The following is a 40,842-nucleotide window of genomic DNA, read 5'->3' on the forward strand; positions in this document are numbered from 1 at the left end:
CCCCCCCCCCCCCCCCCCCCCCCCCCCCCCCCCCCCCCCCCCCCCCCCCCCCCCCCCCCCCCCCCCCGACTCTACATTGCAGCAGCGCACAACAGCGCGCGCCGTGGCTTCCGTTAGAATCGGCGGTTCTCGAACCTGCAGGACCGTTCAATGCAGCTGTCTTCCGTACGTGCCGTGATCACCGGCGGCGTTTCCGGCCTCGGCCTGGCCGTGGCCCAGCACCTGGTCGCCAACGGCGGCAAGGTCGCCCTGTTCGATCTCAACGACGACAAGGGCGCGGCCGCCGTGGTCGAGCTGGGTGCTGACAAGGCCCGCTACTTCAACGTCAACGTCAGCGATGAGGCGGCGGTGGGCGCGGCCATCGACCAGGCCCACGGCTTCCTTGGTGGCCTGAACGTGGCGATGAACTGCGCCGGCATCCTCGGCGCCGGCCGCGTGCTGGGCAAGGAGGGTCCGATGCCGCTGGCCGGCTTCCAGGGCACGGTGATGGTCAACCTGGTCGGCAGCTTCAACGTGGCCAAGGCCGCGGCCAACCGCATGCAGCACAACGAGGCCGGCGACGACGGCGAGCGCGGCGTGATCATCAACACCGCCAGCATCGCTGCCTACGAAGGCCAGATCGGCCAGGCCGCCTATGCCGCCAGCAAGGGTGGCGTGGTGTCGATGACCCTGCCGATGGCCCGCGAGCTCTCGCGCTTCGGCATCCGCGTCAATACCATCGCCCCGGGCGTGTTCTGGACGCCGATGGTGGACGGCATGCCCGAGGCCGTGCAGCAGTCGCTGGCCGCCTCCATCCCGTTCCCTTCGCGCCTGGGCAAGCCGGATGATTTCGCCAGCCTGGTCGGCTTCATCCTCGGCAACACCTACCTCAACGGCGAGACCATCCGCCTGGACGGCGCTACCCGCCTCGCTCCGAAGTGATTCCCCCGGGCGCCGGGACGGCGCCCACCCCCAACGACCAACAACACCATGAAAGCCAACGACATCAAGAAGGGCAACGTCGTCGAGTACAACAACGGCGTGTACCAGATCCGCGACATCGAGCGCAGCTCGCCGCAGGGCCGCGGCGGCAACGTCCGCTTCCGCTTCATCATGTACAGCGTGCCGGGCGGCAACAAGCTCGACGCCAGCTTCGATGCCGACGACAACCTGGTCGAAGTCGAACTGCTGCGCCGCCAGTCCACCTATTCGTACAAGGACGGCGATGCGTTCGTGTTCCTCGATGACGAGGACTACACCCCCTACACCCTCGACGCCGACGTGATCGGTGACGACGCCGGCTACATCACCGACGGCCTGACCGGCATCTACGTGCAGGTCATCGACGAGCAGCCGGTGGCGATCCAGCTGCCCGCCTCGGTCGTACTGGAAGTGATCGAGACGCCGCCGGAACTGAAGGGCGGCACCGCCACCAAGCGCCCGAAGCCGGCCAAGCTGAACACCGGCATCGAAATCATGGTGCCGGAGTACATCGCCAACGGTGAGCGCGTGCTGGTGAACACCGCCACCGGCGAATTCGCCGGCCGTGCGGACTAAGCACCTCGCGCTGGTCGCCTGCCTGTCCCTGCTTGCGGCGTGTTCGCCGCAGGCAGCGGACAGCGCTGCTGAACCCACGCCCAAGGTACCTGCAAGCGAATCGGCTGCACCGCCCGTGGCGACAGCACCGGCGGCCGAGCCGGCCGCCGTCGTGGCGCACTTCGCTACCCCGTCCACCGGCAATGAAGCGCTCGACCAGGCGCTCGCCGCCGCAGGCTGTCCCGTGCCTGGGGACGTCTATGACGTTGACGACGTGCGCATCTACTGCCAGATGCCGGCGGACGTGCAGGCCTTCCTCGCGCGTGAGAACACCTGCCAGCATTTTGCCGGTGAAGAGCCTTACGACGACGAGCGTCGTCGCGAACTGGAAGAAGCCAGCGCCACGTACTGCGAGGGCCGCGAAAAGATCTTCACCGGCCTGGTCGCCCGCCATCGCGATGACTGCGCGGTCCGCTCGGCGCTGATCGACATCAACGGGCGCTACGACCTGGACTTCGACCTGGACCTGAAGCCCTGCGAGGGCTGATCGATGAACGCCGGGCGTGGCCCGGCGCTACCGGCTTCTGTAGAGCCGAGCCCATGCTCGGCTGCGTCTGTCGATGCATCGCGGACGAAGCGCCATCCGGGCATGGCCCGGCGCTACCGGCTTGCGCTCATTTGCCACCGAAATTGCCGCAGCCGTGGTACTGGTGCGCGCCGATGGTCAACATCGCTTTGGCCTCGAATGATTCGCCGCTCATGCCGTCCTGGCAGGTGGTGCGCTGGAAGCTCAGCTTGATGGGCGTGCCATCGGCGGCCTTGCCGGCCCAGCCATCGGCGCCCGCGGTGGGTGCGGCAACCTGGAAACGGCGCTCGCCGTAGTCCACCTCGACCTGCAGGCCTGGTCCCTCGCCATCAACCACCGCCAGCCAGCCGGGTTCGTTGCCGGTGGCACGGAACGCTGCGCTGCCTGCGCTGCCGTTGCCTTCGGTTTCGCTCGTGGCGGCACTGTCCGTCGCTGGTTCAGGCAGGGGCGCTGGCAAATCGGCGCTTGCCGCTGCCGCAGGGGCTGTTGCCGGCTGGCACGCGGTGAGGATGATGCCCAGGGAGGCAGCCAACAGGCTGGGAGCGGTACGCATGGCTCGACTCCTTGTCGATACTGCTGAGGACACCTGACCGTACCACTTCGGCGCAGGCAGGGGCTGAAAGCCGCCTGACCGCAGCCCCAGGCGTGCGGCAATCAGCGAACCGCCACGCCGGCTGCCGGCGCCGCTGCCTGCTCCCGCAGTCGGTTGCCGAGTGCGGCCAGGTTGGCATCGATGTCATCCAGCTCCTGCCGTTGTCCGGCAGGCAGCTCTGCGCGCAGTTGCTGTCGCAGCGAGTGCCAGGCAGGCACGGCCGCGGCACTGGCGGCGGTCACGGCCTCGGCAACCGCGGCCTGCTCCTCGGCCAGCGGCAACCCGTAACCGGCATCGGCCTGCAACCGACCCGGCCGCAACCACTGCCCGCTCTGTTCCAGCAGGCCACGCAGCCGCGCGGTTGCCGGGCTGTACGGCGCCGCCAGCAGGCGACGCTTCAAGGTATCGCGCGCACGCAGCTCGGCACGGCGCTGCGCGGCCTGCTCCAGCAGCAGCAATCCGGCGCTGGCGCGCACATCGCCCTGCTGCAGCCAAGGCGCGCGCTGCCGCGCGGGAAGCTTCAGCCAGCCGCGCACGTCCGCCGCTGGTAAAGCGTTCTGTGCCGCCGCGACCGCAAACAGCTGCTGGTAATGATCGCGTGCCGATGCGAAGTAGTAACCCTGCGGCTGCGCACGGGCAGGATCATCCAGCACCTGCACATCCAGCGCGTCCAGTCGCGCCAGCCGACGGCGCAGGCCGCGCGGGGTCAGCTGGGCCAGGCCCGCCTCGCCCAACCGCGGCACGCCGGCCTGGAGCAGCTTGGCCGTTTCCACCGCACAGTTGTTGCTGACGAAGTAATAGCGCCCGTCATAACTCCAGTGCACCTGCGCAGTCCGCTCGAGCAGGCTGGCAATCTCGCTGCGGTCGAGCTTCAACGGCAACGACTGCAGGCCGCGCAGCTCGACCTTGGTGTATTCGTCCACCACCTGCTGCAGCGGCAGCACGAACAGGCGCGACGGGTAGCCGCCGGTCAGGCCACGCCAGTTGGAGATCTGCACGTCGCCGACGAACGCACGGAAGGACAGGACACGGTGGTATTCCAGATCCAGCCGGCAATCAGGCCCCGGCACACGGCCCGGGCGGCAGATCACCAGCCGCAGCATGCTGTGGCCCCAGCGGCTCATCGGCTGCGCACTGCCCTCGGCGAACAGGTAGTCCACGGCGTAGACGCGCGACGGGTCCAGCCGCAGCAGCGAGGCGGCGCCCTCCTCCTCCTCGGCCTGCAGCAGCGGCACGGTACGCTCGCACTGCGGGGTCGGCAGCGACGGCGGCGTACCGAAATGCTGCCGGTACCACTGCGCCACGGCCGGCCGGCGACAGGCGAATTCGGCATCGAGCACGAAGCGCTCGGCGTTCACCGCCAGGTATTCGGCGGGGTCCTGCAGCTCATAGGGATCCGGGCTGCGGTCGCTGAAATGATTGGCGCCACGCCCCAGGAGCCACGGCCTGCGCTGCCAGCCGGCCAGGTCACGCCAGCGCGCGCTGCGCGACCAGTTTGCGCCGCTGCGGTCGGCAACGTGGGTCAGTTCATGGATCAGCGCGCTGCGGCGCGCACGGCGCGCACCGGCCTGGCTGTCATCCAGCAGGCCCAGGCGCAGGGCGATGCGCCCGGCGAATGCGCGGCCGTGCACCTGTGCCGGCAGATCATCGCGCCACGACACCCGCACCTGCTCGGGCAAGGCATGCAGCAGGCCCTCGGGCAGCAGCGCCTGCACATCGTCCAGCGTCTGCTGGGCGAGCAGCTGTTGCGGCTCGCTCAGTCCGGCCGGATCGAGCTGCAGGCGATCAGCCGCATGCGCAGCGTGAGCGATCAGCAGTAGCGCCACTCCAGGCGTGGCTGCCGTGATCGACCGCCTGCGCCCTGCGCTCTTCTGTAGAGCCGAGCCATGCTCGGCTGCCGTTGCCGTGTGTCCGCGTTGCAGGTCCAGCCGAGCATGGCTCGGCTCTACAGAGAGCGATGCCGGGCCTGTCACGCGACGTGGATCAGCGCGCCAGCAGCGCGCGGGCCAGCTGCAGGTCGCTCTGCTGCTGGGCAGCGGCATCCTGCTCGCGCAGGTGCACCAGTGCCGCCTGCAGGCGCGCGCCACGGATCTGGCCATCGCTGGCAACGAAGGCAGCCGCGTCATCGCGCGCAGCCAGAACGACCTTGTCATCACCCGAACTGCTGCCCGAGGTACCTGCCGAAGAAGCGGAGGCCGAACCGGCCGACGTACCGGCCGACGAGCCGGCAAAGCTGGAAGCGAAGCCGGCCAGCGGCAGGGACAGCAGGGCGAGCAGCAGAAGCGGACGGGTCATCGTGGTCATGCCATCAGTGGGTATGCGTGGAGCGTAATGGTTGCGTGAAGTCTTTGCCTGCATCAGACGTCGAACAGCTTGCCTGGATTCAGCCGCGCGTCGGGATCGAACGCGCGCTTGACCGCCTTCATCAGCGCGATTTCCGCTGGTCCGCGCGTACTGTCCAGGTAGCCCTTCTTGACCAGGCCGATGCCGTGCTCGGCCGAGATGCTGCCATCGAAACGCGCCAGCACCTGCGCCAGCAGCTTGGTCACGTGCTCGCACTGCATTACGAAATCGGCGTCGCTGGTGTCATCAGGCTTGAGGACGTTGATGTGCAGATTGCCGTCACCGATGTGGCCGAACCAGACCACGTCGAAATGCGGATATGCCTCGCCGATCAGCGCCTGGGTCTCGGCCAGGAACGCCGGCATCGCCGAGATCCGCACCGAGACGTCGTTCTTGTACGGCTTGTAGCGCGCCACTGCCTCGGTGATGCCCTCGCGCAGGCGCCAGAGCTGGGCAGCCTGGGCATCGCTTGCACTGATCACGCCATCGCTGACCCAGCCATTGCCCATGCAGTCCTCGAAGGCCGCCATGGCCGCCGCTTCCTGCGCCTCGTCATTGGCGGCGAACTCGGTGACCACGTAATACGGGTGCACCTCGTCGAACGGCGCCTGCGCGCCGTGGGCCAGCACGTGCTCGAGCGCGCGCTCGGTGAAGAATTCGAAGGCCTGCAGTTGCAGGCGCGCACGGAAGGCGGCAAACACCTGCATCAGCACGTCGAAGCTGGGCACCGCCAGCAGCATCACGTTGCTGGCCGGCGGCGGGTCGGTCAGCTTCACCGTGGCCTCGACGATCACGCCCAGCGTGCCCTCGGAGCCGATCATCAGCTGGCGGAAGTCGTAGCCGCTGGAATTCTTGATCAGGCCCTTGTTGAGTTCCAGCAGCTCACCGCTGGCGGTGACCACCTTCAGCCCGGCGATCCATTCGCGGGTATTGCCGTAGCGGATCACGCGGATGCCGCCGGCATTGGTGGCGATGTTGCCGCCGATCGAGCACGAACCACGCGCGGCGAAATCCACTGGATAGATCAGGCCGTGTTCCAGCGCGGCGTTGTGCAGTGCCTCCAACGGCATGCCCGCCTGCACCACCAGGGTGCGGTCGACGGCGTCGTAGGACAGCGCCTTGTTCATCCGTTCCAGGCTGAGCACCAGCTCGCCGTTGGCCGCCACCGCCCCCCCGGACAGGCCGGTGCGGCCGCCCGAGGGCACCACCGCCACGGCTTCGGCCGCGCTCCAGCGCATCACCGCCTGCACCTCCTCCACTGTTGACGGCAGAGCAATCGCCAGAGGCGCCGGCGTCCAGCGCCGGGTCCAGTCGCGGCCGTAATGCTCCAGGTCGGCAGGGTCGGTCTTCAGCTTCAGGCCGGGACAGGCCTGCTGCAGCGAGGCGATGCGGGAATCGGTCATGACAGTCCAGCGCGGTGCGTGAAGAACGGGCAAGGGTGCCAGCGGCGCGGGCCAGCGTCCAGCCCCGTCAATCGCCGGCAGATGGCTACGAATGCAACTATTTCCGCACTGCACCATGGCCCCGGCGATCTGGCATAGTGGTCAGCCCCTGTCCCACTGGCCGTGCCGAAACATGTCGCCGAAGAAGACCTCGTTCCCCAAGCAGGATATCCGCGTGCTGTTGCTGGAGGGGGTCAGCCAGACCGCCGTGGAGGTGTTCACCTCCGCCGGCTACAGCCAGATCGAAGCGCACAGCAAGGCGCTGCCGGAAGACGAACTGAAGGCGCGCATCGCCGAGGCGCACATCGTCGGCATCCGCTCGCGCACCCAGCTCAGCGCCGAGGTGCTGGCCGAGGCCAAGCGCCTGATCGCGGTGGGCTGCTTCTGCATCGGTACCAACCAGGTCGACCTGGACGCGGCCGAGCTGGCCGGCATTCCGGTGTTCAACGCGCCCTATTCCAACACCCGCAGCGTGGCCGAGCTGGTCATCGCCGAAGCGATCATGCTGACCCGCGGCATTCCGCAGAAGAATGCCGAATGCCATCGTGGCGGCTGGTCGAAGTCGGCCAGCGGCAGCCATGAAGTGCGTGGCAAGACCCTGGGCATCATCGGCTACGGCCACATCGGCACCCAGGTCGGCGTACTGGCTGAATCGCTGGGCATGCAGGTGATCTTCCATGACGTGGAAACCAAGCTGTCGCTGGGCAATGCCCGCGCTGCCGCCAGCCTGGACGACCTGCTGGCGCGCGCCGACATCGTCACCCTGCACGTGCCGGAAACCCCGTCCACGCAGTGGATGATCGGTGCCACCGAACTGGCGAAGATGCGCCCGGGCGCGCACGTGATCAATGCGGCCCGCGGCACCGTGGTCGATATCGACGCTCTGGACGCCGCGCTGGCCAGCGGCCATATCGGCGGCGCCGCGCTGGACGTGTTTCCGGTCGAGCCGAAGGGCAACGGCGATGTCTTCGAATCGCCACTGACCCGCCACGACAACGTGATCCTGACCCCGCACGTGGGCGGCAGCACGCTGGAAGCACAGGACAACATCGGCATCGAGGTGGCAGCCAAGCTGGTGCGCTACAGCGACAACGGCAGCACCCTGTCGGCGGTCAATTTCCCGGAAGTGACCCTGCCCGAGCACGCCGACAGCCTGCGCCTGCTGCACATCCACCAGAACGTGCCGGGCGTGCTGTCCAAGGTCAACGAGATCTTCTCGCGCCACAACGTCAACATCGACGGCCAGTTCCTGCGCACCGACCCGAAGGTGGGCTACGTGGTGATCGACATCACCGCCAGCGAGGAACAGGCCGGCGCCGTGCGTGACGAGCTGGCCGCGATCCCGGGCACCCTGCGCACCCGCATTTTGTATTGATGACGGCGTCGCCGGGCATGGCCCGGCCCGCACGACGGTAGCGCCGGGCCAAGCCCGGCGGAATGCTTCAGCGGGCCAGCCAGCGGTTGGCCATGCGCTGCATCGATTCGTCCGATGCGGGGTCTGCGGCGACCTCGGCCACCGGGCGCCAGGCCAGGTCGAGGGATTCCTCGCTGAGCACGAAGGCTTCGCCGCCCACGGCACGGATCACGAAACGCACGTCGTAGTGCCAGTGCCCCGGCACGTCCTTGCGTGCGGGAATCCAATGCTTGTCCAGGTCGAAGATCGCCGGATCGTCCAGCACCAGGCCGGTCAGCCCGGACTCCTCTCCCGCTTCCTTCAGCGCCACCCGGGCCAGGTCGCGGTCGCCATCGGCGTGGCCGCCCAGCTGCAGCCAGCGCTGCAGCTTACGGTGGTGGGTCAGCAGCAGGCGCTGGCCATCGGCACTGACCAGCCAGCAGCTGGCCGTGAAGTGCCCGGCCAGACGTTCACGACAGAAAGGATCTTCCGCTTCGTCGATCAATGTGCCGAATTCAGCAGCCAGCGCGTCGTGGGATGGCTCCCGGCGGGCGTAGTCCTGCAGCATCCCACGCAGGTGATCGTCAAGCGCGGCAAGGGATTCGGCGGGTTGATTCATGAATGCGGGGGAATCGGAAAAATACTGCTCATTATCGCCGTTCATTGTTGCGATTGCGCTTGTGCGGGGGCTTCAGCTTTGGCTAAGGTACAGCGGGCTGTTCGCACGGCCTTCACCATTCCAGGCCGCCGGCAACGCATCGGCGGCCCCAATCCGATCATCAGGAAAGTTCTGCATGCTGAAAGCACTGTTGAGGGTCAAGCCGGTCCAACCGGCCGGGCACGTCGATGCTGGCGAACCCATCGAAGGCAGCCTGGACGGCGAAGCCACGTTGAAACGGACCCTCACGGCGAAACACCTCATCATGCTCGGCATTGGTGCGGTGATCGGCGCAGGCATCTTCGTGCTGACCGGCCAGGCCGCGGCCAACCATGCCGGCCCGGCGGTCATGCTCTCGTTCGTCATCGCCGGCTTCGCCTGCGCGCTGGCCGGCCTGTGCTACGCCGAGTTCGCGGCGATGATGCCGGTCTCCGGCAGCGCCTACTCCTACTCCTACGCCACCCTCGGCGAAGGCATGGCCTGGTTCATCGGCTGGTGCCTGGTGCTGGAGTACCTGTTCGCCTCCGCCTCGGTCGCGGTGGGCTGGTCGGCCTACCTGATCAGCTTCGTCACCAGCACGCTGAACATGCCCTTCCCGGACGCGTTCAGCGCGGCGCCGATCGCCTGGACCGGCAGCGAGTTCGTGGCCTCCGGCAAGCTGTTCAACCTGCCGGCGGTGCTGATCATCGCGGCGGTGTCGGGCCTGCTGTATGTCGGCGTGACCCAGTCGGCCTTCGTCAACGCGATCATCGTTGCCATCAAGGTCACCGTCATCTGCCTGTTCATCGGCATCGGCGCGGCGCACATCGATCCGGGCAACTGGCACCCCTTCATCCCTGAAAACACCGGCCCGGGCGAGTTCGGCTGGAGCGGCATCTTCCGCGCCGCCACCATCGTGTTCTTCGCCTACATCGGCTTCGATGCGGTCTCCACCGCCGCCGGCGAGACCAAGGACCCGCAGCGCAACATGCCGATCGGCCTGCTCGGCTCGCTGGCCGTGTGCACCATCGTCTACATCATCGTCTGCGCGGTGCTGACCGGCATGATGCCGTACCACCTGCTGGGCACCGACAAGCCGGTGGCCACCGCGCTGGAAGGCTACCCGCAGCTGGCCTGGCTGAAGACCGCGGTCGAGATCGGCGCCATCGCCGGCCTGTCCTCGGTGATCCTGGTGATGATGATGGGCCAGACCCGCATCGCCTACACGATCTCGCGCGACGGCCTGCTGCCGAAGTTCTTCGGCAAGGTCCACGCCCGCTTCCGCACTCCGTACCGGGCCACGATCGTGGTCGGCGTGATCGCCGCCGCGCTGGCCGGCCTGGTGCCGCTGAACGTGCTGGGTGAACTGGTCTCGATGGGCACCCTGCTGGCGTTCGCCACCGTCTGCATCGGCGTGCTGGTCCTGCGCTACAGCAAGCCGGACCTGCACCGCCCGTTCCGCGTGCCGGCCGTCTGGATCATCTGCCCGCTGGGCGCGGCCACCTGCCTTTTCCTGTTCTGGCAGGCGTTCGTGGTGCATTGGCACCTGTTCGTGGGCTGGACCGTGCTGGGCCTGCTGATCTACCTCGGCTACGGCATCCGCAACAGCAAGCTGGCCAAGTCCTCCTGATGTGCCTACGGGCCGGCCCCTGCGCCGGCCCGTCCGTTTCTCCCCGCGCGCCGGCAGCGGCGCGCTTCGAAAAGATCGACATCCATGTTCAAGCAACTGTGGGCCACCAAGCACCCGCATGCCGCCCATGAAGACGCCAACGGCCTGAGCCTTCGCCGCCACCTCGGCCCGTGGGGCCTGACCGCCCTGGGCATCGGCGCGGTGATCGGCGGCGGCATCTTCGTCATCACCGGCCAGGCCGCGGCTAACCACGCCGGCCCGGCCATCATGCTGTCCTTCGTGCTGGCGGCCATCTGCTGCGCCTTCTGCGCGCTGGCCTACGCCGAGTTCGCCTCGATGGTGCCGGTCTCCGGCAGCGCCTACACCTACACCTACGCCACCTTCGGCGAGCTCTCGGCCTGGTTCATCGGCTGGATGCTGGTGCTGGAGTACGGCGTGTCGGCCTCGGCGGTGGCGGTCAGCTGGACCGGCTACTTCCTCAGCCTGCTCAGCCAGTTCGACATCCATTTACCCGCGTCACTGGTCAGTGCGCCCCTGGATGCGCAGCTGCGCCCGACCGGCGCCATCGCCAACCTGCCTGCGGCCGGTCTGGTGCTGCTGCTGACCTGGCTGTGCTACGTCGGCATCAGCAAGTCCTCGGCGATGAACATGGCGATGGTCGTGCTGAAGACCGGCCTGATCATTCTGGTCATCGTGGTCGGCTGGAAGTACGTGGACACCAGCAACTGGACCCCGTTCATCCCGGCCAACGAAGGCCCCGGCAAGTACGGCATGGAAGGCGTGCTGCGCGGCGCGGCGATGGTGTTCTTCGCCTACATCGGCTTCGAGGCGGTGTCGGTGGCGGCGCAGGAATCGAAGAACCCGCAGCGCGACATGCCGTTCGGCATGATGGTGTCGCTGGTGATCTGCACGGTGCTGTACATCGCCATGGCGGCGGTGATGACCGGCCTGGTGCCCTACCCGCTGCTGGGCACCGACGAGCCGGTGGTGACCGCCGTGGCCGCGCACCCGCAGCTGGGCTGGCTGCGCTGGGTGGTCGAAGTCGGGGCCCTGATCGGCCTGTCCTCGGTGGTGCTGGTGATGATCATCGGCCAGCCGCGCATCTTCATGATCATGGGGCGCGATGGCCTGCTGCCGCCGGTGTTCACCAAGATCCACCCGAAGTACCGCACACCGCACATCAACACGGTCATCACCGGCATCGGCATCGCCCTGCTGGCGGCACTGTTCCCGCTGGACATCCTCGGCGAGCTGACCTCGATGGGCACGCTGATCGCGTTCGCGGCGGTGTGCGCGGGCGTGCTGATCCTGCGCCGCACCCAGCCGGACCTGCCGCGTCCGTTCCGCATGCCGATGGCGTGGCTGATCTGCACGCTGGGCGTGCTGAGCTGCCTGGCGCTGTTGTCGGCGATGACGCTGCACAACTGGATGCTGATGGGCGTGTGGACGGTGGTCGGGTTCGTGATCTATTTCGGTTACGGGTTCAGGCACAGCCGCCTGCGGGGTCAGTAAGGGTTTCTGTATTGCAGGGCCTGCGGCCCTGCACCCGCTGGAGCAGGAGCCGGAGCAACCGCAACGGCTGGGTTGAGGGGTTGGCGGGGAGGGGTGAGATTGCGGGGGACGCTGCAAGTACGTCCCTGTAAGCTCGGTCGCCGCATCCATGCGGCTCACGCCCCCGCAACCTCACCCCTCCCCGTCTTTGACAGTCTCCAGGCGCGTCCGGCGGATCCACGCCATGCGTGGATGAATTCCATCTGGGGAATGAACTTTCTCCGGTCTATGAATCTTCTGTAGAGCGGAGCCATGCTCCGCTCCGAGCAAGCGCAGCGCCGCGACCCGCTTTTCGCCTTTCCTTCTTCACTCCGTGGCTGGCGCGCACGGAACCTGTCCGTGGCCGGCCGGGGTGGGCTGGCGGGACCGCAGGCGCCATGGATGGCGCCTGCGAGCCCCCATGGATGGGTTCACGGCGTGTCCCGCCAGCCCACCCCGGCCGGCCAACCCAAGGAATCAGCCGGGCGAACCAACCACGAGGGGCTCAGCCGTTGGCCGAATCCAGTAAAATCGACCGCATGAACGCCCCCACCTTCCCCTACGACACCGCGCGCCTGAGCGAACTGGCCCAGCTGCTGATCGACAACGTCCGCGAACTGGCCCACGCCGGCTGGACCCCGGCCACCAGCAGCAACTTCTCCCACCGCCTGGACGACCGCCACGCCGCGATCACCGTCTCGGGCAAGGACAAGGGCCGCCTGATCGAGGACGACATCATGGTGGTGGACTTCGACGGCCTGGCCGTCGGCCGCCCGCTGCGCCCGTCCGCCGAGACCCTGCTGCACACCCAGCTGTACCGCCGCTTTCCTGAGATCGGCTGCGTGCTGCACACCCATTCGCCGGTGCAGACCATCGCCTCGCGCCTGTATGCGCCGCAGGGCCACATCCGCATCGAAGGCTACGAGCTGCTGAAGGCCTTCGCCGGCAACAGCACCCACGAAATGGCCATCGACGTGCCGGTGTTCGCCAACACCCAGGAGATGAACGTGCTCTCCGCTCAGGTCGATGCCCTGCTCGATACCCAGCCGCTGTGGGGCTACCTGATCGACGGCCACGGCCTGTACGCCTGGGGCCGCGACATGGCCGAAGCGCGCCGCCACATGGAAGCTTTCGAATTCCTGTTCCACTGCGAACTGGAACTGCGCAAGCTGCGCGGCTGAGCCTGCGCCGGGGTGCAGATTCCAAACCGGAATCTGCCGCCCTTCACCACCCTGTTACCCTGTCTTCCCCCCGAGACGTTCAAGCTGCCGCCATGAGCCGACTGCGCATCTACGACGACACCCGCCCTGAATCGCCGCTGCTGGATACCCAGGACGGCGCGATCATCGCCGCCGAACTGAAGAAGATCGACGTCACTTTCGAACGCTGGCAGGCCACCGCGCCGGTCGCGCCGGGCGCCAGCCAGGACGAAGTGTTCGCCGCCTACCGTGCGGACATCGACCGCCTCGTTGCCGAACACGGCTTCAAGAGCGTGGACGTGGCCTCGATCGCCCCGGACAACCCGAACCGTGCCGAGCTGCGGAAGAAGTTCCTCGACGAACACTTCCACAAGGAAGACGAGGTGCGCTTCTTCGTCGCAGGCTCCGGGCTGTTCACCCTGCACGTGGACGACAAGGTCTATGAGATCGAATGCGTGAAGGACGACCTGATTGCCGTGCCCGATGGCACCACCCACTGGTTCGACATGGGCGATGAGCCGAGCTTCGTGGCCATTCGCTTCTTCACAGAGCCGGATGGCTGGGTCGGTCACTTCACCGGCACCGACATCGCGCAGAAATTCCCCCGTTACGTTCCCACCCAGGCGTCCTGATCCATGCAGCCCCGCGTCATCCTGACCGACATCGAAGGCACCACCAGCAGCATCTCGTTCGTCAAGAACGTGCTGTTCCCCTATGCCCGGCAGGCGCTGCCGGCGTTCGTCGCCGAACACAGCCAGCAGCCCGACGTCCGCCGCTGGCTGGATGCGGTGGCCACCGAGATCGGCGGCGCCTGCCAGGACAGCCTGGTGGCCGAGACGCTGCAGGGCTGGATCGACCAGGACCGCAAGCACACCGCGCTGAAGGCCCTGCAGGGCCTGATCTGGGATGCCGGCTACCGCCGTGGCGACTACACCGCGCACTTCTACCCGGAAGTGGCACCGGTGCTGAAGGGCTGGCATGCCTCGGGCCTGCCGCTGTACGTATATTCCTCCGGTTCGGTGCCGGCGCAGAAGCTGTTCTTCGGCTTCAGCGATGCCGGTGACCTCAGTCCGCTGGTGTCGGGCTGGTTCGATACCGAGATCGGCGGCAAGCGCGAGGCGGACAGCTACCGCCGCATCGTGCAGGCGATCGGCGTGCCGGCCGGCGAGATCCTGTTCCTGTCGGACGTGGTGGAAGAACTGGATGCCGCCCGCGAGGCCGGCCTGCAGACCCGCCTGATCGACCGCCTGGACGACTACCCGATGCCGCGCATTGGCCAAGCCGCCAACGGCCACGCTCGCGTCGAGAATTTCCAGCAGATCCAGCTGTAAGCGCGGTCCGCTGCGCTCGCCGGGCATGGCCCGGCGCTACCGGGCACGCGCTCCGGTGGTTGCCAACCTTGGTTGGCAGTTCTGGGTGTGCCAACCGAGGTTGGCACACCCCCAGAGCGGCATCGCCCTCAACGGTCGTTGAGGGTCTTTATCTTCAGCGCTTCGCGCAGCGTCGCCAGGTCCACCGGGCCGCGCACGGCGATGTCGCGGGTCTCGCCGGGCAGCAGGTCCAGCAGGTTGTCTTCCACCTGCACGTCCAGCGCCCCGAAGTCGATCCATGCCGAACGCACGTAGGCAGAACTCTGCAGCCGCAGCCGGTAGTGGTCGCCGTCGATAGCCAGCACCGCCTTCAAGGCCTGGCGCGGCAGCATCTGGTCCTTGGCTTCCACGAAGCCGACAACCTGGCGTGCACTCACCTTGCCATCCTGCAGCAGCTCGAACACCGCCACGGTTCGCTTCGGGTCCGCGCCCGCCAGCAGTTCGGCGTCGGCGAAGTCGCCGACCGCGGTCACACCGCCAGCGGCCAGGGTCACCGGCACCTCGCGACGGCGCAGCACCTTGCCCTCCACATCCATCACCCGCAGCCGCCAGCGGGCATCCGCGGCTTCACCGTCGTTGATCAGGCGCACCTGCGTGCGGCCCTCATCGCGCAGCGCCGCCAAGGTCACCGGCGCGAAGAAGCGCCGGGCGGCGAAGTGCAGCGCCTTCCAGCGTCCGTAGTAATCCACGCTGGACCACGACGCGCCCGGCCACACATCGTTGAGCTGCCAGTACAGCGAGCCCATCGTGTACGGCTGCGAGGCGCGATGGTGCAGCGCCGCCAGCGCGATGCCATCGGCCTGCATCACCTGGCTGAGATAGACGAAATCCTCGAAGTCCTTCGGCGTGCCGTAGCCCAGTGCGATGTAATGCAGCAGGCGACTGTTGCCCTCGCCCGCCATGAACTTCTGGTGCGCGCGGATCACCGGGCTGTCGATGCCCTGCTCGTCGCGGCTGGCGATCTGGTCGACCGTCGCCAACGCCGGCCAGGCCTGCAGGCCGTACTCGGACATGAAGCGCGGGGTCTCGCGCAGGTAAGCCTGCACCGGCAGCGCCGGATTGCCCCAGACCTGCCAGTAGTGCTTGTCGCCGCGGGTTGAATCGTTGGCCTTCTCGTCCAGGTCGTTGCTGGGCGAACTGGACCAGTACGGCACGCCCAGCCCCTCCTCGCCCACCACCTGGCGCAGGTCCTTGCCGAACAGATCGACATAGCCCTGCCAGACCCGGGCGGCGAACGCTGGATCGGCGGCCTTCAGGTCGCGGCCGTGGCCCCAATCCTTCCAGGCGGTCTCTTCTTCGTTGTTGCCACACCACAACACGATGCTGGGGTGGTGGCGCAGCCGACGGACGTTGTCGCGCGCCTCGGCCACCACGCTGGCGCGGAACGCAGGGTCGTAGCCGGGCTGCATGCCGCCACCGAACATGAAGTCCTGCCAGACCAGCAGGCCCAGCTCGTCGGCGATATCGAAGAATGCATCGTCCTCGTAGTAGCCGCCGCCCCAATTGCGCAGCATGTTCATGTTGGCATCGCGCGCGGCGGTCAGCACCTGGCGCAGGCGCGCGGGACCGACACGCGCGGGGAAGGCATCGAACGGAATCACGTTCGCACCCTTCGCAAAGACTTCCACGCCGTTGATGACGAAGGCGAAGCCCTGCCCGCCCTTGCCATCCTCCTCGCGCCGCAGCTCGACGGTGCGCAGGCCGATGCGCTGCTCGCGCGCCAGCTCGGGGGTACGGCCGCCATCCAGGCGCGCCTGCACGGTGTAGCGGTCCTGCGCGCCGTGGCCGACCGGCCACCAGCGCCGCGGATCAGTCAGTTCAACGGGAATCTCGACCGTGTTCGCGCTCGGCTTCAGCAGCACGCTGCGCTGCAGCTGGGCCACGCTGCGGCCGTCCGGGTCGCGCACGTCCACAGCCACTACAGCCGAACCGGCCGCGCTGCCCTGCTCAACCTGCAGCAGCACGGCAAGCTTCGCCTGACCGGCATCCAGCGCATCCGTGCGTACCGCCAGGTCGGTTACTCGATGCGTATCCCAGGCCTGCAGGTCGACACCACGCCAGACGCCAGCGGTGACATAGCGCGGGCCCCAGTCCCAGCCGAAGTGGTAGGCCGGCTTGCGTGCGAAGTTGCCGACCATCGCGTCCTTCGGCTCGTCACCATAGGGCGAGGGATAATTGCCGGCGATCTTGTGCGGCATCGCCTGCACGCCGGGCAGCAGCGTGCGGATCGGCGAGTGGAACACAACCAGCAGCTCGTTGTCCTTGGCACGCAGCTGCCCGTCGACACGCGCGTGCCAGGTGCGGTGCGCGTTGTCCGCACGCAGCAGCGGCCTGCCGTTGAGAGAGACCTCGGCATAGGTGTCCAGCCCATCGAAGCGCAGTTCGGCATTGGGCTTGGCCAGGGTGGCCGCGTCCACATCGAAGCGCGCGCGGTATTCCCAGTCGGCCAGGCCGATCCACTGCAGATCGGCTTCGGCCGAGCCCACGTAGGGGTCGCGGATCAGGTCGTGGGCCAGCAGGTCGGTGTGCACGCTGCCGGGCACCGTGGCCGCGCGCCATTGCTGCAGTCCGGGGTGAGCGGCGCCCTGGGCATCACCAGGCAATAGGCGGAATTCCCAGTGCGCCTGCAGTGGTGCGGCGGCGGCGGGGAACGCAACCGCCGCGATCAGCAGCAGGAGAAGACGGACAACGAGGGAAAAACGATGCACGTGATGCTCCTGGTGGTATCCGGTAGCGCCGGGCCATGCCCGGCGAACCTACATCAACGAACGACGTTCAACACTTCGTAGCACGCGCCCATGGTGTGGTAATCCACCTTGCCAGCCGGGCTCTTCTCGTCGCTGTACTTGCGGTTGTCGGCATCGAGGATGCGGAACCAAGCGCCGTACTGGTGGTCGACGAAGTGCTCCCACGAATACGCCCAGATGCGCTCGTACCACTGCCAGTAGCGGTCATCTCCGGTGCGCTTGGCCATCAGCGCGGCGGTGGCCAGCGTTTCGGCCTGCACCCAGAAATACTTGTCGTCATCGCAGACGAAGCTGTCGCCACCGATCGGCGCGCCGTCCATGCCCGGCTGACGGCGCGATTCCGGCGCGAACCCGTAATACAGGCCACCGCGTGCCTCGTCCCAGCTGCGCTCCACCGCCACATCGAACAGATGCTGCGCGGTCGGCACCAGCCAGTCGGCCTGCACGTGGCGGTCCAGGATCAGCAGCAGCTTGGCCCACTCGGTCTGGTGGCCGGGCTGGAAGCCCCACGGGCGGAACAGGTGCTTGGGATTGTCCAGGTTGTAATCCCAGTCGATCTCCCAGTTCACGTCGTAGTGTTCCCAGACCAGGCCACCGGCCTTGGCGGCCTGGCGGCGGGTCATGTTGTCGGCCAGCTGCAGCGCGCGCTCCACATAGCGCTGCTCGCCACTGGCCTCGAACGCGGCCAGCATCGCCTCGCACATGTGCATGTTGGCGTTCTGGCCGCGGTAGCCGGTGAAGTTCCACTGGCCATCGGCTTCGTCCTTGTACAGGCCGTGCTGCGGCTCCCAGAAGCGCGCTTCCAGCAGCTGCCAGGTCTCGTCCATCCACGCGCGGGCCTGCTCGACGCCCGCCTTCAGCGCGCAGCTGTAGGCCAGCAGCACGAAGGCCACGCCGTAGCAGTGGTTCATGTCGTCCTCGACCTTGCCATCGCGCAGGGTCCAGGCGTAGCCGCCGGTGGCCGGGTTGCGGTGCACCTCGCGCAGGTAGCGCACGCCGTGCTCGACCGCCTCGCGGTATTCGGCATTGCCGAATTCGCGGTAGGCCATCGCGTAGTTGAAGACGAAGCGCGTGCTGCTCACCAGGTGGCGGTGGCCGGCATCGTAGATGCTGCCGTCATCACGGAAATAGTGGAAGAAGCCGCCGTTGGGATCGATGCAGCGCGGGTGGTAGAACGCCATGGTGTCGGCGATATGCGCGCGCAGGAAGGCGGGCGAACGGAAATCAGGCGAGGTGATCATGCGGAAAGGTCCTGTGCCTGCAGCAGCTGCTGCACTTCAGCGAGCGAGGGCATCGCGGCGAACGCGCCCTTGCGGGTAACAGCCAGCGCGCCGACCGCAGCACCGAAGCGCAGCGTGGCGGCGATGGCCTGCGGGTCCTGGCAGAACGCGGCGAAACCCGCACCTGCGCCACCGCGCTCCAGCAGGCCAACCAGCACGCCACCGACGAAGGCGTCGCCGGCTGCGGTGGTGTCGACCGTGGCGACGTTGAAGCTGGTGACCTGGCCCTGCTGCTCACGGGTGTACCAGTGCAGCGTGGCGGCACCATCGGTGACGATGATCCAACGCGCCTGCGCGGCCAGCAGCCGCTGCAGGACCACCTGGTCGCCCTCGGCGCCGTGCGGCGCGGCCAGGTAATCCAGTTCCTCACGCGACAGCTTGACCAGGTCGGCGCGCTCCAGCGCCTGCCACAGCCACGGCGTCGGATCGACCTCGGCCGGCCACAGCGCCGGGCGCAGGTTGAGGTCCAGACTGACCACCGCACCGGCGGCGCGGGCGCGGTCCATGCCGGCGAAGGTCGCCTCGGCGATGGCCGGTTCGGTCAGGCTGTTGGAGCAGACGTGGAAGCACTTCGCGTTGTCCAGGCAGGCCGCCTGGAAATCGCTGTCACGGAACAGCAGGTCGGCGGCCGGCGGGCGGTAGAAGCTGAAGCTGCGTTCGCCCGCAGCATCCAGCGCGACGAAGGCCAGCGCGGTCTTGGCCGCATCGGTACGCACGATGTAGTCGGTGCCGACGCCGTGCTCGACCAGGCTCTCGGCCAGGAAGTCACCGAACATGTCGCGGCCGAGCATGCCGACGAACTGGGTCTTCGCACCCAGCCGCGCGGCGGCCACCGCAACATTCGCCGGCGCACCGCCGGCATACTGCAGGAACGCACGCGGGGTGTCCGCCGAGGCCGGCGGCTGCGCTAGTAGATCGATCAAAATTTCGCCGAAGCAGACAATGGCACCCATTTCCGACTCAGCCTCCCTGCGTTGCGGAGGCCGGCGTACGTGCACCGACCAGACCGTAGAAGATGATGTAGCCGTAGCACAGCAGCGGCAGGATGAAGCTGGCCTGCACGCCGATGTGGTCCGCCAGCACGCCCTGCAGGTACGGCACCACGGCGCCGCCGACGATGGCCATGATCAGCAGGCTGGAACCCTTGTTGGTCAGCGGGCCCAGGCGCTCGATGCTGAGCGCGAAGATGGTCGGGAACATGATCGAGTTGAACAGGCCGATCGCCACCACCGAGTACAGCGCGATGTTGCCGGAGGTCATCATCGTGGTGGCCAGCAGGACCACGTTGACCAGCGCGAAGATCGCCAGCAGGCGGCTGGGCGAGAAGCGCGCCAGCAGGGCCGAACCAGCGAAGCGGCCGATCATCGCCATCGTCCAGTAAGCCGACACGTAGTGCGTCGCCTGCTGTTCGCTGAAGCCGCCGATGCTCGGCATCGACAGGTAGTTGACCAGGAAGCTGCCGATCGACACTTCCGCGCCGACGTAAAAGAAGATGCCAAGCACGCCCAGCAGCAGGTGGCGCTTGCGCAGTGCATCGAAGTAGCTGTGGTGATGGCCCTGGTCGGCCTGCTCGGTGGCGTCGCTCAGCGCCGGCAGGCGGAACAGGAACACGAACAGCGCCAGCAGCACCAGCGCCACCGCCAGGCCCACGTAGGGGCCCTGCACGGCCTGCGCCTCGGCGGCGCGGTACGCCAGCTGCTCGGCGGCCGGCAGCGCGTTCAGTTCATCGGCGCTCTTGACCGTGTTGGACAGGATCAGCATGCCGCCGAAAATCGGCGCGATGGCCGTACCCAGCGAGTTCAGCGCCTGCGCCAGGGTCAGGCGGCTGGAGCTGGTCTGTTCCGGGCCCAGCAGCGCCACGTAGGGATTGGCGGCGACCTGCAGCACGGTGATGCCGGTGGCCAGCACGAAGAGCGCGCCGAGGAACGCGCCATACACGCGCAGCTCGGCCGCAGGCCAGAAGCCCAGCGCGCCAATGCCGGCAATCACCAGGCCGGCCACGATGCCCTTCTTGTAACCCAGCGCGGCGACCAGGCGGCCGGCCGGCAGCGACATCAGGAAGTAAGTGCCGAAGAAGGTGAACTGCACCAGCATCGCCTTGGCGTAGTTCAGTTCGAAGACCGCCTTCAGGTGCGGGATCAGGATGTCATTGAGGCAGGTCAGGAAGCCCCACATGAAGAAGATGGTGGTGACCACGGCCAGTGCCTTGCCGTTGGTGACGGCCGGTGCGTTGCCGGAGGAACCCGATGGGCGGGGCGTTGCGGAGATCGGCATGCGGTTCGCGCCTCGATGCGCGGGAGGTCGTTGTTGCGTGGAAGGAGTGTGCGTTGAAAAGGATCAGTTCGGGCGGGCGGCGCTGCTTTCGCGAATGCGCAGCTGCACCGGGGCGACCGTGCGCTGCGGCGGCGCGTCCGGGTCATCCAGGCGCTGCAGCAGCAGTGCGGCCGCCTGTCGGCCACGCTCGCGCGGGTCGGCGGTCAGGGTGGTCAGCGGCGGCACCGCCACCGACGCTTCGGAAATATCATCGAACCCGGTGACCGCGAAATCGCCACCAGGGCGGATGCCACGCGAGTTCAGGCCCAGCATCAGCCCCAGCGCGACGGTGTCGTTGTAGCAGACGGCCGCGCTCGGCCGATGGCCATCGACGAACAGTTCGTCGGTGCGCGCCGCGGCTTCGAGGCGGTTCGGCGCCGATTCGATCATCCAGCCCGGCGGCAGCGTCAGCCCGGCTTCGGCCAGCGCCTGCTGGAAACCGGCGCGACGCTGGTGGCACGAACTGGAATCGGCATGGCCACCGAAGAAGGCGATCTGGCGGTGGCCGCGTTCGATCAGGTGGCGGGTGGCGAGGTAGGCACCGTGCTGGTTGTCCAGGGTCAGGAAGTCCCAGTCGGCACCATCAAGCTCACGGTTGAACAGCAGCACGTTGGCGTTGGCGCCCAGCGCCTGGCGCACCAGGGTGGCGTCACTGCCCTCGGCCGGCGACAGGATCAGGCCGGCCGGTGTGTGCTCCATCAGCGTGGACAGCACCGCCTGCTGGCGCTCGGGCGATTCGCCGGTGCTGCCCAGCAGGGTCACGTAGCCGCGTCCGCCCAGAGCCTCGTCCACGCCGGACGCGAATTCGGCGAAGAACGGGTTGGACAGATCGTTGATGACCAGCGCGATGCTCGACGAGGTACGACGGCGCAGGTTGGCCGCCGCACGGTTGTAGACGTAGCGCTGGCGGCGCAGCTCTGCCTCGACCTTGGCCCGGGTATCAACGTTGACCAGCGGGCTGCCGCGCAGCACCAGCGACACGGTCGCGCGCGAAACGCCGATGGCACGGGCGATGTCGGTCACCGTCACCGCCTTGCCGGAACGCTTGCTGGAACTGCCGCTGGTGTCGTTCATCGTCTTCCCGGACTCCGCTGGAGCCTCAAGCCTAATGGATCGTGGCCACATCGTGCCGTGCCGTTCGCTGGGTTGCCTCGAACGGCACCGCACACATCATCGCAGCTGGCTGCCTGGTGCAGCGCACCAGGAGACCGGCAGATCGGCCACGGCGGTGCCCCAGCCTTGGGTCGGCGCCTTGCCATCCAGCGCAAAACGCAGGCGCGGGCCCTGCTGCAGGCGGCTCCAGCCCAGCCACACCGGCGCATGCGCCTGGCCATCGACCTGCACGCCCTGCACGTACTGCAGGCGGCGGCCATCGGCACCCGGCGCGTCGATGCGCAGGGTGCGGCCATTGCCCATGTCCACTTCCACCTTGGCAAAGCGCGGCGTGTGCAGCAGGAACTCGCCGCTGCCCGGCACCGCCGGGTACATCCCGATGGCGCTGAACAGGTACCAGGCCGACATCGTGCCCAGGTCGTCATTGCCGGTCACGCCGTTGGGCGCGTTGGTGAACAGCTGCTGCGCGGCACGCAGCACGTTGGCGGTCTTCCACGGCTGGCCGATCAGGGTGTACAGCCAGGGCGAATGCAGGTCCGGCTCGTTGTTGGGGTTGTAGCGGAACTGGTTGTAGTAGCTGTATGGCCCCACCACCCACTCCTTGCGGGCGGAATTGAGCGGATCGGCCTCCAGCGCATCCATCGCGAAGAAGGCATCGAGGCGGCGGCCGGCCTGTTCGCGGCCATCCATCGCTTCCACCAGGCCCGGTACGTCCTGCTGCGCCAACCACTGGTACTGCCACGCGGTGCCTTCATGGAACCCATGATGCGAGCGCGGGCTGTAATGGCCGTCGGCCGGGGTGTACCACTGGCCGTCCTCGGTGCGCGGGCGCGGGAAGCCGGTGAAGCCGGTCTCGGCGTCACGCACCTGCGGGTCCCACACCTTCCGCCAGTTGCGGCCGCGCTCGCGCAGCGTCGCTGCATCCTGGGTGTGGCCCAGGCCATCGGCCATCTGCGAGAGCGCGCAGTCGGCCACCGCATATTCAAGCGTGGCCGAACCACCGTGATGCGGGTCGACGTCCATGCCCTTGGAGGGGAACGCGCGGTCGTAGACCACGTAGCCCTTGTCCAGATAGGTCGGGTTGCCCGAGCGGCCGGCCATGCGCGAGTTCAGGGGCGGCGTACCGAACGCATTGCGGCGCAGCGCATCCCAGGCCTGCGATTCACGGCCCTTGAGCGCACCGAAGCGCCACAGGTCGACCATGAAGGGCGTGACCGGATCGCCGGTCATGATGTTGGTTTCGAAGTTGGCATAGCCCCAGCGCGGCAGCCAGCCGCCCTGCTCATCGATGGCCAGCAGGGTGCGGCCGATGTCGCGGGCCACGTCCGGGCGGGTCAGCGCCAGCCACTGGTTCTGCGCGCGGTAGGTATCCCACAGCGAGAAGTACTCGTAATAGGTCCAGCCCTCGGCGCGGTGGATGCCATCGTCGTAGCCGCGGTAGCGGCCGTCGGCATCGCTGCCGGTGAGCGGCTGCAGCAGCGCGTGGTACATCGCGCTGTAGAAGACGGTGCGGTCATCGCCGCTGCCACCCTGCACGCGCACCCGCGCCAGCTGCTCGCGCCAGGCCTGCTGGGACAGCGAACGCATCCTGTCGAAACCGATCAGCGCTCCACCCTGCATGCCCTCGGCGCGCAGGTTGGTGCGCGCACCTTCAGCGTCCACGTGCGAGATCGCGCTGACCGCAGTGACCGACTGGCCCTTGGCCAGATCGAAGGTCAGCCAGGCGCCGTTCGGCTTCTGCTCGCCTTCCATGCTGTGCCGCGCATTGGGCAGGCCACCGGTCTCGCCCCAGGTGCCATGCGCCTTGAACGGGCGGTCGAACTCGACGCGGAACCAGGTGGTGTACTGGTGGCCGCCGCAGAAGCTCTTGGTGACCAGCTTGCCTTCGACCACGCGGTCGCCGACCACGTCGACCACGCTGCCGATAACCGAATGGCGCTCGTTGGCCTGGCCGACGTTGATCATCACGTGGCCATCGCCACTGCGCTGGCTGAAGGTATAGCGCTCGGCCGCGGCACGCGTGCGCGCGGTGGCTTCGGCGTCGATGCCGCCGTAGCTGGTCAGGCGCACCTTGTAGTAGCCGGCCTGGCCGACCTCGCCGTCATGCGTGTAGGTTGAGGCGTAGGCCTTGTGGTCAAACTGCTTGGCGTTGGCGGTATCGAAATCGCCGCCCGGGCCGATGCTGCCGGTGACCGGCAGGATCGAGACCTGGCCGCCCTGCTCCCAGCAACCGGCGCCGGACAGGAACGAATGGCCGAAGCCGCGGATCTTCTCGTCGTCGTAGCGCCAGCCCGAGTAGTGGCTGCCGATCGGGCTGACCTGGATGAGGCCGAACGGTGCGGAGGCGCCAGGGAAGGTGTTGCCGTCATCCTTGCTGCCGATGAAGGTGTTGACCTCGCGCTCCAGCGCGGCCGGCGCGGCCTGCAGCCAGGGCGTGGCGGCCAGTGCCAGCAGGCAGGCGACGCGGGCCAGCGGGCGGTGGGACAGGGCCGGCGAGCGGCGGGCAGACAGACGGCGGGACAACGTGGTCACGGACAGGACTCCTTGGCGGCAGGGCGGCAGCGAAGCGCCGGCCGCGGTGGCCGAACGCCTCGTTTCCATCGGTACAAATCCGCACCCCGGCGGATTTAGATCGATTGAAGTAAAGCAGGGAGCGCCTATCCATGCATTCTGCGCCGCAGCAAAAGAGGGGGGTTTCTCTTTGCAGGGCTTGCAGCCCTGCACCTGCTGCGAGCAAGAACAACGGCCGAAGCAACGTCAAAGGCTGGTTTCCTGAGGGTAGGCGAGGTGGGCCCGGTTGAGGGGGACGCTGCAAGTACGTCCATGTAAGCTCGGTCGCCGCTTGCTCGTGTGCGCTGTCCTGCGCACACGGCAAGACCGGGGTTGGGCGTCCTGCCCAACCCACCCGAGGCATGCCTCGGGCCCATGCCGCTCACACCCCCTCAACCGGACCCACCCCGCCTTCGACAGTTTCCTGCGAGCTGTCACAGCTCGGGGTCGGATCCCGTTGCTACGCAACGGGCTCTGACCCCAGATGAAGCTTGATGTCTGAGAGATTTCATCCACGCATGGCGTGGATCTACTGGCCGCCGGCCAACTGTCGAAGGCGGGGCGGTGTCGGATTGTGGGGTGTCCGCGGCATGGATGCCGCGGCCAAGCCTACAGGGACGTACTTGCGGCGTCCCCGCAATCCGACACCGCCCCGCCAGGTCACGGATAGCCCGCTTTTGACGTTGACCTTGCTCTGACTTGAAGCAGGTGCAGGGCTGCAAGCCCTGCCGAACCACCCTCCCCTTTGCGCATGTAAACGATTCCAGCGCATTTCAGCGGATCATCATTCGGCAGACACGTCACTGCAATATTGCGCAGCAGCATGCGCAACCCCGCCAGCCATGCTAAAAATCGCCCCGCCATCGCTTAGATCGATCCAAGCGAATTCAGGGATGGCCCGGAGTTGGGGACCGGAACAGCACGTACCCGAGCACCAGCGCGCTGCCCAGGCAGCCGCGCGGCTTAAGCAAAAATCGGCACCAGAAATTAGATCGATTCAAGTTCCGCGTCAGTCACCGGATCAATCCAGGAGAGAGGGAGAGAAGGCAATGAAGCATTCAACTCGTAAGCACGGTCGCGACACCTTGTCGCTCGCCGTCGCGCTGGCCTTGGCCGCAGCCGTCGCGCCGACCGGCGCCGCTGCCCAGCAGGCCACCGCACAGCCGACCACCGGCGGTACCGATGCCACCACCCTGGACAGCGTCCAGGTCACCGGCTACCGCTACGCGATCGAAAAGAGCCTGCAGCAGAAGCGCGACGCCAACGCCGTGGTCGAAGTGATCACCGCCGAGGACGTCGGCAAGTTCCCGGACAAGAACGTTGCCGATTCGCTGCAGCGCGTGCCCGGCGTAGTCATCACCCGCGATGGCGGCGAAGGCAAGAGCGTCAGCGTGCGCGGCCTCGATCCGGACCTGACCCTGACCCAGTTGAACGGCAACTACATCGCCACCTCCGAAACCAATGACGAGGCCAGCCGTTCGTTCAACTACACCCTGCTGCCGTCGAACATGCTGTCCAGCGCCGAGCTGTTCAAGTCGCCGGAAGCACGCATCGACGAAGGTGGCATCGGCGGCACGGTCATCCTGCACACCCGCCGTCCGCTGGAGATGGAATCCAACTCCGGCTACGTGACCCTGGAAGGCGTGTCTTCCGACACCCACCAGGACGTCGATCCGCAGGCGTCGGCGCTGTACTCCTGGCACAGCAAGGACGAGCGCTTCGGCGTGCTGGTCGGCGTGACCCAGCAGAAGCGCACCAGCCGCACCATGGAAGTGAGCACCGAGAACTACCAGTGGTATGGCACCGACGTCGACGCCCGTGATGTCAACGGCAACGCACTCACCCAGGGCGGTATCAACTACTGGTGGGGCAACTCCGGCTTCAACGACCAGTTCGGGCACAACTACAGCGACTTCTTCATGCCCACCTCGGTGAACTTCGCCGTGAAGGAAGAGGAGCGCGAGCGCAAGGGCGGCCAGCTGACGTTCCAGTTCAAGCCGGTCGACAACCTGACCCTGACCGCCAACTACTTCCGCTTCGAGCTGGACGGCAACTATGTGCAGAACATGCTCAAGGTTCCCGAGTGGAACATGGCGCGCTACAACGGCGACGGCAACTGGGCTGGCGGCCGCCTGCTCAATGGCCTGACCTTCGACCCCAGCGGCACCGTGGTCACCGGCGCGCAGTTCGAGAAGCTGCCGGGCAAGGCCTATTACTGCAGTGAAGACGAAGCCGCAGCCGCCGGCCTGGCCCCGGGTGGCTGGGGTCCGGACGACTGCACCATTCCGACCCCGCAGCTGACCGGCAGCTACAGCCGTGAAAAGGCGCTGTCGCAGACCGCCGACCTGACCATCGACTGGGACATCAGCCCGCTGTGGAAGGCCTCCTTCAGCGGCGGCCGCACGTGGTCCGAAGGCGGCCCGTCGATGAACTTCCGCATGTCGGCCAAGCCGCGTCGCCGCGTCAATGGCGTGTGGGAATCCGGCAACCAGTACACCGCGTGGGACCTGACCGGCACCCCGACGCTGACCGTCTCGCCGAACCTGCAGGAGGTGCTGATGAATGGCATCGCCGAAGTCGACACCGGTTCGACCGATTCGTCGTGGATGCAGACCGAGGTCAAGCAGAACCACTTCCAGGCCGACGTCACCAAGATGTTCGAGAGCGGCTGGCTGGACTCGATCCAGTTCGGCGCCAAGTACCGTGACGGCAAGGTTCACCGCAACACCGGCAACACCTACTGGGTGTGCCAGGGCGCCGATCCGGCTGACTACGACAGCCGTTACCAGGCGGGCTGCGACAACACGGCCGGCATCGCCCAGCCGGGCTTCTTCCTGTCCAACCCGATCACCGGCATCGCCGGCGGCTTCAATGCCAATGTGTTCCCGGGCATCAACTACCCCGCCTACATCGATTACCTGAACACCACCTACGGCCAGTCGCACAACCGCGTCGAAGACGACTTCGTCTACAACGTCAACGAGAAGATCTACTCGGGCTACTTCCAGGCCAACTTCCGTACCGAGCGCCTGCGCGGCAACGTCGGCGTGCGCGTGGTGCGCACCGAGCAGTTCGCCCAGTCCAGCGATTCGATCGAACGCTTCAACGACTACTTCCTGGACAACGCCTCCGGCGCACCGATGTCCTGCGATGATCCGGCGGCAGCGGCCTACCCGACCTACGGCTGCGAAAGCGGCTTCGTGCGCCTGCCCGACAACCTGGCCCGCGAGAAGACCTACGAGCTGATCGGCTCGGACCGTACCTATACCGATGTGCTGCCCAGCTTCAACATCGCCTGGGACATCACCGACACGCTGGTCCTGCGTGGCGCGGCGTCGAAGGTGGTGGCTCGTCCGAGCTACACCAGCATCGCCGCACCCGGCAGCCTGAGCTACTACAGCCCCGAGTACGTCAATGACCGCCGCGTCGCCGGCGGTGCACCGACCGAGGGCTGGGCCGGCAGCGGCAGCAACAAGAACCTGGAAGCCTTCAAGGCCACCCAGTACGACCTCGGCGTGGAGTGGTACTTCATGCCGGGCGCCGTCGCCGGTGTCGGCCTGTTCCGCAAGGACATCAGCAACTTCACCGTGCCGATCGTGCGTGACGTGCAGATGGAAGTCGGCGGCGACATGGTGACAGTGCAGAACTACAGCACCCAGGCCAACGGCCGTGACGCGGTGTCGCAGGGCGTGGAAGTCTACGGCCAGTACACCTTCGACTTCGGCCTGGGCGTGCAGGCCAACTACACCTACAACGACACCAACCTGGCCTCGATCGAGCTCAACGGCGAGAACCTCGGTGCCTCGCCGCTGGTGGGCAGCGCCAAGAACCAGGCCAATCTGACGGTGTTCTACGAAACCGACCGGTTCCTGGCCCGTGCTTCGTACAACCGTCGTGGTGAAGTGGTCGGCGGCCTGGTCAACGGCATGACCCAGTACAGCGAACCGTACGACCAGCTTGATCTGAACGTGGCGTACAACTTCACCGAAGCGCTGACCTTTACCGCCTCGGTGCTCAACGCCACCAAGTCCGAGCAGCGCATCTACCTGGGCAGCGACACCCAGTCCCGCCTGATCTCGAACCTGTACTCGGGCCGCCAGATCTACTTCGGCGCGACCTACAAGTTCTAAGCCGGCACAACGGTCCTCCACGGCAGCCACGCTTTTACAGGTGGCTGCCGTTTTTTTGTAGAGCCGAGCCCATGCTCGGCTGCCGTTGATCTGCGCAAAGCGCAGCCGAGCATGGGCTCGGCTCTACAGAAAAGCGGGTTAACGCGCGGCGTCCAATGCCTTGCGCAATGCCGCCACCGTGGCGGTGCTGGTCTGGCTCCAGTCCGGGTCCAGGCCGCGCAGTACCGGGTTCTGGAACTGCATGTCCGAGCGCCGCAGGCCCTTGGCCGAGGCGTGCAGTTCGCTGCAGCCGGTGTGCCGGGCCACCGCGGCGATGTTGGCCGGGCCCAGGCCGGCACCGGCCATCACGCTGATGCGCCCCGCGGCCTGGGTGACCAGCGCGGCCAGCACCTTGCTGCCGGCCTCTGCACTGACCTGCCCGCCCGACGTCAGCACACGCTGGCAGCCGAGACCGATCACCTGCTCCAGCGCCGCGGAGAGATCGCGTGTTGCGTCGAAGGCGCGATGGAACGTGACCTGCAGCGGCCCGGCGGCCTGCACCAGCTCGCGGCACAGCGGCAGGTCGATGTCACCCTGCGCATCCAGCGCGCCGACCACCACGCCATCGCAGCCCAGTGCGCGGCACTGCGCGATGTCGCGCAGCATCAGCTCGGTTTCCAGGGCGTCGTAGTGGAAATCGCCGGCACGCGGGCGCACCAGCACGAACAGCGGAATGGACAGCCGTTCGCGGGCAATGGCGATGCTGCCGAAGGACGGCGTGGTGCCGCCTTCGGCGAGGTTGTCGAACAGTTCGATCCGGTCGGCACCACCGGCCTGCGCGGCGATCGCCGAGGCCACCGAATTGCTGGCGATCTCCAAGCCCAGGCGCACGCTCACGCCTGGGTGCTCGTGTAGATCGACGGCGAGTCGCGCAGGTCGTCCTGGCGCTGCCCGTCGCACACCGCGTAAACGAAGCCGCGATGCAACGCGTACGCGCCGACCTCGCCCTGCTTGTTCATCGCCAGGAAGCAGACCTGCAGCGTCCTGCTTGCCTCGGGGCGCTTGCGCACCACCCGGTCGATGGCCTCGCGGCAGGCCTGGGCCGGCGTGCGCCCCTGGCGCATCAGCTCGACCACCAGGAACGAGGCCGCGTTGCGTATCATTTCCTCGCCCACGCCCGAGGCCGTCGCCGCGCCGACCTCGTTGTCCACGTACAGGCCGGCACCGATGATCGGACTGTCGCCGACGCGGCCGTGCAGCTTCCAGGCCATGCCACTGGTGGTGCAGGCGCCAGCGAGGTTGCCCTTGGCATCCAGTGCCAGCATGCCGATGGTGTCGTGGTTGTCACTGTTGCCGGGGATGCCGCGGCGCTCGGCGTTGATCTGCGGCTGGTACTTCTCGGTCTTCAGCCACTCGCGCCACGCCGCCTCGGCCCGCGGCGTCAGCAGGTGCTGGCGCTCGAAGCCCTGCTGCACCGCGAACTGCTGCGCGCCCTCGCCCACCAGCAGAACGTGCGGGCTGTTCTCCATCACTTTGCGGGCCACCGATACCGGGTGCAGGATGTCGACCAGCGCGGCGACCGCACCACATCGGCCATCGCCGTCCATGATGCTGGCGTCCAGGCTCAGCACGCCGTCGCGATCCGGGTTGCCGCAATGGCCGACGGTGGGATTGCACAGCTCGCTCTCGGCCCAGCGCGCACCGGCCTCAACCGCGTCCAGCGCGCTGCCGCCGTTGGCCAGTACCTTCCATGCCGCCTGGTTGGCCGGCACGCCGAAATCCCAGGTTGAAACGACTTTCGCCCCGCCCTGCCCGCGCGCCTGCACGCCCGGCAAAGCCGCCATGCCTGCGGCCAGTGCTCCGGCCTGAAGGAACTGCCTGCGATCCACCATATCCGCCTCCGTCGTCCGTCCGGCCGTCGGCAGGCTGCCGGCAGCCCTTGCTGTTGTTCTTATGCCGGCGTGCGTGCCGCGTGCCAGACCGCCGCGCCGAGTACGCCCAGCTGGCCGTGCTCGACGCGCCACACCGGCACCTGGCGCAGCACGTCGGTCAGCACGCCCTTATTGAGGAAGCGCTCGCGGAAGCGGCCATCGGCAAGGAAATCCTGCACGTGCGCGGAGATGCCACCGGCCAGATAGACCGAGCGCGCGCCCACGGCGATCGCCGCGTCGCCGGCCAGGCTGCCCAGCCATGCGCAGAACACCTGCAGGGTCTCCACCGCCACCGCATCTTCGCCGCTGCGTGCCGCGCCGATCAGCGCCTCGGTGCTGGTCCACTGCGGGGTCGCGCCGCGCAGCTCGCACAGGCACGGGTAGAGGTTCATCAGGCCACTGCCGGACAGCACGCGCTCGTTGTCCACGTGCGGCCAGCGCTGCAGCAGCTGGCCCAGCACCTGCAGTTCCAGCGCGTTGCCGGCGCCCAGCGCGGCGTGGCCGATCTCGCTGGCCAGCACCGGGCGATCGCCGTCGGCAAAGCGCAGCGCCGCACCCAGGCCGGTCCCCGCGCCCAGCACCAGCGCCGGGAACGCCTGCGCCGGATCGGCATCGCCGTTCAACGGCACCAGGGTGTCGGCCTGCAGGCAGGGAATGGCCAGCGCCACCGCTTCGAAATCGTTGATCAGCTGCAGTTCCTGCAACCCGGACTGCGCGCGGGTGATCGACAGCGAGACCGTCCACGGCAGGTTGGCGTTTATCAGCACATCGCCATCGAGCAGGCCGGCAATCGCCACCACGGCGGTGCTGACCGGCTGGCCGAGACTGGCAGTGAAGTCGGCGAGGATCGCGGCCAGGCTCGGATGATCGGCGCAGGCGTAGGTGCGGTAGCTGCCCAGTCGCGGGGTCTGCCCCGGCGTGGTCTCGGCCAGGGCCAGACGGGCAAAGGTGCCGCCGACGTCGGCCACCACCAGGCTGCGCGGATCATTGCCGTGGGGGGCACCGCTGCCAGCGGAAGGGCTGGCCAGATCGGAAAGTACCGGGGACGCTGCTGCAACGTTCACACTGGCCTGCTTGAATCGATTGAATCGTGTCGATTCTCAGGCATTGAACGCGCTTTGCCAACGCTGCGGGACCCGGGTGCAGCGAACCTGCACCCGGCCCGGCCGCATCAGGGCTGAGCCGTCTGCAGGCTGTAGCGGGTGGTGGCGGTGAACACCGTGCCGTCGGGCTGGGTCGAGCGCACCTCGACCTTGTGGCTGCCCACCTCGAGGTTGGTCGGCAGCGCGCCACGCCACAGGTGCGGCGATGCGGTGGCTTCCGGCGAACGATCATAGCCGCGCAGGGCGTCGGCCGTGTCATCGGCCACGTTCTCCACCAGCAGGCGCGGGTCAGGCTGGCTGACCTGCTTCATCGGCTGCCAGGCACCGCCGTCAACGCGGAACTCGACCACGCTGGTGTCTTCGCCCATGTACACGTTGGCGTACACGCCCCATGCCGGGTAGGCACCCTGGCGCAGCACCTTCGGCGCATGCAGGCCGATCTGGTCGCTGGCCGGGGCACCGGCCACGCGGTACTGCAGGCGGTAGCTGCCGTTGCCGGCCACGTCCAGCAGCGCGTAGCCCTTCGGCGTGCCATCGCTCATGGTGCTGTCCGGCACGCCCGCGGCATTCTTCACGCCCGACCAGAACGCGCCGCAGTTGGCACCGACGTTGTACTCGTGCAGCGGCTTCTCACCCTGCCAGCCCTCGGCCTTGCCGTGGTAGACATGCTGCTGGGTGTGGCTGTGGCCGCTCAGCACCAGCACGTTGCGGAAGTCCTTGAGCAGGTCGAACAGGCGCTGGCGGTCGGCGTGGCGGAAGGTCTCGCGACCCGGCGCGGCGTCGAACAGCGGGATGTGCATGCCCAGCACCAGCAGGCGGTCCTTGCGCAGGCCCTTCAGGTAGCCGGCCAGGAAGGCGAACTGGTCCTCGCGCAGGCCACCGACGTACTTCGGCTTGGCGTTGGGGTCGTAGACCACGTCATCGAGGAACACGAAGCTGGCACCGCCCTCTTCCACCGCGTAGGTGTCCGGGCCGTAGACGTTGCGCCAGCTGTCCAGCGAGTGGTCGTCGTTGGCGGCATCGACATCCAGGTCGTGGTTGCCCGGCACATGGAACCACGGCACGCCCAGTTCGGTGGTGACCTTGTTGATGGCCGGGTACAGGCTCAGGTCGTCGTTGACGATGTCGCCGAGGGTGGTGCCCAGGCGCGCCTTGGTCTGGCCCACCAGTGGCGCCACGATGGACTGCTGGTAGTAGCCAATGTCCTTCAGGGTGGCGGTCTGCGAATCGGTGAAGACCAGCATCTGGAAGCCGCGGCGGCTGTCATGGCGGTCGGACTGCAGGGCGAAATCCCAGCCACGGTCGGCCGCGCCGGTGGCGGGGATGCCGCCGTACTTCAGCGCCGGCGAACCGGTCGGGCGGTAGTGGCGCCAGAACGTCGGCAGGCCGTCGGCCGCCTTCGGGAAGTTGTAGGCATCGGGCTTGATGACGAACACGGTCTGCCCGTCGCGCACCGGCAGGCTGTAGCTGCCGTCAGCGGCGGTCTTGACGATGGTTTCGCCGTTGGAGACCTGCACGCCGGCCAGGCCCGGATCGGTCGCGCCGCGACCTGGCCTGCCGTCGCGTTCGAGATAGACCTTGCCACTGACCACCGTGTCGGCGGCCCAGGCCGGCGAAGTCAGCAACAGGCAGCACAGCCAGGCGGCGGGCAGTTTCATGGGGGCGGTCCGGGAAAGAAAGACCGCCCATTGTAGATTCCGTTGATGACATCACGCACGCGGTGTCGCATGGCCCTGTAGAGCCGAGCCCGTGCTCGGCTGGCTTGAAGCTCCAGAGCAGCCGAGCATGGGCTCGGCTCTACAAACCCCTTAACGGTGGCGCATTTCCAGCACATCGCGGGCGTCCTGCAGCGACAGCCCGCGCGCGCGCAGCAGCACCAGCAGGTGATACAGCAGGTCGGCCGATTCGCCCAGCAGGGCCTCATCGTCCTGCGCCACCGCGGCCAGCGCGGTTTCCACGCCCTCCTCGCCCACCTTCTGCGCGATGCGGCGGATGCCCCCTTCGAACAGCGAGGTGGTGTAACTGCCCGGCGGACGCTGCGTTTCGCGCACAGCCACCAGCTGGCCCAAGCCACCGAGGAAGTCCTTCGGCGCGCCATCGAAGCAGCTTTCAGCACCGGTGTGGCAGGTCGGGCCGGCCGGACGTGCCAGCACCAGCACGGTATCTGCATCGCAGTCCACGCTGATCGACTGCACCGCCAGCACGTGGCCGGACTGCTCGCCCTTGGTCCACAGGCGATGCTTGCTGCGGCTGTAGAAGGTCATGTGCCCGGTCACCTGGGTGATGTGCAGCGACTCGGCGTTGACATAACCCAGCATCAGCACCTGCAACGTGTCGGCATCCTGGACCACGGCCGGCAGCAGGCCATCGCCCTTCGCCCAGTCCAGCGATTCCAGCGCCTGCGGCGAAGGGCGTACTTCAATAGACATCTCGAACCTCGATCTGCTGTTCGCGCAGGTAGCGCTTCAAATCCGCAATGGCGATGGCGCCGCTGTGGAACACGCTGGCAGCCAGCGCGCCATCCACATCGGCCTGGTCGAAGGCCTGGGCGAAATGCTCCATCGCACCGGCACCACCGGAGGCGATGAGCGGCACGTTGCACAGCGCTCTGACCTGGCGCAGCTGCTCCACATCGTAGCCACGGCGCACGCCGTCGCTGTCCATGCAGTTCAGTACGATCTCACCGGCACCGCGGCGCTGCGCCTCGACGATCCAGTCCAGCGTGCGCAGCGGCACGGCCTGGGTCTTGCTCGGGTCACCGGTGAAGCGACGAACCCGCCATTGGCCATCGTCCTCGCGCACCGAATCGACGCCGACCACCACGCACTGCACGCCGAACTCTTCGGCCAGTTCAGTGATCAGTTCCGGGCGACCCAGGGCCGGCGAATTGATCGACACCTTGTCAGCACCCGCAAACAGCACCCGGCGCGCGGTGTCCACGCTGTCGATGCCACCGGCCACGCAGAACGGGATGTCGATCAGGCGCGCGATGCGCTCGATCCAGGCCACGTCCACCGAACGTGCCTCGGGGCTGGCGCCGATGTCATAGAACACCAGCTCGTCGGCGCCCTGGTCGCGGTAGCGCTGGGCCAGCTCTGCGATGTCGCCCATGTCCACGTGGTCGCGGAAGCGCACGCCCTTGACCACACGGCCATCGCGCACGTCCAGGCAGGGAATGATGCGGCGGCTCAGCATGCCAGTGCCTCGCCCAGGTCCATGCGCTGTTCCAGCAGCGCCTTGCCGAGGATGGCACCGCCGCACCCGGCAGCGCGTGCCTCAGCCACGTCGGCGACGTCACGGATGCCACCGGATGCCTGCACCGCCACACCCGGCAGCAGCGCCGACAGGTGCGTGTAGAGGCTGATGTTGGGGCCGGCCAGCATGCCGTCGCGGGCAATGTCGGTGCACAGCAGGTGGCGCATGCCGGCGCGCGCGTAGCGCTGGGCCAGGTCATCCAGGGTCACCCCGGCATTCTCGGTCCAGCCGTGCACCGGCAGCTGCCACTGGCCCTGCGCGTCCTGGCGGGCGTCGAGGGCAATGGTGATGCGTTCGGCGCCGAACTCCTCCAGCCAGCCCAGCACTTCGTCGGGGCGGCGCACGGCCAGCGAGCCGACCACCACGCGGTTGGCACCGGCATCGAGGATGCGCGCCACGTCATCACGGCCACGCACGCCGCCGCCGGTCTGCACCTGCAGCGAGGTGTTCTGACGGATCGCCGCCAGCAACGGGGCCAGGGTGTAGCCGCCGGCGCGTGCAGCGTCCAGGTCGACCAGGTGCATCCACTGCGCGCCCTGCGCGGCAAACGCCTGCGCGCGCGGCAGCGGATCGTCGCCGTAGGAGGTTTCCTGCGCGTAGTCGCCCTGGCGCAGGCGCACCACGCGGCCTTCGCGGATATCCAGTGCGGGGTAGACGGTGAAACTCATGCAGCAGTGCCCTCGAGGAAATTGCGCAGCATCAGCGAACCGGTATCGCCGGAACGCTCGGGGTGGAACTGGGCGCCGAAATAGCGGCCCTGCTCGATCACGGCGGTGAACAGGCCACCGTGGTCACAGGCGGCGACGGTATGGGCGTTCAGCGGCGCGGCATAGCTGTGCACGAAATACGCGCTGGAACGGTCCGGCACGCCCTGCAGCAGCAGCGACGGGCGCAGCGCCAGCAGCCGGTTCCAGCCCATGTGCGGCACGCGGATGCCACAGGCGGGCACCAGCTTGCGCACCGTGCCGGGAATCAGGCCCAGCGCATCCACGCCGGTCTCTTCGGAACGCTCGAACAGCAGCTGCATGCCCAGGCAGATGCCCATCAGCGGCACCTCCAGGCGGCGCAGCGGTTCAACCAGACCCTGCGCATGCAGGCGCTGCATGCCCGGTGCGGCCGCCCCGACGCCGGGCAGGATCACCCGCTGTGCGCCGACCAGGCCCTCGGCATCGCGTACCAGTCGCACGTTCGCGCCCAGCCGCTCCAGCGCGTAGCGCACCGAACCGAGGTTGGCACCGCCGGCATCGATCAGTGCAACCTCGCTCACAGCGCCCCCTTGGTGGTCGGCAGCGCGGTGCCCTGCCGGGCCAGCGCCGGTCGCAGTGCACGCGCCAGTGCCTTGAAGCAGGCTTCCACCTTGTGGTGGTCGTTGTCGCCGCGCACCTGCAGGTTGAGGTTCAGGCCGCTGGCATCGCACAGCGAACGGAAGAAGTGCGGCACCAGTTCGGTCGGCATGTCGCCCACGCGCTCGCGCTTGAACTCGCCTTCGAACACGAAATACGGCCGGCCGCTGAAATCCAGCGCAGCGCTGGCCAGGGTCTCGTCCATCGGCAGGGTGAAGCCATAGCGGCCGATGCCGCGCTTGTCACCCAGCGCCTCGCGCAGCGCCTGGCCCAGGGCCAGCCCAGTGTCTTCGATGGTGTGGTGTTCGTCGATGTGCAGGTCACCCTCGGCCTGGATGTCCAGGGCGAAGCCGCCGTGCTTGCCGATCTGCTCCAGCATGTGGTCGAAGAACGGCAGGCCGGTGGAAACGTGCGCGTCACCGGCGCGATCCAGGTCCAGTTCGACGCGGATCTTCGTTTCCTTGGTATTGCGCTGGACCACGGCGGTGCGCGGTGCATCGGCCAGGGCGTGGGCGATGCCCGCCCAGTCCCACTCGCCACCGAACTGTTCGGTGCGCAGCTGGAAACCACGGATGTTGAGGTTGTCGGCGAACTGCAGGTCGGTGATGCGGTCGCCGACCATGCCCGATCGCGCCCAGTCGATGCTGCGGTCCTGCAGGTAGGCGGTCATCAGGCCGATGCCCGGCTTGCGGGTGGGCGCGTTGTCCTGCGGCCAGCTGCAGTCCACCAGCACATCACGGAAGCTGATGCCCTGGCTTTCGAAGATCTGCAGCATCAGGTCGTTGGGGCCATCGAAGCTGGCGCGCGGGTAGCTTTCGCTGCCCAAGCCGTCCTGGTTGGTGACGATGACGAACTGGTAGCCGGCGTCGCGCAGCTTCAGCAGCGCAGGGATCACCTGCGGCACGAAGCGCAGCTTCTCGTAGGTGTCGATCTGGAAGTCGGCCGGCTCCTCGATGAGGGTGCCGTCGCGGTCGATGAACAGGATGGGGGTCATGCAGCAGCCCTCCGGGCCGACAGTGCCGCGAGCACGCGGTCGTTTTCTTCGGGGCTGCCGATGCTGATGCGCAGGGCATCGCCCAGCTGCGGTGCGGCGCGCTGGTCACGCACCACCACGCCGGCGGCCAGCAGCGTATCGAACGCGGCCTGCGCATCGGCGAAGCGGACCAGCAGGTAGTTGCCGGACGAGCGGTACACGCGGCGCACGCCGGGCAGGCCCGGCAACGCGGCGAACAAACGGTCGCGCTCGGCGATGACCGTGGCCACGCGCTCGGCGGTACGGGCCAACGCGGCCGAGCGCAGCGCCTGCACGGCCAACTCGGCACACGGCGTCGGCACCGGGTACGGCGCCTGGCAGCGACGCAGCACGGCAATCAGTTCCGGCGCGGCGATGAGAGTGCCAATGCGCGCCGCAGCCAGTGCATGCGCTTTCGACAGCGTGCGCAGCACGGCGAGGTTGGCGTGCGCGGCCAGCAGTGTGGTGGCCGACACACGCTGCGCGTACTCGACGTAGGCCTCATCGACCACCACCAGGGCCTGCCCGCGCAGCGCGGTGGCCACGCGTTCAATTTCGGCCAGGCCGATATCGCTGCCGGCCGGGTTGGACGGCGCACACAGGAACACCAGCTTGGCGCCCTGCGCGTGTGCCGTGCCGATGACCGCGTCGAGATCGGGGCGCAGGCCGTCTTCGCCATCGACCAGCGGCACATCGATCAACGGCGCACCCTGCAGGCGCGCACAGACCGCGTACATGCCGAACACCGGCGAGGTCACCAGCACACCGTCGCGGCCGGGCACGCACAGGGCGCGCACCAGCAGGTCGATGGCTTCATCACTGCCCCGCCCGACCAGCAGCTGCTGCGGCTGCACGCCGTACAGCGCAGCCAGTCCTTCGCGCAGCGCCAGCGGCTGCGGCTCGGGGTAGCGTCGGCTGCTGCCGGCGCTGTCGGCGGGATTGGCCCAGGCCGATTCGTTGGCGTTCAACCAGACCTCGCCCTGCACGGTCGCACTACGCGCCGAGCTGTAGCCGGCGAAGGCCCGCAGGTCCGGGCGCACCAGCGCCAGCACGTCATCGATGACGGCGCTCATGCGGCAGCCTCCATGCGCAGCGCCACGGCACGCTCATGCGCGTCGAGGCCTTCGGCGCTGGCGATGATGCGCGCGCAGCCGCCGATCGCGGCCAGGCCTTCGGCGCTGGCGCTCTGCACGCTGATCAGATTCTGGAAGCTGGCGACGCTGACGCCGCTGTAGGCACGCGCGGCACCGGCGGTGGGCAGCACGTGGTTGGTGCCGCTGCAGTAGTCGCCCAGTGCTTCGGGGGTGTAATCGCCGAGGAACACCGAGCCCGCGGCCTGCACCTGGCCCAGCCAGTCACGCGGTGCGCGCAGGGCGAGGATCAGGTGCTCGGGTGCGTAGCGGTTGCTGATCGCGAAGGCGTCTGCCAGCGCGTCGACCTGGATCAGGCGCGAGGCCGACAGGGCCTGGCGAGCGATCTCCTGGCGCGGCAGCAGCGCGACCTGACGCTCCACTTCCGCTTCGACCGCCGCCAGCATCGCCGCATCGTCGGTCAGCAGCAGCACCTGCGAATCCGGGCCGTGCTCGGCCTGCGACAGCAGGTCAGCAGCCACGAACGCCGGATTGGCACCGGCATCGGCGATGACCAGCACTTCCGAAGGTCCAGCCGGCATGTCGATGGCGGCGGCGCCGTCCTGGGCGACCTGCTGCTTGGCTTCGGTGACGAAACTGTTGCCCGGCCCGAACAGCTTGTCGCAGGCCGGAATGCTTGCCGTGCCGTAGGCCATCGCGGCGATGGCCTGGGCACCGCCCAGCTTGAACACGCGCTGCACGCCGGTCAGGCGCGCGGCCACCAGCACCGCAGGATCGGCCGTGCCATCGGCGCGCGGCGGCGTGCACAGCACGACCTGCGGGCAACCGGCCAGCTGCGCCGGCACGCCCAGCATCAGCGCAGTGGACGGCAGTGGTGCGCTGCCGGCGGGCACGTACAGGCCGACGCGGGCGATCGGCCGCAGCATGCGTTCGCAGACCACGCCGGGCGCGGTTTCCACCGCATAGCCCTTGCCCATGCCGGCTTCGTGGAAGCGCGTGATGCGCGCGGCGGCTTCGACCATGGCCTGGCGCAGTTCGGCCGGCACGGCGGCTTCGGCTGCAGAAAATTCAGCGTCGCTGACTTCAAACGAGGCAAGTTCGACGCGATCGAACCGGGACGTGATCGCACGCAGCGCCTCGTCGCCCTGCGCCCGCACCTGCGCGATCAGCGCGGCCACGGCATCACGGGTCCGCTGCGCCACGGTCTGCACCGGGCGGGTCAGCGCCGCGCTGCGGGCGGCTCCATCGAGTTGTGACCAGATCAGACGATTCATGCCAGCGATCGCTCCACGCTCAGTACCATCAGGCCCTGTGCGCCGGCGCGCTCCAGTTCTTCCATGCGCTGCCAGGTCAGCGGACCCGGGCACATGGTCTGCAGGCGCAGTGCACCGCCATCTGCAGGCAATCGCACCAGCGGTTCGGCATCGGCCAGCAGCTGCGCCAGCGCATCCACGCGGTCCTCGCTGGCGCGGAACATCAGCAGCTTGCGATCCTGCTTCTGCACCACGCCGTCCAGGCGCCGCAACAGCATGCTGCGCAGCCCGGCGCGGGCGTCGTCCGGCACGCGCACCGCACCGGCCAGCACCGCTTCGCTATCCAGCAGGTTGTGCACCGGGGTGAGCTGGTTGGCGCGCAGGGTGGCGCCGCTGGAGACCAGGTCGCAGATCAGTTCAGCGGTGCCCAGACGCGGGGCGATTTCCACCGAGCCGGAGAGTTCAACCACCTGTGCGTCCACGCCCTGCTCGGCCAGCCACTGCTTGAGGATGGCCGGGTAGCTGGTGGCGATGCGGGTGCCGGCCAGCTGCGCCGGGCCTTCCCACTGCCATTCCTCGGGCACGGCCAGCATCAGCCGGCACTGGCCGAAGCCCAGCCCGCGCAGGGCCTGGTAGGCGTCGGGCAGGCCGATCTGGCGGCGTGCGGCGGCCTGCTCGTCCAGTTCGTTGCGGCCGACGATGCCGAGGTCGCAGACACCGTCGGCGATCAGGCCGGGAATGTCGTCGTCGCGCACCAGCAGCAGGTCCACCGGCAGCGATTCGCCGTAGCAGAACAGCTTGTCGCGGCTTTCGCGCCAGCTCAGGCCGCAGGCGCTGAGCAGGTTGCGGGCGGGTTCGGCCAGACGGCCACTCTTCTGGATGGCGATACGCAGCCGGTCACGTGCCGGCGCTGCCTGGGTTGCACTCATGGGGGAGGTCTCTAAGTTCGGAACGGGGCGCGGATCAGCGCGAAGCAAGGCGGTCGACGGCGGCGGCATAGCCTCGATGGCCATGCTCGAGGGTGCGTGCCACCCGTCCGGTGGTGGTCACGCTGACGCCGGTGCGTTCGTGGATCTCGCGGTAGGGCACGCCCTGCTGGAGCAGGGGGACGACCTTCCAGCGGTCGGCCATGGCTTCAAGCTCGGCCGGGGTGCAGAGGTCTTGCAGGAAGGCGAGCACCTGATCGGGTTCGCGCAGCGCGGCAAAGGCCTGGGCCAGGGAGTCGAGGTCGGCCTGGGGGTCTTTGGCAGCGATGTCGGGGCGGGCTTTCACGGGGAGGATTTTGCATCAATGTAATAGCGTGTTAGTACATTAATGCATTCTTGCGCGGTGCGTCAAATTTGGGGTTGGGGGCTTGGCAGGGCTGCCGCCCTGCACCCGCACAGCCGGAGCAACGGCAAAAGCTGGGCTACTGAGGGTTGGCGGGGAGGGTCCGGTTGAGGGGGACGCTGCAAGTACGTCCCTGTAAGCTCGGTCGCCGCATCCATGCGGCTCACGCCCCCTCA

The 40,842-nt window shown here is 67.8% G+C and carries 34 protein-coding genes; 10 read left to right on the forward strand and 24 right to left on the reverse strand.

Annotated elements, in window-relative coordinates; genetic code table 11:
- Positions 1-150: 150 nt before the first annotated feature.
- From NQ204_RS16785 to NQ204_RS16795, 3 genes are all read left to right on the forward strand, one after another.
- On the forward strand, positions 151-921 hold the full coding sequence (locus NQ204_RS16785) for an SDR family NAD(P)-dependent oxidoreductase (RefSeq protein ID WP_256644471.1): 771 nt from the start codon (positions 151-153) through the stop codon (positions 919-921).
- 48 nt (positions 922-969) lie between these two features.
- Positions 970-1,536: an elongation factor P-like protein YeiP gene (gene yeiP, locus NQ204_RS16790; RefSeq protein ID WP_079221730.1), complete on the forward strand. Its 567-nt coding sequence runs from the start codon at positions 970-972 to the stop codon at positions 1,534-1,536.
- 115 nt (positions 1,537-1,651) lie between these two features.
- Positions 1,652-2,062, forward strand: a complete 411-nt coding sequence (locus NQ204_RS16795; RefSeq protein WP_256644472.1) for a hypothetical protein — start codon at positions 1,652-1,654, stop codon at positions 2,060-2,062.
- Positions 2,063-2,189: 127 nt separating this feature from the next.
- Here NQ204_RS16795 and NQ204_RS16800 read toward each other — a convergent pair whose 3' ends face one another.
- The 4 genes from NQ204_RS16800 to NQ204_RS16815 all read right to left on the reverse strand — a co-directional run bounded on the left by NQ204_RS16800 (position 2,190) and on the right by NQ204_RS16815 (position 6,439).
- Positions 2,190-2,654, reverse strand: a complete 465-nt coding sequence (locus tag NQ204_RS16800; RefSeq protein WP_256644473.1) for a hypothetical protein — start codon at positions 2,652-2,654, stop codon at positions 2,190-2,192.
- 101 nt (positions 2,655-2,755) lie between these two features.
- Complete coding sequence (locus tag NQ204_RS16805; RefSeq protein WP_256644474.1) at positions 2,756-4,519, reverse strand: DUF7844 domain-containing protein; 1,764 nt, start codon at positions 4,517-4,519, stop codon at positions 2,756-2,758.
- 157 nt (positions 4,520-4,676) lie between these two features.
- Positions 4,677-4,988, reverse strand: coding sequence for a DUF2388 domain-containing protein (locus NQ204_RS16810; protein ID WP_116864588.1), 312 nt, complete (start codon positions 4,986-4,988; stop codon positions 4,677-4,679).
- A gap of 62 nt (positions 4,989-5,050) precedes the next feature.
- Positions 5,051-6,439: an FAD-binding oxidoreductase gene (locus NQ204_RS16815; RefSeq protein ID WP_256644475.1), complete on the reverse strand. Its 1,389-nt coding sequence runs from the start codon at positions 6,437-6,439 to the stop codon at positions 5,051-5,053.
- 172 nt (positions 6,440-6,611) lie between these two features.
- Between NQ204_RS16815 and serA the strand changes: the two genes are divergently transcribed.
- Positions 6,612-7,853: a phosphoglycerate dehydrogenase gene (gene serA / locus NQ204_RS16820; protein WP_116864590.1), complete on the forward strand. Its 1,242-nt coding sequence runs from the start codon at positions 6,612-6,614 to the stop codon at positions 7,851-7,853.
- 67 nt (positions 7,854-7,920) lie between these two features.
- Here the strand turns inward: serA and NQ204_RS16825 are convergent, their stop codons facing one another.
- Positions 7,921-8,535, reverse strand: a complete 615-nt coding sequence (locus tag NQ204_RS16825) for an NUDIX hydrolase (protein WP_256644476.1) — start codon at positions 8,533-8,535, stop codon at positions 7,921-7,923.
- A 130-nt stretch (positions 8,536-8,665) separates the two neighbouring features.
- Between NQ204_RS16825 and NQ204_RS16830 the strand changes: the two genes are divergently transcribed.
- The 5 genes from NQ204_RS16830 (at position 8,666) to mtnC (ending at position 14,198) form a co-directional block, all read left to right on the forward strand.
- Positions 8,666-10,138 carry an amino acid permease gene (locus NQ204_RS16830; RefSeq protein ID WP_256644477.1) on the forward strand — a complete coding sequence of 491 codons (1,473 nt, stop codon included), beginning with the start codon at positions 8,666-8,668 and terminating at the stop codon, positions 10,136-10,138.
- Positions 10,139-10,222: 84 nt separating this feature from the next.
- Positions 10,223-11,650: an amino acid permease gene (locus NQ204_RS16835; RefSeq protein ID WP_256644478.1), complete on the forward strand. Its 1,428-nt coding sequence runs from the start codon at positions 10,223-10,225 to the stop codon at positions 11,648-11,650.
- A 557-nt stretch (positions 11,651-12,207) separates the two neighbouring features.
- Entirely contained in the window at positions 12,208-12,849 is a 642-nt protein-coding gene (locus NQ204_RS16840) for a methylthioribulose 1-phosphate dehydratase (RefSeq protein ID WP_256644479.1), read from the forward strand.
- A gap of 92 nt (positions 12,850-12,941) precedes the next feature.
- Complete coding sequence (locus NQ204_RS16845; protein WP_108768720.1) at positions 12,942-13,499, forward strand: 1,2-dihydroxy-3-keto-5-methylthiopentene dioxygenase; 558 nt, start codon at positions 12,942-12,944, stop codon at positions 13,497-13,499.
- 3 nt (positions 13,500-13,502) lie between these two features.
- Positions 13,503-14,198: an acireductone synthase gene (gene mtnC / locus NQ204_RS16850; RefSeq protein WP_256644480.1), complete on the forward strand. Its 696-nt coding sequence runs from the start codon at positions 13,503-13,505 to the stop codon at positions 14,196-14,198.
- 128 nt (positions 14,199-14,326) lie between these two features.
- Here mtnC and NQ204_RS16855 read toward each other — a convergent pair whose 3' ends face one another.
- From NQ204_RS16855 to NQ204_RS16880, 6 genes are all read right to left on the reverse strand, one after another.
- Positions 14,327-16,945 carry a beta-mannosidase gene (locus tag NQ204_RS16855; RefSeq protein WP_256644481.1) on the reverse strand — a complete coding sequence of 873 codons (2,619 nt, stop codon included), beginning with the start codon at positions 16,943-16,945 and terminating at the stop codon, positions 14,327-14,329.
- Between the two features lie 53 nt (positions 16,946-16,998).
- Entirely contained in the window at positions 16,999-18,225 is a 1,227-nt protein-coding gene (locus tag NQ204_RS16860; RefSeq protein ID WP_116864992.1) for an AGE family epimerase/isomerase, read from the reverse strand.
- Positions 18,222-19,217, reverse strand: a complete 996-nt coding sequence (locus tag NQ204_RS16865; RefSeq protein ID WP_116864993.1) for a carbohydrate kinase family protein — start codon at positions 19,215-19,217, stop codon at positions 18,222-18,224. The genes NQ204_RS16860 and NQ204_RS16865 overlap by 4 nt, the downstream gene beginning before the upstream one ends.
- Positions 19,218-19,224: 7 nt before the next feature.
- Positions 19,225-20,538, reverse strand: a complete 1,314-nt coding sequence (fucP, locus tag NQ204_RS16870) for an L-fucose:H+ symporter permease (protein WP_116864994.1) — start codon at positions 20,536-20,538, stop codon at positions 19,225-19,227.
- A 63-nt stretch (positions 20,539-20,601) separates the two neighbouring features.
- Positions 20,602-21,651, reverse strand: a complete 1,050-nt coding sequence (locus NQ204_RS16875) for a LacI family DNA-binding transcriptional regulator (RefSeq protein ID WP_256644482.1) — start codon at positions 21,649-21,651, stop codon at positions 20,602-20,604.
- Positions 21,652-21,747: 96 nt separating this feature from the next.
- A complete protein-coding gene (locus NQ204_RS16880; protein WP_256644483.1) occupies positions 21,748-24,291 on the reverse strand; it encodes a GH92 family glycosyl hydrolase in 2,544 nt (847 codons plus the stop codon).
- Positions 24,292-25,289: 998 nt separating this feature from the next.
- On the opposite strand from NQ204_RS16880, the gene NQ204_RS16885 reads away from it, so the two are divergent.
- On the forward strand, positions 25,290-28,370 hold the full coding sequence (locus NQ204_RS16885) for a TonB-dependent receptor (protein WP_116864828.1): 3,081 nt from the start codon (positions 25,290-25,292) through the stop codon (positions 28,368-28,370).
- 138 nt (positions 28,371-28,508) lie between these two features.
- Here the strand turns inward: NQ204_RS16885 and NQ204_RS16890 are convergent, their stop codons facing one another.
- The 13 genes from NQ204_RS16890 to NQ204_RS16950 form a co-directional block, all read right to left on the reverse strand.
- Positions 28,509-29,246: a copper homeostasis protein CutC gene (locus tag NQ204_RS16890; protein ID WP_116864829.1), complete on the reverse strand. Its 738-nt coding sequence runs from the start codon at positions 29,244-29,246 to the stop codon at positions 28,509-28,511.
- On the reverse strand, positions 29,243-30,241 hold the full coding sequence (locus tag NQ204_RS16895; RefSeq protein WP_116864830.1) for a glycosylasparaginase: 999 nt from the start codon (positions 30,239-30,241) through the stop codon (positions 29,243-29,245). The genes NQ204_RS16890 and NQ204_RS16895 overlap by 4 nt, the downstream gene beginning before the upstream one ends.
- A gap of 59 nt (positions 30,242-30,300) precedes the next feature.
- Positions 30,301-31,344 carry a glucokinase gene (locus NQ204_RS16900; protein ID WP_116864831.1) on the reverse strand — a complete coding sequence of 348 codons (1,044 nt, stop codon included), beginning with the start codon at positions 31,342-31,344 and terminating at the stop codon, positions 30,301-30,303.
- A 107-nt stretch (positions 31,345-31,451) separates the two neighbouring features.
- Positions 31,452-33,041, reverse strand: coding sequence for a calcineurin-like phosphoesterase C-terminal domain-containing protein (locus NQ204_RS16905; RefSeq protein WP_256644484.1), 1,590 nt, complete (start codon positions 33,039-33,041; stop codon positions 31,452-31,454).
- Between the two features lie 150 nt (positions 33,042-33,191).
- Entirely contained in the window at positions 33,192-33,812 is a 621-nt protein-coding gene (gene hisIE / locus NQ204_RS16910) for a bifunctional phosphoribosyl-AMP cyclohydrolase/phosphoribosyl-ATP diphosphatase HisIE (RefSeq protein WP_256644485.1), read from the reverse strand.
- Positions 33,802-34,578: an imidazole glycerol phosphate synthase subunit HisF gene (gene hisF, locus NQ204_RS16915; protein WP_116864834.1), complete on the reverse strand. Its 777-nt coding sequence runs from the start codon at positions 34,576-34,578 to the stop codon at positions 33,802-33,804. The genes hisIE and hisF overlap by 11 nt, the downstream gene beginning before the upstream one ends.
- Complete coding sequence (gene hisA, locus NQ204_RS16920; protein WP_256644486.1) at positions 34,572-35,306, reverse strand: 1-(5-phosphoribosyl)-5-[(5-phosphoribosylamino)methylideneamino]imidazole-4-carboxamide isomerase; 735 nt, start codon at positions 35,304-35,306, stop codon at positions 34,572-34,574. The genes hisF and hisA overlap by 7 nt, the downstream gene beginning before the upstream one ends.
- The gene (hisH, locus tag NQ204_RS16925; RefSeq protein WP_108768703.1) at positions 35,303-35,905 is read right to left on the reverse strand and encodes an imidazole glycerol phosphate synthase subunit HisH; all 603 of its coding nucleotides are present in this window, start codon (positions 35,903-35,905) and stop codon (positions 35,303-35,305) included. The genes hisA and hisH overlap by 4 nt, the downstream gene beginning before the upstream one ends.
- Entirely contained in the window at positions 35,902-36,975 is a 1,074-nt protein-coding gene (gene hisB / locus NQ204_RS16930) for a bifunctional histidinol-phosphatase/imidazoleglycerol-phosphate dehydratase HisB (protein WP_256644487.1), read from the reverse strand. Before hisB ends, hisH begins: the two co-directional genes overlap by 4 nt.
- Positions 36,972-38,066, reverse strand: a complete 1,095-nt coding sequence (hisC, locus tag NQ204_RS16935) for a histidinol-phosphate transaminase (protein WP_116864838.1) — start codon at positions 38,064-38,066, stop codon at positions 36,972-36,974. Before hisC ends, hisB begins: the two co-directional genes overlap by 4 nt.
- Positions 38,063-39,358: a histidinol dehydrogenase gene (gene hisD / locus NQ204_RS16940; RefSeq protein WP_256644488.1), complete on the reverse strand. Its 1,296-nt coding sequence runs from the start codon at positions 39,356-39,358 to the stop codon at positions 38,063-38,065. The genes hisC and hisD overlap by 4 nt, the downstream gene beginning before the upstream one ends.
- Entirely contained in the window at positions 39,355-40,266 is a 912-nt protein-coding gene (gene hisG, locus NQ204_RS16945) for an ATP phosphoribosyltransferase (RefSeq protein ID WP_079221702.1), read from the reverse strand. Before hisG ends, hisD begins: the two co-directional genes overlap by 4 nt.
- Positions 40,267-40,300: 34 nt before the next feature.
- Positions 40,301-40,609, reverse strand: a complete 309-nt coding sequence (locus tag NQ204_RS16950; RefSeq protein WP_256644489.1) for a YerC/YecD family TrpR-related protein — start codon at positions 40,607-40,609, stop codon at positions 40,301-40,303.
- Positions 40,610-40,842: the final 233 nt, after the last annotated feature.

This window comes from Stenotrophomonas testudinis (genome assembly GCF_024499815.1).
Lineage (GTDB): Bacteria > Pseudomonadota > Gammaproteobacteria > Xanthomonadales > Xanthomonadaceae > Stenotrophomonas.

Coding starts and splice junctions, on each gene's coding strand:
- NQ204_RS16785 (WP_256644471.1), top strand. CDS start 151: ATGCAGCTGTCTTCCGTACGTGCCGTGATCACCGGCGGCGTTTCCGGC.
- yeiP (WP_079221730.1), top strand. CDS start 970: ATGAAAGCCAACGACATCAAGAAGGGCAACGTCGTCGAGTACAACAAC.
- NQ204_RS16800 (WP_256644473.1), bottom strand. CDS start 2,654: ATGCGTACCGCTCCCAGCCTGTTGGCTGCCTCCCTGGGCATCATCCTC.
- NQ204_RS16810 (WP_116864588.1), bottom strand. CDS start 4,988: ATGACCCGTCCGCTTCTGCTGCTCGCCCTGCTGTCCCTGCCGCTGGCC.
- NQ204_RS16815 (WP_256644475.1), bottom strand. CDS start 6,439: ATGACCGATTCCCGCATCGCCTCGCTGCAGCAGGCCTGTCCCGGCCTG.
- serA (WP_116864590.1), top strand. CDS start 6,612: ATGTCGCCGAAGAAGACCTCGTTCCCCAAGCAGGATATCCGCGTGCTG.
- NQ204_RS16825 (WP_256644476.1), bottom strand. CDS start 8,535: ATGAACGGCGATAATGAGCAGTATTTTTCCGATTCCCCCGCATTCATG.
- NQ204_RS16830 (WP_256644477.1), top strand. CDS start 8,666: ATGCTGAAAGCACTGTTGAGGGTCAAGCCGGTCCAACCGGCCGGGCAC.
- NQ204_RS16835 (WP_256644478.1), top strand. CDS start 10,223: ATGTTCAAGCAACTGTGGGCCACCAAGCACCCGCATGCCGCCCATGAA.
- NQ204_RS16840 (WP_256644479.1), top strand. CDS start 12,208: ATGAACGCCCCCACCTTCCCCTACGACACCGCGCGCCTGAGCGAACTG.
- NQ204_RS16845 (WP_108768720.1), top strand. CDS start 12,942: ATGAGCCGACTGCGCATCTACGACGACACCCGCCCTGAATCGCCGCTG.
- mtnC (WP_256644480.1), top strand. CDS start 13,503: ATGCAGCCCCGCGTCATCCTGACCGACATCGAAGGCACCACCAGCAGC.
- NQ204_RS16860 (WP_116864992.1), bottom strand. CDS start 18,225: ATGATCACCTCGCCTGATTTCCGTTCGCCCGCCTTCCTGCGCGCGCAT.
- NQ204_RS16865 (WP_116864993.1), bottom strand. CDS start 19,217: ATGGGTGCCATTGTCTGCTTCGGCGAAATTTTGATCGATCTACTAGCG.
- fucP (WP_116864994.1), bottom strand. CDS start 20,538: ATGCCGATCTCCGCAACGCCCCGCCCATCGGGTTCCTCCGGCAACGCA.
- NQ204_RS16875 (WP_256644482.1), bottom strand. CDS start 21,651: ATGAACGACACCAGCGGCAGTTCCAGCAAGCGTTCCGGCAAGGCGGTG.
- NQ204_RS16880 (WP_256644483.1), bottom strand. CDS start 24,291: ATGGAAACGAGGCGTTCGGCCACCGCGGCCGGCGCTTCGCTGCCGCCC.
- NQ204_RS16885 (WP_116864828.1), top strand. CDS start 25,290: ATGAAGCATTCAACTCGTAAGCACGGTCGCGACACCTTGTCGCTCGCC.
- NQ204_RS16895 (WP_116864830.1), bottom strand. CDS start 30,241: ATGGTGGATCGCAGGCAGTTCCTTCAGGCCGGAGCACTGGCCGCAGGC.
- NQ204_RS16905 (WP_256644484.1), bottom strand. CDS start 33,041: ATGAAACTGCCCGCCGCCTGGCTGTGCTGCCTGTTGCTGACTTCGCCG.
- hisIE (WP_256644485.1), bottom strand. CDS start 33,812: ATGTCTATTGAAGTACGCCCTTCGCCGCAGGCGCTGGAATCGCTGGAC.
- hisF (WP_116864834.1), bottom strand. CDS start 34,578: ATGCTGAGCCGCCGCATCATTCCCTGCCTGGACGTGCGCGATGGCCGT.
- hisA (WP_256644486.1), bottom strand. CDS start 35,306: ATGAGTTTCACCGTCTACCCCGCACTGGATATCCGCGAAGGCCGCGTG.
- hisB (WP_256644487.1), bottom strand. CDS start 36,975: ATGACCCCCATCCTGTTCATCGACCGCGACGGCACCCTCATCGAGGAG.
- hisC (WP_116864838.1), bottom strand. CDS start 38,066: ATGAGCGCCGTCATCGATGACGTGCTGGCGCTGGTGCGCCCGGACCTG.
- hisD (WP_256644488.1), bottom strand. CDS start 39,358: ATGAATCGTCTGATCTGGTCACAACTCGATGGAGCCGCCCGCAGCGCG.
- hisG (WP_079221702.1), bottom strand. CDS start 40,266: ATGAGTGCAACCCAGGCAGCGCCGGCACGTGACCGGCTGCGTATCGCC.